The sequence below is a fragment of the Pseudomonas sp. 44 R 15 genome (assembly GCF_900004965.1).
In the GTDB taxonomy this organism is placed as follows: Bacteria; Pseudomonadota; Gammaproteobacteria; order Pseudomonadales; family Pseudomonadaceae; genus Aquipseudomonas; species Aquipseudomonas orientalis_A.
The window spans coordinates 1-57,671 of sequence record NZ_CVTU01000064.1 but is presented as its reverse complement, the minus strand read 5'-3'; the positions used below and the strand labels follow the sequence as shown (position 1 = coordinate 57,671).

Genomic DNA, 57,671 nt, shown 5'->3' with positions numbered 1-57,671 from the left:
GCCTGCTGCCATTTGCCGGCTGCCACATCGTGCTGATAGTCCTTCAAGCGCGTGGCCAGGTTGAGCAGCAGCATGATCGTGTGCTGGGCCACCGACGGCGTGCCGTAGCCCTGGCAGTTGCTCACGGTGATGCCCTGGGCGCGGGCGGCTTCAAGGTCGATGTTATTGGTGCCGGTGGCCGACACCAGGAGCAGCTTGAGGTCGGGGCAGGCCGCCAGGATCTCGGCGCTGAGCGGGACTTTGTTAGTGATGGCGACTTGAGCACCCTGCAAGCGTTCGCGCACATTCTGCGGCGTGGTCTGCTCGCACAGCTGCAGCTCGCTGAAGCAGTCACGCAATCCGCTGAGGTCGAGGTCGCCGAGGTCCAGGGAGGGGTGATCGAGGAAAACGGCGCGGCGCTTGTTCATCATCAACTGTACCTTTTGCGGCGAAGTTCGAAGGCGTAATCTGCTGAGCCTATCAGATGAAATAATCCGTTACTTAATGGAGTGAGCATGTACGTCGCCGAGTTTTTGACCGTAGCTTTGATTCACTTGTTGGCGGTCGCCAGCCCCGGGCCTGACTTCGCCGTAGTGGTGCGTGAAAGCGTGACCCATGGCCGTCGCGCCGGCACATGGACTGCGCTGGGCGTCGGTTCGGCGATTTTCCTCCACGTTGGTTACTCGTTGCTGGGCATCGGCTTGATCGTGTCCCAGTCCATCGTGCTGTTCAATGCATTGAAATGGGCGGCGGCGGCGTACCTGCTGTATATCGGCTTCAAGGCGCTGCGCGCGCAACCGGCCAAGCCACCGGTGGAAGGCGAGCTGCATCGCGAGGTGGGCGAGCGCACCCCGCGTGGCGCGTTTACCGCAGGTTTTGTGACCAACGGTTTGAATCCCAAGGCCACGCTGTTTTTCCTCTCGCTGTTCACCGTGGTGATCAACCCGCACACACCGCTGGCGGTGCAGGCCGGTTATGGCGTGTACCTCGCGGTGGCGACAGCGCTGTGGTTTTGCCTGGTGGCCATGCTGTTCAGCCAGCAGCGCGTGCGCGCCGGGTTTGCGAAGATGGGGCATTGGTTCGATCGCACCATGGGCGCGGTGTTGATTGCGATTGGGGTGAAGTTGGCGTTCACGAGCATGAAGTAATCGCTGCCCTTGAGCGGGCACGGTAAAAAATGTGGGAGGGGGCTTGCCCCCGATAGCCATAGGTATCGACACACCTGCGTAGCACCCAACCGCAACCACGATGCGAAGCGAGCCGCTCTTGATCTGGCTTTTGATCTTGATCTCAGGCGCCCCGTTAAACCACGCTGGCCGAACGCAGGCTTGAATCCGTGGGTAACCCGGCAGGACGCCGGGTTAGCCGCACTGGGCCATGGATGGCCCATTGCGGCGGCCCACGGATTCAAGCCTGCGTTCGGGCACACCGAGCATTGGCGAGGTGCCGAGTGGTGGGGCATGAGCCCTTTGGTTACTTTGGGGCTTTTCCAAAGTGACCCGCCGTCAGGGCGGAACCCTAAGTGGCCGTTACCGCAGAAACGGATACGTACTCGGTCCAATCCAACATCCTGGTCGGCTCTGAGGCCGCCATCGGGGGCAAGCCCCCTCCCACATTTGGACCGGGATCGACACCAACATCCTGGTCGGCCCAGAGGCCGCTATCGGGAGCTAGCTCCCTCGCCACATGTCGGTGTCATATCAAAGCTGTATAGATACCTATGCCCCGATAGCGGTGGATCAGCTAATAAATACTTGGCTGAAACACCGCCATCGGGGGCAAGCCCCCTCCCACATTGGATCTGCATGCGTCCGAGATCATGGCTAAAAGCTAGCATTTACCGGACCCTGCAAATCATTCCTTTGGCTGATTTAGCTGCAACATAACCTCTCTAAAGTGCAGGTCTTCACGCCAAGACCGCGCAGTCATAAAAGGGAGTCGTATGTTGCAGACCCGTGTTATCCCACCCGCCGAAGGCGCTTACCAATACCCGCTGTTGATCAAACGCCTGTTGATGTCCGGGGCGCGTTACGAGAAAACCCGGGAAATCATCTACCGCGACAAACTGCGCTACACCTACCCGACGCTGATCGAGCGCGTCGCGCGCCTGGCCAATGTGCTGACCGAAGCCGGGGTCAAGGCCGGTGACACGGTGGCGGTGATGGACTGGGACAGCCACCGTTACCTGGAGTGCATGTTCGCCATCCCGATGATCGGAGCGGTGATCCACACCATCAACGTGCGCCTGTCGCCGGAACAGATCCTCTACACCATGAACCACGCCAACGACCGCTTTGTGCTGGTCAACAGCGAGTTCGTGGGGCTTTACCAGGCGATCGCCGGGCAGCTCACCAGCGTCGACAAGACCGTGCTGATCACCGACGGCGACAGCAAGACGGCCGACCTGCCCAACCTGGTGGGCGAGTACGAAACCCTGCTGGCGGCGGCGAGCCCGACGTACCACTTCGAGGATTTCGACGAGAACTCCGTGGCCACCACCTTCTACACCACCGGCACCACCGGCAACCCCAAGGGCGTGTATTTCACCCATCGCCAACTGGTGCTGCACACCATCGGCGTGGCGACCATCATGGGCAGTGTCGACAGTGTGCGTTTGCTCGGCACCAACGACGTGTACATGCCCATCACACCGATGTTCCACGTGCACGCCTGGGGCCTGCCTTACGTGGCGACCATGCTAGGTTTGAAGCAGGTCTACCCCGGCCGCTACGACCCCGAATACCTGGTGGAGCTATGGCGCAAGGAAAAGGTCACTTTTTCCCATTGCGTGCCGACCATCCTGCAAATGGTGCTCAATGCCAAGGCCGCCCAGGACGTGGATTTCGGCGGTTGGAAAATCGTCATCGGCGGCAGCGCCCTCAACCGTTCGCTGTACGAAGCCGCCAAGGCCCGTGGCATTCAGTTGACGGCTGCGTACGGCATGTCCGAGACCGGGCCGCTGGTGTCCTGTGCTCATCTCAATGACGAGCTGATGGCCGGCAGCGAAGACGAACGCACCACTTATCGGATCAAGGCCGGTGTGCCCGGGCCGCTGGTGGAGGCGGCGATCATGGACACCGATGGCAACTTCCTGCCTGCCGACGGCGAATCCCAGGGCGAGCTGGTACTGCGCGCACCCTGGCTCACCGAGGGCTATTACAACGAGCCGCAAAAGGGCGCCGAGCTGTGGGCCGGTGGCTGGATGCACACCGGTGATGTCGCCACCCTGGATGCGTTCGGCGTGATCGATATCCGTGACCGCATCAAGGATGTGATCAAGACCGGTGGCGAGTGGGTCTCGTCCCTGGCCCTGGAAGACCTGGTCAGCCGCCACCCGGCGGTACGCGAAGTAGCGGTGGTGGGCATTGCCGACCCGCAGTGGGGCGAGCGCCCGTTTGCCCTGTTGGTGTTGCGTGATGGCCATGTGATAGGGGCTCGTGAGCTCAAGGAACACCTCAAGCCGTTCGTTGAATTGGGCCACTTGAGCAAGTGGGCGATTCCGAGCCAGATCGCCGTTGTTACTGAAATTCCCAAGACCAGCGTCGGCAAGCTCGACAAAAAACGTATCCGTATCGACATCATCGAATGGCAGGCCAACAACAGCACGTTCCTGTCGACCCTGTGACGCCGCTTGCCGTCCCCGTTCGGGGGCGGCAATGCTCTATCTCAGGCCTTTACTTGTGATTTGTGGAATTTCAGCCATCCTTGCCGCGTCGGCTTTCGTCGACGTGGCGAAAGGGTCGGGGCAGACGGGTTGGTGATGCAAATCACACTTTAGAGGGATCAAGCACTACCCCCTGCTGGCTATAGTCCCTTCCAGAGTTTTTCGCGGATGTTGCGCTTCGGGTGAAGGTGGCCCGGTTGTCGCTCGGCATTGGAATCGTTGTATCCCGGCCGTTACATGCATCTTCCGAAAGAGCTCACTGCCATAACAATAAAATGCACATGGAGTAGCGTCGATGACCTCAGTAAACCAGTTCTGGCGCCGGGCACGTCTGCCCCTGGCCGTCAGTCTCGCTTCTACGCTCGCCGGGCCCGCATTCGGCGTCAGTTTCAACATTGGTGAAATCGAAGGGAGTTTTGACTCATCCCTGTCGGTAGGCGCCAGTTGGAGCACGTCCAAGGCCAATCGCGACCTGATCGGCGCCAACAACGGCGGCAGGGGCCTGTCCCAGACCTCCGATGACGGCCACCTGAACTTCAAGCGCGGAGAAACCTTTTCGAAGATCTTCAAGGGCATCCACGACCTGGAACTGAAGTACGGCGACACCGGTGTGTTTGTGCGTGGCAAGTACTGGTACGACTTTGAACTCAAGGACGAAAGCCGTCCGTTCAAGGACATCAGCGACAACAACCGCAAGGAAGGCGCCAAGTCTTCCGGCGGGCAGATCCTCGATGCGTTCGTCTACCACAACTATTCGATCGCCGACGCGCCGGGTTCCGTGCGTTTCGGCAAGCAGGTCGTGAGCTGGGGCGAGAGTACCTTCATTGGCGGCGGTATCAACTCGATCAACCCGATCGACGTGTCGGCGTTTCGTCGTCCGGGGGCCGAGATCAAGGAAGGCCTGATTCCGGTCAACATGTTCTACGTGTCGCAGACGCTGACCGATAACTTGTCGGCCGAGGCGTTTTACCAGTTGGAATGGGACCAGACCGTCACCGACAACTGCGGCACCTTCTTCTCGCAGCCGGACGTGATTTCCGACGGCTGCAGCAACAACCTGCGGGTACTGAACAAGCGCTCGACCATCCCTGCCGCAGCGCTGCCGACCCTGGGTGCGCTGGGTGTGGACGTCAACAGCGAAGGCGTACTCGTGCGCCGTGGCCCGGACCGTGATGCCCGCGACAGCGGCCAGTTCGGCGTGGCCATGCACTATAACTTCGAGCCGCTGGATACCGAATTCGGCGCCTACTTCATGAACTACCACAGCCGTGCGCCGATCTTCAGCGCACAGGGCGCGCCATCGGCAGCCTACACCCGTCCGCTGGGCCCGCTGGGGGCATTGCGTCCGCTGATCGTGGCGGGCAGTTCGAACTACTTCGTCGAGTATCCGGAAGATATCCGCCTCTACGGTCTGAGTTTCTCCACCACATTGCCCACCGGCACCGCGTGGAGCGGTGAGTTGAGCTACCGGCCGAATGCGCCGGTGCAGTTGAGCACCACCGACATTCTGTTCGCCGGTGTCACGCCGATCCCGGGCTTTGGCAATGCGTCCGTGCTCAAGGGCACGCCGGGCCAGGACCTGCACGGTTACAACCGCAAGGAAGTGACCCAGTTCCAGACCACCTTCACGCACTTCTTCGACCAGGTGATGGGCGCCAGCCGCCTGACCACTGTCGGTGAAATCGGCGTGACCCATGTGGGTGGCCTGGAAAGCAAATCCCAGGCCCGCTATGGCCGCGACCCGGTCTTTGGCCCTGGCAGCTTGCCAGGTGGGTTCTGCAACGCCCTCAACAATTCAACCGCAACCGGTGCGGGCCTGCCCAACGCAGCCGGCCTGAACACCAACTGCAACAACGACGGCTACACCACCGCAACGTCCTGGGGCTACCGCGCCCGTGCCATCTGGGAATACCCGGACGTGTTCGCCGGCGTCAACCTCAAGCCCAACGTGGCCTGGTCCCATGACGTCAAAGGTTACTCGCCAGGCCCCGGCGGCAACTTCGAAGAGGGGCGCAAGGCGGTCAGCCTGGGCCTGGATGCCGAATACCAGAACACCTACACCGCCAGCCTGGCCTACACCAACTTCTTTGGTGGCAAGTTCAGCACGGTGAATGACCGCGATTTCGTCGCCCTGAGCTTCGGCGCCAACTTCTAAGCACACTCTTTTCAAGTGGTATGTATTCAGGAAGTCCAGAACATGAAAATAACTAAAAGTCTGTTGCACGTGGGTGTGCTTGGGCTGTCGATCCTGGCGAGCAACGTCATGGCGGCGGTGTCGGCGGATGAAGCCGCCAAGCTGGGCACCAGCCTGACCCCGATGGGCGCCGAAATGGCCGGGAACGCGGCCGGTACCATCCCCAAATGGTCACCGATGCCGGTGAACGCAGGGGCGGTGGATGCCAAGGGTTTCCTGGCCAACCCGTACGCCAGCGAACAACCGCAGTTCACCATCACCGCGCAGAACGTCGAGCAATACAAAGACAAACTGGCCCCCGGGCAGTACGCGATGTTCAAGCGTTACCCGGACAGCTTCAAGATGCCGGTGTACCCGACTCATCGCGGCGCCACGGTGCCGGCTGACGTGTTCGCCTCCATCAAGAAAAACGCCACCACGACCAACCTGGTGTCCGGCGGCAACGGCCTGGAAAACTTCGAGACGGCGGTGCCGTTCCCGATTCCGAAAAGCGGCGTCGAGGTGATCTGGAACCACATCACCCGTTATCGCGGCGGTAGCGTCACGCGCCTGGTGACCCAGGCCACCCCGCAAACCAACGGTTCCTACAGCCTGGTGTACTTCCGCGACCAATTCGTGTTCCGCGACAAAATGAAGGACTTCGACCCGAAAAACCCCGGCAACGTACTGTTCTACTTCAAGCAGCAAGTCACCGCGCCGGCGCGTCTGGCCGGTGGTGTGCTGCTGGTGCACGAGACCCTGGACCAGGTCAAGGAACCGCGTTCGGCGTGGGTCTACAACGCCGGGCAACGCCGCGTGCGCCGGGCGCCGCAGGTGTCCTATGACGGGCCGGGCACGGCCGCCGATGGCCTGCGCACCTCCGACAACCTCGACATGTACAACGGCGCGCCGGACCGCTACGACTGGAAACTGGAAGGCAAGAAGGAAATCTACATCGCCGCCAACAGCTACAAGATCGACGATCCGAAGTTGAAATACGCCGACATCATCAAGGCCGGCCACATCAACCAGGACCTGACGCGCTACGAGCTGCGCCGCGTCTGGCATGTGGTCGCGACCTTGAAGGAAGGCCAGCGCCACATCTATGCCAAACGTGACTTCTACATCGACGAGGACACCTGGCAAGCTGCGGTGATCGACCATTACGACGGCCGTGGCCAACTGTGGCGCGTCGCCGAAGCCCATGCCGAGAACTACTACGACAAGCAAGTGCCGTGGTATGCCCTGGAAACCCTCTACGACTTGCAGTCCGGCCGCTACCTGGCCCTGGGCATGAAGAACGAAGAGAAGCAGGCGTATGACTTCGGCTTCACCGCCACCACCAGCGACTTCACCCCGGCAGCCCTGCGCCAGGACGGCGTTCGCTAACCTGCGCTGATCCTCAAATGTGGGAGGGGGCTTGCCCCCGATAGCGGCGCGACAGTCGATGCATGTATTGACTGACCCACCGCCATCGGGAGCAAGCTCCCTCCCACATTTTGTTTGGGGTGTCTGTAGCGATATTTTTTGTCGCAGTTCTTTTTCAGACATTTGTTGCAAAGATCTACAATCCCGCCGCTTTTACCGCTAGTCTGCGGACATCTGCAATGCCGACAACAGCCTTCTACAAGAGCCCGGCGATGACTGATCTGTCCCGAATCCAGGGGCCTGCCGGCGCGGTAATTCCAAGCCTGGGAGGCCGTTTCTACAGGCCGCCGTTGCCCGACGGTTACGTGCTGCGCCCACGCCTGTGCGAACGCCTGGGCGCCGGCCTGGAAGGACGGCTGTTGCTGGTCAGCGCGCCGGCGGGGTTCGGCAAGAGTTCCCTGGCGGTCGAGTTCTGCCAGAGCCTGCCGGCCCACTGGCAAAACCTGTGGCTGGGCCTGAGCCCGCGGGACAACGACCCTGGCCGTTTTCTCGAGCGCCTGCTCGAAGGCTTGCGCGCGTATTTCCCGCAACTGGGTGCCCAGTCCCTGGGCTTGCTGAAAATGCGTCAGCGTCACCAACCCTTCGCCTTTGAAGAATGGCTCGATGGCCTGCTCGATGAGCTGACGGTGCATTTGTCTGTCCACGCGCCGCTGCTGCTGGTGCTCGATGACTACCATTTGGCCCAGGGGCCGGTGCTGGACCGTTGCCTGCAGTTTTTCCTCAATCATTTGCCCGATGGCCTGGTGATGCTGGTTACCAGCCGCCAGCGTCCGGACTGGCACCTGGCGCGCCTGCGCCTGTCGCGGCACCTGCTGGAATTGCATGAGCAGGACCTGCGCCTGACCCATGACGAATCCCTGGCCGTGCTGCACCGGCACAGCAGTTCGCTGCGCGGTGAGGCTCTGGAGAACCTGATCCGTCGCAGTGAGGGCTGGGTCGCCGGCCTGCGCTTCTGGCTGCTGGCGGCCTCCGAAGCCGGCAGCGACGGTGCCTTGCCCCAGGGCCTGAACGGCGGCGAAGGGCTGATTCGCGATTATTTGCTGGAAGAGGTCATCGACTGCCTGCCTGCGCAGGTGCAGGCGTTTCTGTATGACACCGCGCCCCAGGAGCGTTTCTGCGGCGAGCTGTGCGACGCGATCCGCGAGGCCCATGACAGCCCGGAAATCCTGCGCTACCTGCAGGCCCACCAGGTATTTCTGGTGCCGTTGGATGAACAGGGCCACTGGTACCGTTATCACCATTTGTTTTCCGACCTGCTGCGCGCGCGCCGCGAGAAGAGCGCCACCTTGCCCCTGGCCAGTCTGCACCTGCGGGCCTGTCGCTGGTTCAACGCCCAGGGCCTGATTGATGAGGCGGTGGAGCAGGCGCTGCGGGCCGGTCACCTGGATGTGGCGGCGAACCTGGTGCAGAACCTGTCCGAGGAGCAACTGCTGGCGGAACAGAATGTCGGCATGTTGCTGCGCTGGAAAATGGACTTGCCCGACAGCCTGTTGATCAGCACGCCGCGCTTGATCGTGCTCTACAGTTGGGCGCTGGGGTTGGCGTGCCAGTTGGACGCGGCGCAGGAATTATCCAGCTACCTCAGCCGCTTCCTGCCGGCGCCGTCGGCCACCGCGCAGAAATCCATGCTGGCCCAATGGCTGGCACTGAGCGGGATCATCGCCCGCGGGCGAGGGGACCGCGAATTGACCCAGCGCTATTGCAGCGAGGCCCTGGAAAGCCTGCCGCACAAGCGTTATGGCCAGCGCCTGATGTGCCTGTCGACCTTGTCCAACCTGGCGATCGTCGATGCCGATCTCTGGCGTGCCCGTGGCCTGAATCGTGAGTCCCTGGAATTGGCGCAGCGTGTCGGTAACCCGCTGTTTGAAGCCCTGGCCCATTACGACCGCGCCCGGGTGCTGCAGGCGCGCGGCGAGGTCCTGCGTGCCCTGGACGAAGTGCGCCAGGGCCTGCAGCGCCTGCACGGGCTGGCGGCTCAGCGGCTGTATGCCGTGCGCGCGCGATTGTCGCTCTATGAAGGTTTCCTGTTGCTGCTGCGTTACCAGCCCGAAGCCGGCCTTGCGCGGTTGCGCGCCGGCCTGACTGAAGCCCGCGCCTGCCGGGATATCAGCGTGCTGATCGGACATTGTGTGATCGCCAGCTTCGAAGGCCGGCGTGGCGATTTTTCCACGGCCTTTGCCGAACTGGCCGAGGCTGAACGCCTGATGCACATCTGGGACGTGCCGCCGATCTACTACCTGGCGATGATCACCCTGATCAAATGCGAGCTGTGGCTGGCCCAGGGCCGTACCGACCTGGCCGAGGCCTGGCTGGCCCGGCTGGGACAGACCTACACCGGTGAGCAGGCCGCCGCCGCACCGGAGTTTCACCCGCACTTGCCGCAACATGTGGAGCTGCAACAGGCCGCGCTGGATGCCATTCGCCAACAGCCCGACAAGGCGCTGCAACGGCTTGAGGACGTGGCGCAACAGGCGCTCAACAGCGGTCGCCAGATAATCGCCCTGATCGCCCTGGCCCAGCAGGCGCATTTGTTGCTGGCGTGTGGTCAGCAAACCAGGGCCGGGTTGGTGCTGGCCCGCGCCCTCGAAGCCGGCACCGGGGGCGCACTGCAACCGTTCCAGCGGTTGCTGGAGCAATACCCGCAGTGGATGCGCGAGCAGTTGGGCAAGCATCCACACGTTCTGCTGAACCAGGCCTTGCTGGCGTTGCTACCGGCAGTCACCTGTGTTGAAAGCGCGCCTCATCATGAAACCCTGAGCACACGTGAGCTGGCGGTACTGCAACTGATCGCCCAGGGCTGTTCCAACCAGGAGATCAGCAACCAGCTGTTCATTTCCCTGCACACCGTGAAAACCCACGCCAGCCATATCAACAGCAAGCTCGGCGTGGAGCGCCGTACCCAGGCGGTGGCGCGGGCCAAGTCGATGGGACTGTTGGGCTGATGGCGCTGCGCATTGTGCATCGTTTAATTAAACGATCCACCGCTGTCGGGAGCACGTACCTCCCGAACCTGAATGATCCATGGCCTGGCTCCGGTTTGCGCCTCGCTCACGGAATTTTTACCGTTTGTCGTGTTCTAAACCCGGCACAGGTCCGTTGTCCACGTCCTCTGCATCACCGAATGCAAAAGTAGGAGCTTCCTTCATGTTCACTCCGCGTCGTCTGCTTGTTGTTGCTACCGCCGTAGCCCTTTTATCCGGCTGCGCTTCACCTAATCCTTATGATGGCAGCCAGGGACAGGCCGGCAATGGTTCCGAGAGCGGCATGAGCAAGACCGCCAAGTACGGCGGCCTCGGCGCGCTGGCCGGGGCATTGGCCGGTGCGGCCATCGACCATAACAACCGTGGCAAGGGCGCGCTGATTGGCGCAGTGGTCGCGGGCGCCGGCGCTGCAGGCTATGGCTACTACGCCGACCAGCAAGAGAAAAAACTGCGCGAAAGCATGGCCAATACCGGCGTTGAAGTGCAACGCCAGGGTGACCAGATCAAGTTGATCATGCCCGGCAATATCACCTTCGCCACCAACTCCGACGCTATCGCCAGCAGCTTCTACCAGCCGTTGAACAACCTGGCCAACTCCCTCAAGCAGTTCAACCAGAACACCATCCAGATCGTTGGCTACACCGACAGCACCGGCAGTCGCCAGTTGAACATGGACCTGTCCCAGCGCCGTGCGCAGAGCGTGGCCAACTACCTGACTTCCCAAGGCGTCAGTGCCGCCAACCTGAGCGCACGCGGTGCCGGCCCGGATAATCCGATTGCCAGTAACGCCGACGTCAATGGTCGTGCCCAGAACCGTCGTGTAGAAGTGAACCTTGGTCCGATCCCGGGCCAGCAGTACGGCCAGCCGGGCGCCCAGCAACAGGCGCCGCAGCAGAACAACCAGTTCCAGGGCAACCCGTACTCGCAATACCAGTAAACAACCGATACAAAAAAGGGCGCCGTGCAGTCAATGCACGGCGCCCTTTTTCATGGCTGACGGTTACATGGATCGTTCCCACGCAGAGCGTGGGAACGATCACCTGGGCACTGACGGTTACATCAGTCGATGTATTCGAACACCTTCACGATTTTCTGCACACCCGACACGCCCTGTACCAGGTTGGCCGCGCGAGTGGCTTCAGCCTGGGTCAGCAGGCCCATCATGTAGACGATGCCGTTGTCGGTGACGATCTTGATGCGCGAGCCCGGCACGGCGCTGTCGGTAAGCATCTGCGCCTTGATCTTGGTGGTCAGCAACGCATCGTTGCTGATCGCCAGCAGGGTGATCGGGTCCATGACCTGCAGTTCGTTGTGCACCTTCTTGACCCGCTGCACCGTCGAGGCAGCCTGTTCGGCCTGGGCCTTGAGCTCTTCGCGCGGAGTCTGGCCGGCCAGCAGCACGACGCCGTTGAAGCTGGTCACGACGATGCGCGATGCGCCATTACCCAGGTCCGTGGCCGCTTTGGCGACGTTGACCTTGACCTTGGTTTCGATCAGCGAGTCATCGATGGTGCTGCCGAATGTGCGTGTGCCCCGGTCGTCCTGGATGGGGGTGTCCCGTGTTGCGGTGATTGCCGTGCTGCAACCGCTGATGGCAAGGCACAGCGTGATGGCCAAAAGGCTAAGGCGGTTAACGGTCATTCTTCACTCCCGAACAGTTGGCTGTCGATCAGATCGCACAGGCAGTGGATCGCCAGCAGGTGGACTTCTTGAATGCGTGCAGTGACATTGGCCGGGACGCGAATCTCCACGTCCTCAGGCAGCAGCAATGAGGCCATGCCGCCGCCGTCGCGCCCGGTCAAGGCTACGACAATCATTTCGCGATCATGTGCGGCCTGGATCGCTTGAATGATGTTCGCCGAGTTGCCGCTGGTGGAAATCGCCAGCAACACATCGCCCGGCTGGCCGAGGGCGCGGATCTGTTTGGAGAAGATTTCGTTGTAGCTGTAGTCGTTGGCGATCGAGGTGATCGTCGACGTGTCGGTGGTCAGGGCGATCGCCGGCAGGCTCGGGCGCTCGCGCTCGAAGCGGTTGAGCAGCTCGGAGGAAAAATGCTGGGCGTCACCGGCCGAGCCGCCGTTACCGCACGAAAGCATTTTGCCTTCGTTGAGCAAGGCATTGACCATGACCTGACTGGCTTGCTCGATGTGCGGTGCAAGTACGTCCATCGCCTGTTGCTTGGTGTCGATGCTGGCCTGGAAAAGCTGGCGAATTCGGGATTGCATGTCCATCTGTGTGACCTTAATTAGCGCGGCTGTTTGACACGGAAATGTGCAGCCCGCAAAGCAAAGAGCAAAAGTGTGTGGTGAAGGTGCCGGGTGAGTCAGCTGTCGAAGGCATCTTTGAGCCAGTTCAGATCAGCAGGGCCCGACGGTGTGCTTTCTATGGCAACCACATCGAAACGGCAGGGGGAATTGGCCCAGCGATGCTCTTTTAACAGGAAAAACTGCGCGGCGAGTATCAGCTTCTGACGCTTGCGCCCATCGATACTGGCGAGCGCGCCACCCCATTGTGCGTGTTTTCTGTAGCGGACTTCGACGAATACTACTGTATCGCCGTCAAGCATGACCAGATCAAGCTCACCGCGTTTACATAACCAGTTCTGCGCCAGAAGACGCAGACCCTGTTGCTGCAGGTAGCTCAATGCCTGGTGTTCGGCATCCTTGCCGCTTTGTGCGCTGGACCGCTCGGGCATCAGCGCGGGGTGTCCGGCAGGCGTTGGATTTCGCCGCCGACAAACTTCGCCCAAGGCATCTGGCGGTCAACGCGCTGGTTGGCGCCGATGCCCAGGTTACCGGAGAGACCGTCGACCCGGGTGTCCGGCAGCGCCTTGAGCTGGCCCAGGCGTGGCGCCAGGCGATAGGCATCGACGCCCATCGCGTAGAGCCGGCCCAGGCTGCCATTGGCTTGCGGCCATTGTGCGGCAACCTGGTTGCGCAGCGGGTCGGTGGTGTTGAGCAACCAAGGGGTTTCGCAGAACATCACGTTGGTCATGTCCAGGTACTGGTTGCGGTCGCCGCTGGCGCTGAATACGTGGGAAGTCGCGTAGACAGGCACATCACCGGCGTATTGGAAGTTCAGGGTCGGCTTGATCTGCTGGGCCAGTTGCGGGGTCACGGCCAGGAAGATGAACTCGATGTCCTGGCGACGCGACGGCTGGGCGGCAACGTCAGTACCGACGGTGCTTTGCAGGCTCTTGGCGCGGCCTTCGCTCTTGCGCAGCTGGAACAGGTCAGCGATCTGCTGGGCCAAAGCCACCGGCTGATCGACGTACTCGACGCCCATGACGGTGCCGCCGTTGGCTTCCCAATCCTGACGGAACGCTTTGTACACACGCTCGCCCCATTCGCCACGGGGCACCATGGCGGCGGCGCGGTGCAGGCCGTCGGCCCGGGCGCGGCGCGACACTTCACGGGCTTCGTCTTCAGCGGCCAGGCCGAACTGGAACAGTTGCGCCGGGCCTTGATCGGTTTCGCTGTAGTTCAGCGCCAGGGTGGTGATGGGGAGTTGCGGGCGAGCACTGAGCTGTTTGACCAGCGGCTTTTCCAGTGGGCCGACCACCAGTTGCACGCCGGCGGCCTGGGCCTTGGCGTAGAAGTCGTCGATGGAGGTCAGGCGCGAGCTGTCGTAAAACTCAATCACGGGCGGTTTCTGCCCGGCCTGTTCGGCCTGGTAGTGCGCGGCCATGAAGCCTTCACGCAACGCCTTGCCGACGGCCGCCAGGGCGCCTTCCTGCGGCAGCAACAGGGCGATCTTGTTGAGCGGCTGGCTGGCCAGTTCCTTGAGTTTGGTCAGCGGCGTCGGCAATTGCACCGCCGCCGGATGGCCCGGGTTGCGCGCACGCCAGGTGTCGATGGCGGTTTGCTGTTGTTCCAGTGTGCCGGCGCCCTTGACCGCCTGGGCCAGGGTGATCCAGCCGTCCAGCGTCGGGTTGCCGGTCGCTTGCAACTGCTCGGACGGCAGTGCGGCAATCAGCGCCCAGATCGCTTCGTGATTGTTGTTGGCCGCGTCGCCGCTGAGCAGAGGCGCCATGGCGACACGCTCGCGCGCCGCAGCCAGGGTCTGGCCGTCGGCTTCATAGGCGCGGGCATGCACGGTGCCGGTGCGGACCTGCTGATCGGCCGGCAGCTCCTTCAGGCTTTGCAGGCTGGGATGGTCCAACGCCGTCAAGGCAGCCTTGGGCTGGTTGCGGGTCATCGCCAGTTCCGCTGCCAGGGTGCTGGCAAATATCTGCCCGGCTGGCTTCAGCACATTCAGGGGCACCTGGGCCAGGATCTGCGAGGAACGGCCAGCATTGTTCTGCCGGTAGGCCAGGTCAGCCGCACTCAGGCGCAGCAATGCGGCCTTTTCCGGCGTGCTGGCGGCCGTGGCCTGTTCAAGCAATTGCTCGATACTGGCATCCGGGGTGCGTGGAAGGTCGCCAAGACTCGACGAGGGCGAGCTGGCGCAAGCGGCCAGCAAGGCAGCGAGGCAGAGGGCGGAGAGCAGCCGCAGGCAAGCGATCATGTAAGTGTTCCTGATACCGATCAAATTAGCGTGGAAGTGTACCCAAGCACTGGCTCAGGCGCGATGTTCGTGGCGTGAAACCGTGGATTTAGGTCGTGCAATTGTTGCCGGTTGCTAACAATGGCTGAAACGACATCCGCCGTGACGGCATATTTTCAGCGCGTCGACGCGCTACAATGTGGCTTTTGCCAATCATCGAGGTGTGCGTTTTGACTGCTCCAGGTCCTTTGAATTCCACTGCAGGCTCGCTTTTTGTCGTGGCGACGCCGATTGGCAACCTGGACGACATCAGTGCGCGGGCATTGAAGGTGTTGCGCGAGGTCAAATTGATCGCGGCGGAAGACACGCGGCACTCCCAACGGTTGATGCAGCATTTTGGTATCAGCACGCCACTGGCGGCGTGCCATGAACACAACGAGCGCGAGGAGGGCAGCCGTTTTATCACCCGTTTGCTGGCGGGTGATGATGTTGCGCTGATCTCCGATGCGGGCACGCCGCTGATTTCCGACCCCGGGTACCATCTGGTCCGCCAGGCGCGCGCCGCAGGTATCAATGTAGTGCCTGTTCCGGGAGCGTGCGCGCTGATTGCTGCATTATCTGCAGCCGGCTTGCCGTCGGACCGTTTTATCTTCGAAGGCTTCCTGCCCGCCAAGACCGTAGGGCGTCGCGCCCGTCTCCAGGCGTTGAAGGAAGAGCCGCGCACCCTGATTTTCTACGAAGCCCCGCACCGCATCCTGGAATGCCTGCAGGATATGGAGCTGGTGTTCGGCGGCGAGCGCCTGGCGCTGCTGGCGCGTGAGTTGACCAAGACCTTCGAGACCCTCAAGGGCCTGCCCCTGGAAGAGCTGCGCGGGTTTGTCGAAGGCGACAGCAATCAGCAGCGTGGCGAGTGCGTCGTGCTGGTGGCCGGCTGGACGGCTCCCGAGAGTGAGGACGCAGTCGGTAGCGAAGCCATGCGCATCCTCGATTTGCTGTTAAAGGAAATGCCGCTCAAGCGCGCCGCTGCCCTGGCGGCGGAAATTACCGGGGTGCGCAAGAATGTGTTGTATCAAGCCGCGCTCGATAAACAGAAAGCCGAATAGTTCCGGGGCCGGGCCGGTGTTTCGTCCGAACGTGATGGCAATGCTGCACTTTTAATACTTGTCCTGAAGCCGTCGTGCCGTTAACCTGCGCGGCGGAGAGTCGATTGGACAGTCGCTGCCTTCTATGAAAATTAGGGGGGGGAGGAAAGTCCGGGCTCCATAGGGCGAAGTGCCAGGTAATGCCTGGGAGGCGTGAGCCTACGGAAAGTGCCACAGAAAATAACCGCCTAAGCACTTCGGTGCCGGTAAGGGTGAAAAGGTGCGGTAAGAGCGCACCGCACGACTGGCAACAGTTCGTGGCTAGGTAAACCCCACTTGGAGCAAGACCAAATAGGGTCCCAAGGCGTGGCCCGCGCTGGGACCGGGTAGGTTGCTAAAGATGTCCAGTGATGGCCATCGTAGACGAATGACTGTTCAAGACAGAACCCGGCTTACAGATCGACTCTCCACCTTTTTTCCTTCCATCCGTACCTCGGGTGGAAACCGGTAGTAACGCAAGAATCCCTCCCTGCCAAATCATTGGCAGATGCGTCTTCGTAATACCAAAAAAATCTTACTCTTAATAAATTACTTTAACTTTGAGCCTCAGCTCTTTGAGTTGGCTGCGCTTGTTGAGTCAAAAACAACGCTGAAGTCGGGTTTCTCCTCTCTTTACGCTCGTAAATCTCCGTTCTGTAAGGCTTTTCCTTCTATCCGCGCCTTGACGGTGTGGTGGGCGCATTCCTATAGTGTGCGCAAGTGGCGGAAAGTGGCACAAAGTGGGTTTTTTGAACGTAAAACGCTAAAATTTGGAGAAACGCATCTGTGTTTCGCGGAGCTAACGCTATCAGTCTCGATGCAAAAGGCCGTCTCGCTATGCCGAGCCGGTATCGTGACGAGCTCATTTCGCGAAGTTCAGGGCAGTTAATCATCACGATTGACGCTGTTGACCCTTGTTTATGTGTTTACCCCCTCGATGAGTGGGAGTTGATCGAAACCAAGTTGCGCGCGCTGCCTTCATTGCGTGAAGAAAACCGCCGCCTGCAGCGTTTGCTGATCGGTAATGCCGTCGACCTTGAACTCGATGGCAGCGGTCGTTTCCTGGTGCCTCCGCGGTTGCGCGAATACGCCAGGCTCGACAAGCGCGCGATGCTGGTAGGCCAATTGAACAAGTTCCAATTGTGGGACGAAGATGCCTGGGATGCTGTTTCTGCAGCTGACCTGGCTGCTATTCAACAACCGGGCGCCATGCCTGATGAACTGCGTGATTTGATCCTGTGACTATTGATAGCGGCTTTAACCACATCACCGTACTGCTTGACGAAGCCGTTGAGGCTCTCGCCGTACGCGCGGATGGCTGCTATCTGGATGGCACCTTCGGCAGGGGCGGGCACAGTCGGTTGATACTCAGCCAGCTCGGGCCCAACGGTAAACTCCTCGGGTTCGACAAAGACCCTCAAGCGATTGCCACCGGGCAAGCGCTAGCGGCCGAAGACGGCCGCTTTGTCGTTGTGCAGCGCAGCTTTGCCGAGCTTGGCGCCGAAGTCGCCGAGCGCGGCATGGCGGGCAAGGTGGCCGGGGTTCTGCTCGACCTGGGCGTGTCTTCGCCGCAGCTCGATGACCCGGAGCGCGGCTTCAGCTTCATGAACGACGGCCCCCTCGACATGCGCATGGACCCGACGCGTGGCGTCAGCGCCGCGCAGTTCATCGCCACCGCGCCAGTCGAAGAAATCGCCCGGGTGTTCAAGGAATACGGTGAAGAACGCTTCGCCGGCCGCATGGCCCGCGCCGTGGTCGAGCGCCGCGAGATCCAGCCGTTCGAACGCACCGCCGACCTGGCCGAAGTGCTGAAAGTCGCCAATCCGGCCTGGGAGAAGGGCAAGAACCCGGCGACCCGTGCGTTCCAGGGCTTGCGCATTCACGTCAACAACGAATTGGGCGATCTGGAGGCCGGCCTCGAGGCTGCCCTCGAGGCGCTGGAAGTGGGCGGTCGCCTGGTGGTGATCAGTTTCCATTCCCTGGAAGACCGCATCGTCAAACTGTTCATGCGGCGTCTGGTCAAGGGCGAATCGGACAACCTGCCGCGCAACCTGCCGGTGCGTTTCGAAGCCTTTGTGCCGAAAATCAAAATCCATGGCAAAGCGCAGTTCGCCTCTGAAGCCGAACTCAAGGCCAACCCACGTTCCCGTAGCGCCGTCATGCGCGTCGCGGAGAAGTTGCGGTGAGCAAGCTTTTCGCCAAACCCCTGCCGGGCGGCAGCTTCTTTATGTTGCTGCTGTTTGTCGGCGTGCTGGTGTCCGCGATTGCGGTGTCCTACAGCGCGCATTGGAACCGTCAGTTGCTCAATACCCTCTATGGGGAATTGAGCGTGCGCGACAAGGCGCAGGCGGAATGGGGTCGGCTGATCCTGGAGCAAAGTACCTGGACGGCCCATAGCCGTATCGAAGTGCTGGCCACCGAACAGCTGAAAATGCACATTCCGGGCGCTGCCGACGTTCGCATGGTGGCGCCATGATGAAGCTCGAGGGCGCACTCTACCCATGGCGCTTCCGTCTGATGCTCGGCTTGCTGGCGTTGATGGTAGGCGCGATCGTCTGGCGGATCTTCGACCTGCAGGTGGTCGACCGTGACTTCCTGATCGGCCAGGGCGACGCCCGCAGCCTGCGACATATTCCGATTCCCGCGCACCGCGGCCTTATCACCGACCGTAACGGCGAGCCCCTGGCCGTGAGTACGCCGGTGACCACCCTGTGGGCCAACGCCAAGGAATTGCAGGTGGCCAAGGACAAGTGGCCCGAACTCGCCGCTGCCCTGGGGCAGGATCGCAAAGCCCTGACCGAGCGCCTGGAAGCCCAGGCCAATAAAGAATTCATCTACCTGGTTCGCGGGCTCACCCCTGAGCAGGGTCAGCAAGTGCTCGACCTTAAAATTCCCGGTGTCTATGGCATCGAGGAATTTCGTCGTTTCTACCCGGCCGGGGAAACCACTGCGCACATGGTCGGTTTTACCGATATCGATGACCATGGCCGCGAAGGGGTCGAGTTGGCCTACGACGAATGGCTGGCCGGGGTTCCGGGCAAGCGCCAGGTCATCAAGGACCGGCGCGGCAGACTGATCAAGGATGTACAGGTCACCAAGAACGCCAAGGCCGGCAAGCCCTTGGCGTTGTCGATTGACTTGCGCCTGCAGTACCTGGCCAACCGTGAGCTGCGTAACGCGATCATCGAGAACGGCGCAAAAGCCGGCAGCCTGGTGATCATGGACGTGAAGACCGGCGAGATCCTCGCCATGGTCAACCAGCCGACGTACAACCCGAACAACCGTCGCAACCTGCAACCGGCGATGATGCGCAACCGCGCCATGATCGACGTGTTCGAGCCGGGTTCGACCATGAAAGCCATCTCCATGAGCGCCGCCCTGGAAACCGGACGCTGGAAGCCCAGCGACAAGGTCGAGGTGTATCCAGGTACGTTGCAGTTGGGCAAATACACCATTCGTGACGTGTCCCGTACCGAGGGCCCGGTGCTGGACCTGACCGGCATCCTGATCAACTCCAGTAACGTGGGCATGAGCAAGGTCGCCTTTGATATCGGCGGCGAGACCATCTACCACCTGGCGCAAAAAATCGGCCTGGGTCAGCCCACCGGGCTCGACTTCCCCGGTGAGCGCGTAGGCAACCTGCCGAACTACCGCGACTGGAAAAAAGCCGAGACCGCCACGCTGTCCTACGGCTACGGCCTGTCGGTGACCGCGATCCAGCTGGCCCATGCTTTCTCTGTATTGGCCAATAACGGCCGCATGGTTCCGCTGAGCCTGATCCATGTCGACGAAGCGCCGAAAGCCACCCAGGTGATCCCGGAAAAAGTCGCCAAGACCATGCAAGGCATGCTGCAACAAGTGATCGAGGCGCCGCGTGGTGTATTCCGCGCCCAGGTGCCGGCTTATCACGTGGCCGGCAAGTCCGGTACTGCACGTAAAACCTCGGTCGGCACCAAGGGCTATGCGGAAAATTCCTATCGCTCGCTGTTCGCCGGTTTCGGCCCGATGAGCGACCCACGCTACGCCATCGTCGTGGTGATCGATGAGCCGAGCAAGGCCGGTTACTTCGGTGGCCTGGTCTCGGCGCCGGTGTTCAGCAAAGTCATGTCCGGCACCCTGCGCCTGATGAACATCACGCCGGACAATCTGCCGCCGACCCAGCAAGCGAACGCCGCACCGCCGGTAGCCGCTGTAAAAGCCAATGGAGGGCGCGGCTGATGTCTCTTAGCCTGAACAAGATTTTTGCCCACGCCGGCCGCGATCTGTTGATCCGCGAGTTGAGCCTGGACAGCCGCACGGTACGCGCCGGTGACTTGTTCCTGGCGGTGCCTGGTGGCAAATTCGATGGCCGTGCGCACATCGCCGATGCCCTGCAGCGTGGCGCTGCCGCCGTGGCCTATGAAGTGGATGGCGCCACTGTGCTGCCAATCACCGATGTGCCGTTGATTCCGGTGAAGAACCTGGCCGCCCAGCTGTCCGACATCGCCGGGCGCTTCTATGGCGAGCCGAGCCGCCACCTCAACCTGGTGGGCGTAACCGGCACCAACGGCAAGACCAGCGTCACTCAGTTGGTCGCCCAGGCGCTTGACCTGCTGGGCCAGCATTGCGGCATCGTCGGTACCCTGGGCACCGGCTTTTATGGCGCGTTGCAAAGCGGCCTGCACACCACGCCGAACCCGATTGCCGTGCAGGCGACCCTGGCCGACCTGAAAAAGGCCGGTGCCAGGGCGGTTGCCATGGAAGTCTCGTCCCATGGCCTGGACCAGGGCCGCGTGACGGCGTTGGCGTTTGATGTGGCCGTGATGACCAACCTGTCCCGGGATCATCTGGACTACCACGGCACCATGGAGGCGTACGCCGCCGCCAAGGCCAAGCTGTTCGCCTGGAATGATCTGAAATGCCGGGTGGTCAACCTCGACGACGCGTTTGGCCGCCAGCTGGCTGCCCAAGACAGCGAAGCGCGCCTGATCAGCTACAGCCTGGAAGATTCCAGCGCCTACCTGTATTGCCGTGAGGCCCAATTCAATGACGAAGGCGTGCGCGCTACGTTGGTTACGCCTCAGGGCGAACACCATTTGCGCAGCACCTTGCTCGGTCGCTTCAACCTGAGCAACGTGCTCGCCGCTATCGGCGCGCTGCTCGGCCTGGATTACGCCCTCGACGAAATCCTCAAGGTGTTGCCGAAGCTGGAAGGCCCGGCCGGTCGCATGCAGCGCCTGGGTGGCGGCACACAACCGCTGGTGGTGGTCGACTACGCTCACACCCCTGACGCCCTGGAAAAAGTCCTGCTGGCGCTGCGCCCCCATGCCAAGGGCAAGCTGTTGTGCCTGTTCGGCTGCGGCGGCGACCGCGATCGCGGCAAGCGTCCGTTAATGGCCGAGATTGTCGAGCGCCTGGCTGACGGCGTGCTGGTGACCGACGACAACCCGCGCAGCGAAGAACCGGGGCGGATTTTCGACGATATCCGCCAAGGCTTCAAAGACACCGCCAACGTCACCTTCGTGGCCGGTCGCGGCACCGCCATCGCGCAATTGATCGCCAGCGCCAGCGCGGATGACGTGGTCGTGCTGGCCGGCAAGGGGCATGAGGATTACCAGGAAATCAACGGCGAGCGCCATGCCTTTTCCGATCTGGTCGAGGCGGATCGCGCCTTGACTGCCTGGGAGGTCGCCCATGCTTAAGGCGATGACATTCAGCGAACTGGCCCAGGCGTTGTCCGCCCGCGTGCTGTCCAGCGATTGCACGTTCGACGGCGTCAGTATCGACAGTCGCAACATCAAGCCGGGCCAGTTGTTCGTCGCCCTCGCAGGCCCGCGCTTCGATGGCCACGACTACCTTAACGAAGTCGCCGCCAAAGGCGCCGTGGGTGCCCTGGTGCAACGCGAAGTGGCGCACGCCACCTTGCCTCAGCTGCTGGTTGCCGATACCCGCCTGGCCCTGGGCCAACTGGGCGCGCTGAACCGCGCCGCCTTCGACAAGCCGGTTGCCGCCGTCACCGGTTCCAGTGGCAAGACCACCGTCAAAGAGCTGTTGGCCGGTGTACTGCGCACGCGCGGGCCGGTGCTCGCTACCCGTGGCAACCTGAACAATGATTTCGGCGCACCGCTGACCCTGCTCGAACTGGCCCCGGAACACACGGCGGCGGTGATCGAGCTGGGCGCTTCACGCATCGGCGAGATTGCCTACACCGTGGCGCTGACCCAGCCTCACGTCGCCATTATCAATAACGCCGGCACCGCCCACGTCGGTGAGTTCGGTGGCCCGGAAAAAATCGTCGAAGCCAAGGGTGAAATCCTTGAAGGCCTCGACGCTTCGGGCACTGCTGTACTGAATCTGGATGACAAGGCTTTTGAGACCTGGCGTGCACGTGCCGCCGGTCGCAGGGTGCTGACGTTCGCCGTGCTGAACGCCGCGGCCGATTTCCACGCCTCCAACATTACCGTCGATGCACGGGGTTGCCCGTCCTTCACCTTGCACACGCCACAAGGCAATGAGCACGTGCAACTGAACCTGCTGGGCAACCATAACGTCGCCAACGCCCTGGCCGCCGCCGCTGCCGCTTACGCCCTGGGCGTGTCGCTGTTCGGCATCGCCACAGGCCTGGGCGCGGTGCAGCCGGTCAAGGGGCGCACCGTGGCGCAATTGGCCAGTAACGGCATGCGCGTGATCGATGACACCTACAACGCCAACCCGTCTTCCATCAATGCCGCCGTGGACCTGCTCAACGGCTTCGATGGGCGCAAAGTGCTGGTACTGGGCGATATCGGCGAACTGGGCGACTGGGCCGAGCAAGGCCACCGCGAAGTCGGCGCCTATGCCGCCGGTAAAGTCGACGCGCTCTACGCGGTTGGCCCGAACATGGCTCACGCGGTAGACGCCTTCGGCCCCGGCGCGCGCCATTTCGCGACCCAGGCCGAATTGATCCAGGCGTTGACTGCGGCCGAGCACGACAAACACACAACCATTTTGATCAAGGGATCGCGCAGCGCGGTGATGGAAAACGTCGTCGCAGCCTTGTGTGGCTCAAGTACGGAGAAACATTAATGCTGCTGCTGCTGGCTGAGTATCTGCAACAGTTCCACAAAGGCTTCGCGGTCTTTCAGTACCTGACCCTGCGCGGGATCCTGGGTGTGCTGACCGCGCTGTGTTTGTCGCTGTTCCTGGGGCCGTGGATGATCCGCACCCTGCAGAACCTGCAAATTGGTCAATCGGTTCGCAATGACGGCCCGCAGTCGCACCTGTCCAAGTCCGGCACCCCGACCATGGGCGGTGCGTTGATCCTGTCGTCCATCGGCGTCAGCACCCTGCTCTGGGCGGACCTGCATAACCGCTATGTGTGGGTGGTGCTGCTGGTGACCCTGCTGTTCGGCGCCATCGGCTGGGTGGATGACTACCGCAAAGTGATCGAGAAAAACTCCAAGGGCCTGCCAAGCCGCTGGAAGTATTTCTGGCAATCGGTATTCGGCCTGGCGGCGGCGATCTTCCTCTACACCACCGCGCCTAGCGCTGTGGAAACCACCCTGATCATCCCGATGCTCAAGGACGCCAGCATTCCACTGGGCATCGGCTTTGTGGTGCTGACCTATTTCGTGATTGTCGGCTCCAGCAACGCGGTGAACCTGACCGACGGCCTCGACGGCCTGGCGATCATGCCGACGGTGATGGTGGGCGGCGCGCTCGGCATCTTCTGCTACCTGTCGGGTAACGTGAAATTCGCTGAATACTTGCTGATTCCCTATGTGCCGGGCGCGGGCGAGTTGATCGTGTTCTGCGGCGCGCTGATCGGTGCCGGCCTGGGGTTCCTGTGGTTCAACACCTACCCGGCGCAAGTGTTCATGGGCGACGTCGGCGCACTGGCGCTGGGCGCGGCACTGGGCACCATCGCGGTGATCGTGCGCCAGGAAATCGTGCTGTTCATCATGGGCGGTGTGTTCGTGATGGAAACCCTGTCGGTGGTCATCCAGGTGGCCTCCTTCAAACTGACCGGGCGCCGCGTATTTCGCATGGCGCCGATTCACCACCACTTTGAACTCAAGGGCTGGCCCGAGCCACGCGTGATCGTCCGTTTCTGGATCATCACCGTGATTCTGGTACTGGTCGGCCTTGCCACCCTGAAACTGAGGTAGAAACGAGTGTCCCTGATCGCTTCAGACCACTTCCGCATCGTTGTCGGCCTCGGCAAGAGCGGCATGTCCCTGGTTCGCTTCCTGGCGAACCGGGGCACGTCGTTCGCCGTGGCCGATACGCGGGAAAATCCACCGGAGCTGGTCACGCTGCGCCGTGACTACCCGCACGTGGAAGTGCGCTGTGGCGAACTGGATGTCGAGTTTCTGTGCCGCGCCGATGAGCTCTACGTGAGCCCCGGCCTGGCGCTGGCTACACCGGCCCTGCAAGCGGCTGCGGCGCGGGGCGTAAAGCTGTCCGGCGATATCGACCTGTTTGCGCGCAACGCCAAGGCGCCGATCGTGGCCATCAGCGGTTCCAACGCAAAAAGCACCGTGACCACCCTGGTCGGCGAGATGGCGGCTGCGGCCGGCAAGCGCGTGGCGGTGGGCGGCAACCTGGGGATGCCTGCGCTGGACCTGCTCAGCGACGACGTCGAGCTGTACGTGATGGAGCTGTCGAGTTTCCAGCTGGAAACCACTCACGAGCTGGGTGCCGAAGTGGCCACCGTGTTGAACGTCAGCGAAGACCACATGGACCGCTACAGCGGCCTGCCGGCTTATCACCTGGCCAAGCACCGGATCTTCCGGGGTGCCAGGCAGTTTGTTGTCAACCGCCAGGATGCCCTGAGCCGTCCACTGATCGGCGAGGGCATGCCGTGCTGGACCTTCGGCCTGGGCAAACCCGACTTCAAGGCATTCGGCATTCGCGAAGAGAACGGCGAGAAATACCTGGCCTTCGAATTCCAGAACCTGATGCCGGTGCGCGAACTGAAAATCCGTGGCGCCCATAACCAATCCAATGCCCTGGCAGCCCTGGCGCTCGGCCATGCGGTTGGCTTGCCGTTCGACGCCATGCTCGCCGCCCTGCGCACGTTCGCGGGCCTCGAGCATCGCTGCCAGTGGGTGCGCGACCTCGATGGCGTCAGCTATTACAACGATTCCAAAGCCACCAATGTCGGCGCCGCCCTGGCGGCCATCGAAGGCCTGGGTGCCGATATCGACGGCAAGGTGGTGCTGATCGCCGGCGGCGACGGCAAGGGTGCCGACTTCAAGGACCTTAAAGACCCGGTGGCTGCGCATTGCCGCGCCGTGGTGCTGATGGGCCGCGATTCGGACCTGATCGCCGCCGCCCTGGGTGACGCCGTGCCGCAGGTGCGCGCCACTTCCCTGGATGACGCCATTGCCCGGTGCAAGGCCCTGGCCCAGCCGGGTGATGCGGTACTGCTGTCGCCGGCCTGCGCCAGTTTCGACATGTTCAAGAACTATGAAGAGCGCGGCCAGCTGTTCGCCCGCGCCGTGGAGGCTTTGGCATGAGCCTCAACCTGAAGAACATCATCAAGCCGTACCCGTCGCCGATCATTACCGGGCGCGGCATCGACCTGGATTTCCCAATGCTCGCCGGTTGCCTGGCGCTGCTCGGCCTGGGCCTGGTGATGATCACCTCGGCATCTTCCGAAGTGGCCGCCGTGCAGTCGGGCAACACCCTGTACATGATGATCCGCCACCTGGTGTACCTGGTGATCGGCCTCGGCGCGTGCATCGTCACCATGATGATTCCGATCGCCACCTGGCAGCGCCTGGGTTGGCTGATGCTGATCGGCGCGTTCGGTTTGCTGGTCATGGTGATCCTGCCCGGCATCGGCCGCGAAGTGAACGGTTCGATGCGCTGGATCGGCTTCGGTGCATTCAACGTACAGCCGTCGGAAATCGCCAAGGTGTTCGTGGTGATTTACCTGGCCGGCTACCTGGTACGCCGTCAGAAAGAAGTGCGCGAAAGCTGGATGGGCTTCTTCAAGCCGTTCATCGTGCTGCTGCCCATGGCCGGCCTGCTGCTGATGGAACCCGACTTCGGTGCCACCGTGGTGATGATGGGGGCTGCCGCCGCGATGCTGTTCCTCGGCGGTGTCGGTCTGTTCCGCTTCACCTTGATGGTGGTGCTGGCCGTTGCGGCCGTGACGATCCTGGTACAGGCGCAACCCTACCGGATGGCGCGCCTGATTACCTTTACCGACCCGTGGTCCGACCAGTTCGGTTCCGGCTACCAGCTGACCCAGGCGTTGATCGCGTTTGGGCGCGGCGAGTGGCTGGGCGTGGGCCTGGGCAACAGCGTGCAGAAGCAGTTCTACCTGCCGGAAGCGCACACCGACTTCGTGTTCTCGGTACTCGCCGAGGAACTGGGCGTGGTCGGCTCGCTGTGCACCGTCGCGCTGTTCGTATTTGTCTGCGTGCGCGGCATGTACATCGGCTTGTGGGCCGAGAAAGCCAAACAGTATTTCGCCGCCTATGTGGCGTATGGCTTGTCGTTCCTGTGGATCGGCCAGTTCCTGATCAATATCGGCGTGAACGTCGGCTTGCTGCCGACCAAGGGCCTGACCCTGCCGTTCCTCAGTTACGGCGGCAGTTCGTTGGTGATTTGCTGCGCTTGCCTGGGTTTGTTGCTGCGCATCGAGTGGGAAAGTCGTACGCACCTGGGCAGCGAAGAGATGGAGTTCAGCGAAAGCGACTTCGCCGAGGAGCCGACCCATGGGCGCTAACGTGCTGATCATGGCCGGCGGCACCGGGGGCCATGTGTTCCCGGCCCTGGCCTGCGCGCGCGAATTCCAGAGCCGTGGCTACAGCGTGCACTGGCTGGGCACGCCGCGCGGCATCGAGAACGAGCTGGTGCCGAACGCCGGTTTGCCGCTGCACCTGATCAACGTCACCGGCCTGCGTGGCAAGGGCAAATTGTCCCTGCTCAAGGCGCCGTTCGTGTTGCTCAAGGCGGTCATGCAAGCGCGCAAGATCATCCGCGAACTGAAGCCGGTGTGTGTGCTCGGCTTTGGCGGTTATGTGACCGGCCCCGGTGGCGTGGCGGCGAAACTCGCCGGCGTACCGGTGATTGTCCATGAACAGAACGCCGTCGCCGGTACCGCCAACCGTCTGTTGGTGCCGTTGGCCGCGCGGGTGTGTGAAGCCTTCCCGAAAACGTTCGCGGCTTCGGACAAGCTTCGCACCACCGGCAACCCGGTGCGTACCGAGCTGTTCATGGCCATCGCACGTGAAGCGCTGGCCGGACGCAAGGCACACCTGCTGATCCTGGGCGGAAGCCTGGGCGCCGAGCCGCTGAACAAATTGCTGCCTGAAGCCGTTGCGCAACTGCCCGAAGCACTGCGTCCGGAAATCTTCCATCAGGCCGGCAAAAACCACGATGAAGTCACCGCCACGCGCTATCGCGAAGCCGGTGTCGAGGCGAACGTACAGCCCTTCATCAAAGACATGGCCCAAGCCTATGGCTGGGCCGACCTGGTGGTCTGTCGCGCTGGTGCGCTGACCGTCAGTGAACTGGCTGCCGCCGGTCTGCCGTCATTGCTGGTGCCTCTGCCCCATGCAATCGACGATCACCAGACCCGCAACGCCGAATATTTGGCCGGGGAGGGCGCTGCCTTCCTGCTGCCGCAAAGAACGACTGGCGCCGCCGATTTGGCCGCACGCCTGACCGAGGTTTTGATGCAACCGGAACGACTCAACAGCATGGCGAGCACCGCAAGCCGCCTGGCCAAACCTGACGCAACCCGCACCGTGGTCGATATCTGCCTGGAGGTGGCCCATGGTTGAGAATCAGAAAGCCATGCCGCAACCGGAAATGCGCCGCATCCGTCGCATCCACTTCGTCGGTATCGGCGGCGTGGGCATGTGCGGCATTGCCGAAGTATTGCTGAACCTGGGCTATCAGGTGTCCGGCTCCGATTTGAAAGAGTCGCCGGTCACCGAGCGCCTGAAGTCCTTTGGCGCGCAGATTTTTATCGGCCACCGTGCCGAGAACGCCGCCGAGGCCGACGTGCTGGTGGTATCCAGCGCTGTGAATACCTCCAACCCGGAAGTGGCCACCGCCCTCGAGCGTCGTATCCCCGTGGTGCCGCGCGCCGAGATGCTCGCCGAGCTGATGCGCTACCGCCACGGCATCGCCGTCGCCGGTACTCACGGCAAGACCACCACCACCAGCCTGATCGCCTCGGTGTTCGCCGCCGGTGGCCTGGACCCGACCTTCGTCATCGGTGGCCGCCTGAATGCAGCCGGCACCAATGCCCAGCTCGGCACCAGCCGCTACCTGATCGCCGAAGCCGATGAAAGTGACGCGAGCTTCCTGCACCTGCAACCGCTGGTCGCCGTCGTCACCAACATCGACGAAGACCACATGGCGACCTACGACGGTGACTTCAATAAGTTGAAGAAAACCTTCGTCGACTTCCTGCACAACCTGCCGTTCTACGGGTTGGCGGTGGTGTGCCTGGACGATCCGGTGGTGCGCGAAATCCTGCCGCAGGTCAAGCGCCCGACCGTGACCTACGGCTTCAGCGAAGATGCCGACGTGCGTGCGATCAATGTACGCCAGCAAGGCATGCAGACCTTCTTCACCGTGCTGCGCCCCGACCGCGAGCCGCTGGATGTCTCGGTGAATATGCCGGGCAACCACAACGTACTGAACTCCCTGGCGACCATCTGCATTGCCACCGACGAGGGCGTCAGCGATGAAGCCATTGTCGAAGGCCTGTCGCGCTTTGCCGGTGTCGGGCGGCGCTTCCAGGTCTACGGCCAACTGCCGGTCGAAGGCGGTGACGTGATGCTGGTGGACGATTACGGTCACCACCCGACCGAAGTCGCCGCCGTGATCAAGGCCGTGCGCGGTGGCTGGCCGGAGCGCCGACTGGTGATGGTCTACCAGCCGCACCGCTACAGCCGCACCCGCGACCTGTACGACGACTTCGTCAATGTATTGGCCGATGCCAACGTGCTGCTGCTGATGGAAGTCTACCCGGCCGGTGAAGAACCGATCCCGGGCGCCGACAGCCGCAAGCTGTGCAACAGCATCCGTCAGCGCGGGCAGTTGGACCCGATCTACATCGAGCGTGGTGTGGACCTGGCGCCGATCGTCAAGCCGCTGCTGCGCGCCGGCGATATCCTGCTGTGCCAGGGTGCCGGTGATATCGGTGGTCTTGCGCCTAAATTGTTGGCCAGCCCGCTGTTTGCCGCCCAGAAGGGGACGTCGAAATGATCACTGATTACGCCTCCCTGTTCTCCACGGTCGCGCCTGCCGACTTCGGCCGCGTCGCCGTGCTGTTCGGCGGCAAGAGCGCCGAGCGCGAAGTGTCGCTCAAGTCCGGCAATGCCGTGCTGCAAGCCCTGCAAAGCGCCGGCGTGAACGCGTTCGGCATCGACGTGGGCGATGACTTCCTCGCCCGCCTGCAGGCCGAAAAGATCGACCGCGCCTTCATCATTCTGCATGGCCGTGGCGGTGAAGACGGCAGCATGCAGGGCCTGCTCGAGTGCGCCGGCATTCCCTATACCGGCAGCGGCATTTTGGCGTCGGCGCTGGCGATGGACAAGTTGCGCACCAAGCAGGTGTGGCACAGCCTGGGGATTCCAACCCCGCGTCATGCCGTGCTGTGCAGCGAAGACGATTGTATTTCTGCGGCCAAGGAACTGGGCCTGCCTTTGATCGTCAAACCAGCCCATGAAGGCTCCAGTATCGGCATGGCCAAAGTGAACTCGGCCGCCGAATTGATCGACGCATGGAAAGCGGCAAGCACCTACGATTCGCAAGTGATGGTGGAACAGTGGATCCAGGGTCCCGAGTACACCATCGCCACCCTGCGTGGCCAGGTATTGCCGCCCATCGCATTGGGCACGCCCCACACTTTTTACGATTACGACGCCAAGTACGTGGCTTCCGATACCCAGTACCGGATTCCCTGCGGTCTTGACGCAACCAAGGAACAACACTTGATGGACCTCACGGCGAAAGCCTGTGAGGCGCTGGGTATCGCCGGCTGGGCGCGGGCAGACGTGATGCAGGATGACCAGGGCAATTTCTGGTTCCTGGAAGTCAACACCGCGCCGGGCATGACCGACCACAGCCTGGTCCCCATGGCCGCCCGTGCCGCCGGCCTGGATTTCCAGCAGTTGGTGCTGGCGATCCTGGCCGCCAGCATCGAGCCAAGAGGCTAAGACATGAAAGGCGCATCGCTTCGTCATCAGCCCCCACAAGCACCGAGCCGCAAGCCGGTGCCACGGGGTGCCAGCCGCATGGTGGCCAAAGAGCCGATGTCGGCGCGCCTGCCCAAAGCCAACTTTGGTTTCATCAAGGCGCTGTTCTGGCCGGTGTTGCTGGTGGTGCTGGGTTTTGGCACCTACGAGGGCGCGCAGCGTCTGTTGCCGTATGCCGACCGGCCGATCACCAAGATCAGCGTGCAGGGCGACTTGAGCTACATCAGCCAGCAAGCAGTGCAGCAGCGCATCAGCCCGTTCCTGGCGGCGAGCTTCTTCACCATCGACCTGGCCGGCATGCGCGCCGAGCTGGAACAGATGCCGTGGATCGCCCACGCCGAAGTCCGTCGCGTATGGCCGGACCAGGTCACGATCCGCCTGGAAGAACAACTGCCCGTGGCCCGCTGGGGCGACGGGGCACTGTTGAACAACCAGGGGCAGGCGTTTGCGCCGCGTGAAGTGGCGAACTATGAGCACCTGCCGCAGCTGTTCGGGCCGCAGCGGGCGCAACAGCAAGTGATGCAGCAGTACCAGGCCTTGAGCCAGATGCTGCGGCCACTGGGCTTCTCCATTGCACGCCTGGAATTGCGTGAGCGGGGCAGCTGGTTTCTGACGACCGGGGCAGGCAGTTCCGGCCCGGGCATCGAGTTGTTGCTGGGACGCGACCGCTTGGTGGAAAAGATGCGCCGCTTTATTGCCATCTATGAAAAAACCTTGAAAGAACAGATCACGAACATTGCGAGCGTCGACCTGCGTTACGCCAACGGCCTGGCCGTCGGTTGGCGTGTACCGGCGGCGCCCACGGCAGCACAACCCGCTGTCGCGAAGAATTAAGAAGAGGCAGGACCCATGGCAAACGTGCAAAGCGGCAAAATGATCGTCGGTCTCGATATCGGCACCTCCAAGGTGGTGGCGCTGGTCGGCGAGGTCGGTGAAGACGGCACGATCGAAATCGTCGGTATTGGCACGCATCCGTCCCGGGGCCTGAAGAAGGGCGTGGTGGTGAACATCGAGTCCACCGTGCAATCGATCCAGCGCGCCATCGAAGAAGCGCAGCTGATGGCCGGTTGCCGGATTCACTCGGCGTTCGTCGGCGTGGCCGGCAACCATATCCGCAGCCTGAACTCCCACGGCATCGTGGCGATCCGCGACCGTGAGGTCAGCGCGGCCGACCTCGAGCGCGTCCTCGACGCCGCCCAGGCCGTGGCGATCCCGGCTGACCAGCGTGTGCTGCACACCTTGCCGCAGGACTACGTGATCGATAACCAGGAAGGCGTGCGCGAGCCGCTGGGCATGTCCGGCGTGCGCCTGGAAGCCAAGGTCCACGTGGTGACCTGCGCCGTCAACGCTGCACAGAACATTGAAAAATGCGTGCGCCGTTGTGGCCTGGAAATCGACGACATCATTCTCGAGCAGTTGGCGTCCGCGTATTCGGTACTGACCGACGACGAAAAAGAACTGGGCGTGTGCCTGGTGGACATCGGCGGCGGCACCACCGACATCGCGATCTTCACCGAGGGTGCGATCCGTCACACCGCCGTGATCCCGATCGCCGGCGACCAGGTCACCAACGACATCGCCATGGCCTTGCGTACACCGACCCAGTACGCCGAGGAAATCAAGATCCGCTACGCCTGCGCCCTGGCCAAGCTGGCCGGTGCCGGTGAAACCATCAAGGTGCCGAGCGTCGGCGACCGTCCGCCGCGCGAACTGTCGCGCCAGGCCCTGGCCGAAGTGGTCGAGCCGCGCTATGACGAGCTGTTCACCCTGATCCAGGCCGAGCTGCGCCGCAGCGGCTACGAAGATTTGATCCCGGCCGGCATCGTGCTGACCGGTGGCACCTCGAAGATGGAAGGCGCGGTCGAACTGGCCGAGGAAATCTTCCACATGCCGGTGCGCCTGGGCGTGCCCCATGGCGTCAAGGGCCTGGGCGACGTAGTGCGCAACCCGATTTATTCCACCGGTGTGGGCTTGCTGTTGTACGGACTGCAAAAGCAGACCGACGGCATTTCCCTGTCGGGCCCGAGTATCCGTGACAGCTACCGCAGCGATGACGAAGCCAAAGCGCCGTTGTTCGAGCGGCTGCAGGCGTGGGTCAAAGGCAATTTCTAAAGACTTACCGTGACACCGCAACACCCGTAACAAGCAGTAGGCGAAAAAACTAGAGAAAATGAAAGGAGAGGGAACATGTTTGAACTCGTAGACAACATCCCCGCTAGCCCGGTTATCAAAGTAATCGGTGTCGGCGGTGGCGGCGGCAACGCTGTCAACCATATGGTCAAGAGCAACATTGAAGGCGTTGAATTCATCTGCGCCAACACTGATGCCCAGGCGCTGAAAAGCATCGGCGCGCGGACCATCCTGCAATTGGGCACAGCCGTGACCAAGGGCCTCGGCGCTGGCGCCAATCCGGAAGTCGGCCGTCAAGCCGCTCTGGAAGACCGCGAGCGTATTGCCGAAGTGCTGCAAGGCACCAACATGGTGTTCATCACCACCGGCATGGGCGGCGGTACCGGTACCGGTGCAGCGCCGATCATTGCCGAAGTGGCCAAGGAAATGGGGATCCTGACCGTTGCTGTCGTGACCCGTCCGTTCCCGTTCGAAGGCCGCAAGCGCATGCAGATCGCCGACGAAGGTATCCGTCTGCTGTCTGAAAGCGTCGACTCGTTGATCACCATTCCCAACGAGAAACTGCTGACCATCCTGGGCAAGGACGCAAGCCTGCTGTCCGCGTTCGCCAAGGCTGACGATGTACTGGCCGGTGCCGTTCGCGGTATCTCCGACATCATCAAGCGTCCAGGCATGATCAACGTCGACTTTGCCGACGTACGTACCGTCATGAGCGAAATGGGCATGGCGATGATGGGCACCGGCTGCGCCAGCGGTCCGAACCGTGCACGCGAAGCCACCGAAGCGGCTATCCGCAACCCGCTGCTCGAAGACGTGAACCTGCAAGGTGCACGCGGCATCCTGGTGAATATCACCGCCGGCCCTGACCTGTCCCTGGGTGAGTACTCCGACGTGGGTAGCATCATCGAAGCCTTCGCTTCCGAGCACGCCATGGTCAAGGTCGGTACCGTTATCGATCCGGACATGCGCGACGAGCTGCACGTGACCGTGGTTGCGACCGGCCTGGGTGCGAAAATCGAGAAGCCTGTGAAGGTCATCGACAACACCCTGCACAACAGCCAGGCCAGCCACGCCAGCCAGTCGGCTGCCGCTCCAGCGCCTTCGCGCCAGGAACTGCCGTCGGTGAACTACCGTGACCTGGATCGTCCGACCGTGATGCGCAACCAGGCTCAGGCCGGTGCTGCGGCGTCCCGTAGCCCGAATCCGCAAGACGATCTGGACTACCTGGATATCCCGGCATTCCTGCGTCGTCAGGCCGATTAATGGAATGTATCAGGGCTATGAAGGTGATTGGTGTTCAGCAAAGGTCTGGTCTGCTATTATCGCCAGCCTTTGTTGATACCAGTTCGCAATTTGCGCTGAAGCGGTCCAAGCCATGATTAAACAACGCACCCTGAAGAATATTATTCGTGCCACAGGTGTAGGTCTGCACTCCGGGGAGAAGGTATACCTGACCCTCAAGCCTGCACCTGTCGACACCGGCATCGTGTTTGTGCGTGCCGACCTGGACCCTGTGGTGCAGATTCCTGCTCGCGCGGAAAACGTTGGCGAAACCACGATGTCGACCACACTGGTCAACGGTGACGTCAAAGTGGATACGGTGGAGCACTTGCTCTCGGCCATGGCTGGCCTGGGCATCGATAACGCCTACGTCGAGCTCTCCGCGTCCGAAGTCCCGATCATGGATGGCAGCGCTGGACCCTTCGTATTCCTGATTCAATCTGCCGGCCTGGAAGAACAGGACGCAGCCAAGAAGTTCATTCGCATTCTGCGGGAAGTGACAGTAGAAGACGGCGACAAGCGCGCCACCTTCGTCCCGTTCGAAGGCTTTAAAGTGAGCTTTGAGATCGATTTCGATCACCCGGTATTCCGTGACCGCACCCAGAGTGCAAGCGTGGATTTTTCCAGCACTTCGTTCGTAAAAGAAGTCAGCCGCGCCCGTACCTTTGGTTTCATGAGTGACATCGAGTACCTGCGCAAGCACAACCTCGCACTCGGCGGCAGCGTTGAAAACGCCATTGTGGTCGACGCGGATGGTGTACTGAACGAAGACGGCCTTCGCTACGAAGACGAATTCGTCAAGCACAAGATCCTCGATGCAATCGGTGACCTCTACCTGCTGGGCAATAGCCTGATAGGCGAGTTCAAAGGCTTCAAGTCGGGCCACGCCCTTAACAACCAGCTGCTGCGCAAGTTGATTGAGCAGACAGACGCTTGGGAAGTCGTGACCTTCGAAGATGCCAGCACCGCACCGATCTCTTACATGCGTCCCGTTGCGGCGGTGTAAGTAACAACTCTCTTTCTTTAGTTTTTAAAGGCTGCCTTCGGGTGGCCTTTTTTTATGCGCTGATAGATCGTTCCCACGCTCCGCGTGGTAACGCATCCCGTGACGCTCCGCGTCACCATTGCGCAGGTGCCGGACTCTGCGCTGAAAGCAGGACGCGGAGCGTCCCGGGCGGCATTCCCACGCGGAGCGTGGGAACGATCGCTCGTAGATCGGTCCTACACAGGCAGGGTTGCCGCGTCCAACGTCCGATTGCGCCCGCTGTGCTTGGCCTCGTACAACGCCTGGTCGGCCTTGAACAGCAGATCCTCAAGGGTGTTACGGCTGTGTTTGTGCCAGGTGCTCATGCCGATGCTCACCGTGATCGGCTGATCATCCCCGGCCATCCGTGGCAAGTACTGGACGCTCTGGCGGATACGCTCGGCAATCACCCACGCGCCCTTGGCATCGGTATGGGGCAGCACCACCGCGAATTCTTCACCGCCATAACGCGCCGCCAGGTCGGCCGGGCGGCGGATATTACTGTCTATCACCTGCGCCACGGCGCGCAGCGCATCATCTCCGCCCTGGTGGCCATGGCGGTCGTTGAAAGCCTTGAAGTGGTCGACATCGATCATCAGCACCGTCAGCGGCTCGGTTGAGCGTTGTGCGCGGTCCCATTCCAGGCGCAGACGCTGGTCCAGTGTGCGGCGGTTGGCCAGACCGGTAAGGGCATCGGTACCTGCCAGTTCTGACAGCACCTGCTCGACCCGGTGGCGCCGGCGCAGCTCCTTGCTCAGCGCCCAGGTCAGCCATAACAGGCCAATGCACAACACCCCCGTTGCAAGGCCGACCAACCACGCTGCGCGTCGCCAGGGCGCGAATACCTCATCGCTGGCCAGGGCCACCGCGACGATCAACGGCAAATTGCCGACACTCGAGAAACTGTAGAGCCGCCCCCGATGGTCGACACTGGATACGCTGCGAAAATTGCCGTCCCGCTCGCGCAGCATGCGTGCCACATTGGGCCGCGCACTCAGGTCCTTGTTGATCATGTCCGCTTCCAGCAAAGGCTCCTGCGCCAACAGGATGCCTTGATGGTTGAGCAGAGTGATGGTGCTGCCGGCGCCGATATTCAGGCTGCTGAACAGTTGGTGGAAGTACGAAAGACGCATGGAGGCGACGGCCACCCCTTGAAAGCGCCCGTCCGCCGATGAAAGGCGGCGGCTGAATGCAATGCGCCATGGGTCTTCGCATTCACAGCGGGCCATGAACGGGCGACTGATATACAGCCCGATGTCGGAACTGCCACGGTGAATCTGGAAATAGTCGCGGTCGGCGAAGTTGCCGGACTTGGGTGTGAGCAGGGATGAGTCGGCTATCACCTCGCCGCCTGGACCCAGCAGCAGGATGTCGCCCTTGTAGGGCGCTGCGTTGGAGCGGTCGAACAGCACCAGGTGCCGGATGCTGGCGGGCAGGTCCTGCAGGTCGGTGCGCGCGGTCGCGGCGATCAGGCCTTCCAGCGCCATGTCATACAGCTCGACGTTGCGCAACACATCGGCGTCGATCAATTGAGTGATGGTGTTGGCGGTGCGCTTGGCGGTCTGCAAGGTATTGGCGTGTTCACGAATCAACAAGGCGGTGACGATGCCTACGATCAGCAATACCGTGAGGGTGCTGCCCAGGATCAGCAAGCGCTCCGGGCGGCGGGTAGGGCGGGCAGGGCTTGGGCTCATCGGACGTACTTCTGCGTTGAGATGCCCTTAGCGTAGTAGCAACTCCGGAATATGGCGCAGATCCAAATGTGGGAGGGGGCAAGCCTCCTCCCACATTGGATCTTCACCGTCAGCACGATCGTGCTCAGAACACGTTGATCGGATAGTCCACAATCACCCGGTACTCATCCACATCCCGGTCCACCGCCGAATAGCCATTGCCACCCCGATGGGTCGCCCATTGCAGGCGCACCGCCAGGTCCTTGGCCTTGCCATCTTGCACCACGTACTTGAGGTCGATGTCCCGCTCCCAGTGCCTGGCATTCTTGCCGTCGGCGCTGTACCAACTGCCGTAGCCGCGGCTGTTGGGGTCGACGCGGGTCAGGTCGGTCTTGCCGCTGATATAGGACACGGCGGACGTCAGGCCAGGCAGGCCGACACCGGCAAAATCGTAGGCGTATTTGAGCTTCCACGAACGCTCGTTGGGGCCGTTGAAGTCCGAATATTGCTGGGAGTTGTCCAGGTACACGCTGTCGCCCTGGGTGATGTAGTCGAACGGCGTGTTGCCGTTGACCCGCTGGTACGCGGCGGTGACGCTGTGGTTGCCCACGCCCACGGTGACATGCAGGCTGTAGGTGTTGTTGTCGATATCGCCGAGCAGCGCCTGGCCGGTGTCCTGGGTGTGGTAGTAGTGCAGGCCGGGGGTCAGGCTGACCAGGTCGTTCAGTGCGTAGGTGTATTCAAGGTCGTAGTAGTACTGGTGCCATACGTCCTTGAGTTCGGCGGCGTACAGGTTGCTGGTCAGCGCCGGGATTGCGCTGAACGAGACACCGGCCCAGTTCAGGTGCCGGCTGTCGGCGTTGGCCGGCAACGCGCCGTAGCTGGTGCCGATGCGCCGGTGGCCGCTCTGGTTGTAGAGCTTGGTAAAGCTGGCCTGGCCGCCTTCGAACATCCAGCCATCGAGGCTGTGGTTGCTCAGGCTCACACCGCGAAACGTCTGGGGCAGCATGCGCGTCATGCCGCCGGCGATCACCGGGTTGTTGAGGAACAGGTCGCCGGCCTTCAACTCGGTATCGAACGCACGCATTTTCAAGGTGCCGCCAGCGGTGGAAAACGCACCGGGCGCCTTGCCGTTACCGCTGCCGTACGGAAGGATGGTGGAGCCGTCCGTGCCGCCACCGCCGTCGAGCTTGAGGCCGAGCATGGCGTTGAGGTCCAGGCCGAAACCGACCGCGCCCTGGGTGTAGCCGGATTCGAAGGTACCGATAAAGCCCTGGCCCCACTCCTTGCTGTCATCGGTGTGAAGGTCGCGGCGGTCGCGGTTCATGTAGTAGTTGCGGGTGTTGATCGTGAGGTGCGAACCCTCGATGAAACCTTCGACGGGTGTCGTGTCTGCCGCGTGGGCAAGGGGCGTGATCGTTGCTGCGATTGCGAGGAATAACGGGGTCAGCGTCAGCGAGTTCTTCACCGGTGGAGCTCCTTTGGTCAAGCATGAACGGCCAGTGTCGTGGGGGTGTGCCCGGCCTTTTTTTACGGCAAAAAAAAGCCGCTGAAGTCAGCGGCTTTAAGACAGATTCCCAGTGTAGAGCCCTGGAAATAAGTCGAGGGAAATTCGGGTGAGGGTCAGCTGCCTTTGCCGGCGCGCTCATCGATGCGTCAAAGTAACGCAGGTGAGCGCTGTGATACAGAGTGTAACAAGATAATGACTGTTGCCCAAATTGCAACAGTTTGTACGGGTATGGATAGTCTAACTGTGGGAGGGGGCTTGCCCCCGATGGCGGTGGATCAGCCGACTCATCTGTAGCTGGCATACCGCAATCGGGGGCAAGCCCCCTCCCACATTTGATTGATGTGTTCTAGACAGGCAGGGTCATGCCGAAAGTATTGCCGCCACCCTCGCTGCGCACAAACACATCCCCGCCATGCATCAACGCAATCGCCTTGACGATGGCCAGTCCCAGCCCGTGATTCGCGCCGCTGTTGCTGCGCGACGCGTCCACTCGATAAAACCGTTCGAACAGGCGCGGCAGGTGTTCGTCGGCAATCGCCTCACCGGGATTGGTCACGCCGATCATTACCTGTTGGCCCTGCACTTCTATATGTACGTCGATGACCTGCCCCGGCGCGGTGTGTTGCACGGCATTGCTCAGCAGGTTGATCAGCGCGCGTCGCAGGTGGGCCTTTTCGATCTGCACCCGAGCATCGCCGTGCACACGTACGGTTACCTGGGCGTCTTCCAGGATGAAGTCCAGGTAGTCGAGGGTGGTGGCGACTTCATCGGCCAGGGCGCTTTCGATCAGCTTGGTGGCCTTGCTGCCCTGGTCGGCACTGGCGAGGAACAGCATGTCGTTGATGATCGAGCGCAGCCGCTCCAGTTCTTCCAGGTTCGATTGCAGCACCTCGAAATAATGCTCGGCCGAGCGCCCGCGGGTCAGTGCGACCTGGGTCTGGCCGATCAGGTTGGTCAGCGGCGAGCGCAGTTCATGGGCCACGTCGGCGTTGAACGATTCCAGGCGCGAGTAGGCGAGTTCGACGCGGTCGAGGGTGGCGTTGAACGAGTTGACGAACTGGCTCAGTTCCGGCGGCAGCGGTGACAGTTGCAGGCGCCCGGAGAGTTTGGGCGGCGCAAGTTTGCGCGCTTCGGCCGAAAGTTTTTCCAGGGGTTTGAGGCCGATGCGCGACACCCAGAAACCCAGCAGCGAGGCCATGATCACGCCGACCAGCGCCAGGCTGACCAGCGCCACCAGCAGATGGTGCTGGGTGGCGCGGAAATTCTCGGTGTCGATGGCGATCATGAAGCGCAGCGGTGGGCGTTGCTCCTTGGCGGCAAACTGGCTGACCAGCACCTTGAATGGATAATCATGGCCGGGCAGGCGCAGATCGCGTTTACCCGCCGGGCCCTGGGCAAACGCACGGATCTGCGCATCGGGCTCGCCGTATTCGTAACCCGGGTCGCTGCTGACCACCCAGAAGCGAATGCGCTTGTCTTCTTCGCCCAGCAGCTTGAGCTTGGCCTTTATCTTGACCCAATGCTCGGGCGTACCAAAACGGTTCACCGAGGATTCCAGCACGCTGTAGCGCGCATCCAGCTCGGCCCCCGGCAACAGACCCAGGCCGCGGTCCACTTGCTGATAGAGCGCGCCGCCGATCAGCACGAAGATCAGCAGCGCCACCAGGCTGAACATGCCGCTCAGGCGCAGGGCGATGGAGTTAGCCGACACTGCGGTTCTCCAGCACGTAGCCCATGCCACGGATGGTGTGCAGCAGCTTGTGCTCGAAGGGCCCGTCGAGTTTGGCGCGCAGGCGTTTGATTGCCACTTCGACGACGTTGGCGTCGCTGTCGAAATTGATGTCCCAGACCATCTCGGCAATCGCGGTCTTGGACAGGATTTCGCCCTGGCGCCGCGCCAATACGCTGAGCAGCGAGAACTCCTTGGCGGTCAGGTCCAGGCGCACGCCGTTGCGGCTGGCCTTGCGGCTGATCAGGTCGATCCACAGGTCGGCCACCGTTACCTGCACCGGCTCATGGCCGCCGCTGCGTCGGGTCAGTGCTTGCAGGCGCGCCACCAGTTCCAGGAAGGAAAACGGCTTGCCCAGGTAGTCGTCGGCGCCTTCGCGCAGGCCACGGATGCGATCTTCCACGCGTTCGCGGGCAGTGAGCATGATCACCGGGGTCTGTTTGCGCGCACGCAAGGCGCGCAACACGCCAAAGCCGTCGAGCGCCGGCAGCATCACGTCCAGCACGATCACCGCGTAATCGTTCTCCAGCGCCAGGTGCAAACCCTCGACGCCTTCGCGCGCCACGTCGACGGTGTAGCCTTGCTCCGTCAGGCCGCGGTGCAGGTAGTCCGCGGTTTTTTCTTCATCTTCAATAATCAGGACGCGCATCAGCCTTTTGTTCCAGGGCGGGGCCTTGGCCTCAGTGTGTGGTCGCCAGCGCGAGCGCCGGTTTGGGCCTGTGGAAAAAACGTTCAAGGTACAAGTATATGACTGGCGTGGTGAACAGCGTCAGCGCCTGGCTCACCAGCAAGCCACCGACCACCGCGATGCCCAGCGGTTGGCGCAGCTCCGCGCCGGGGCCGGAACCGAGCATCAACGGCACCGCGCCCAGCAAGGCGGCGAGGGTGGTCATGATGATCGGCCGGAACCGCGTGACACAGGCTTCGTAGATCGCATCCTCAGGTGGCAGGCCCCGCACGCGCTGGGCCTCCAGGGCGAAGTCGATCATCAGGATGCCGTTTTTCTTGACGATACCGATCAGCAGCACCAGGCCGATCAGAGCCATGATCGAAAAGTCCTGGCCCAACAGCCACAGCATGATCAACGCGCCCAGGCCTGCCGAGGGCAGGGTGGAAATGATTGTCAGCGGGTGCACGAAACTCTCGTACAGCACGCCCAGGATAATGTAGACCGCCACCAGTGCCGCGAGGATCAGCCACGGCTGGCTGGCCAGCGAACTCTGGAACGCCTGGGCCGCGCCCTGGAAATTACCGATGATCGCAGCGGGCATGCCGATATCGTTCTTGGCCTGGTTGAGCATGATCACCGCTTCGCCCAGCGCCACCCCGGGGGCCAGGTTGAACGACAGGTTGGCGGCGGGGAACATGCCGTCATGGCTGATGGACAGCGGCCCCACGGTCGGCGGGTCGACCTTGGCCAGCGCCGACAGGGGCACCATCTCGTTGGTCAACGGCGAGCGCAGGTAAAAATAGTTCAGGCTCTCGGCCTTGCCGCGCTGTTGGCGATCCAGCTCCAGCACCACCTGGTACTGGTTGATTTCGGTCTGGTACTCGTTGATCTGACGCTGGCCGAAGGCATCGTACAGCGCTTGGTCGACATCGGTGGCGCTCAGGCCGAAACGCGCGGCGGCCTGGCGGTCGATCGTGATGTGGGTGATGCTGCCGCCCAGTTGCAGGTCGTTGGACAAGTCACGAAACGCCGGGTTGGTGCGCAGTTTTTCGGTGAGTCGCTGGGTCCAGGTGTTGAGTGTCGGACCGTCGTTGCTCTTGAGCACGTATTGGTACTGGGCGCGGCTGGGGCCGGAGCTCAAGTTGATGTCCTGGCCGGCGCGCAGGTACAGGACGATGCCCGGCACCTTCGCCAGCTGCGGGCGGATGCGGTCGATGAACTGGCTGGCGGACACGTCGCGGTCGGCGCGGTCTTTCAAGGCAATCCAGAAGCGGCCGTTGGCGATGGTCTGGTTGCTGCCGGTCACCCCCACCGAGTGGGAGAACGCTTGCACCGCCGGGTCGGCCTTGACGATCTCGGCCAGGGCCTTGTGCTTGGCGACCATGTCCGGGTACGACACATCGGCCGCCGCCTCGCTGGTGCCGAGCACAAAACCGGTGTCCTGCACCGGGAAGAATCCCTTGGGGATAAACACGTAGCCGACCACGGCCAGGGCCAGGGTCACCACGAAGATCGCCGCCATGCTGCGTTGATGGGCCAGGGCGCGGCGCAGGTTGCGCGCATAACCGGCCAGCAGGCGCTCGCTGAACGTGGGTTTGGCATGGGCGGGATGGGTCGGCGCACCCATGAACAGTGCCGCGAGGGTGGGCGCCAGGGTCAGCGAGACCACCACCGAAATCAGGATGGTCGAGGTGGCGGTCAGCGCAAACTCCTTGAACAGCCGCCCGACCACACCGCCCATGAACAGCAGTGGAATGAATGCCGCCACCAGCGAGAAGCTGATGGACACCACGGTAAAGCCGATTTCGCCCGAGCCTTTGATCGCGGCCTCGCGCTTGCCCAGCCCGGCCTCCAGGTGCCGATGGATGTTTTCCACCACCACAATCGCATCGTCCACCACAAAGCCCACGGCAATCACGATGGCGACCAGGGTCAGGTTGTTCAGGCTGAAGCCCATCACATACATCAGCGCGAAAGTGGCCACCAGCGAAACACCGAGCACGGCCGACACAATCAACGTCGCCGACAGTTGGCGCAGGAACAGCGCCATCACCGCCACCACCAGCAGGATAGCGATCAGCAGGGTCATTTCCACTTCATGCAGGGAGGCGCGGATGGTCTTGGTGCGGTCGGTCAATACGCTGACCTGCACCGAGGCCGGCAGCATCGCTTCCAGGCGTGGCAGTGCTTGCTGGATGCGGTCGACCGTGTCGACGATATTCGCGCCCGGCTGGCGCGAGATTACCAGGTTGACCCCCGGGGTATCGCCGGACCAGGCCTGCACGTAGGCGTTTTCCGCACCGTTGACGACCCTGGCGATATCACGCAACTGCACCGGCGCGCCATTTTTGTAGGACACAATCAACTGGCCGTATTCGTCGGGGTGAAACAGTTGATCGTTGGTCGACAGGGTCGACACGCTGTCGGCGCCGTAGATCGCGCCCTTGGCCAGGTTCAGGCTGGACTGCTGGATGGCCAGGCGGATGTCCGCGAGCGTCAGGCCGACCGCCGCGAGTTTGTCGGGGGAGGCCTGCACGCGAATCGCCGGGCGTTGCTGGCCGGTGATGTTGATCTGGCCGACACCGTCGATCTGGCTGATCTGGCGCGCCAGTAGGGTTTCCACGTAGTCGCTCAGTTCGGTGCCGGGCATGCTGGCGGAGCTGACGCTGAGGATCAGCACCGGGCTGTCGGCCGGGTTGACCTTCTTCCAGGTCGGCAGGCTTGGCATATCGCCGGGCAGCTTGCCGGAGGCGGTGTTGATCGCGGCCTGCACTTCCTGGGCGGCGGTGTCGATGCTTTTGTCCAGGGTGAATTGCAGGGTCAACAGGCTCGAGCCCAAGGCGCTGCTGGAGGTCATCTGGGTCATGCCGGGGATGGCGCTGAATTGCACCTCAAGCGGCGTCGCCACCGAGGAGGCCATGGTGTCCGGGCTGGCACCGGGTAACTGGGCCGTGACCTGGATCGTCGGAAATTCCGCTTCCGGCAGTGGCGCGACGGCCAGGCGCGGGAAGGCAATGATGCCCAGCAGCACCAGGGCAAATGTCAGCAGCAGGGTGGCGACCGGGTGATCAACGCACCAGGCCGAGGGCGAGCGACTGCCGCTCATGGCTGCGCCCTGGCATCGGCGGTCTGGATGATTTGCGGCGGCTCCTTGAGCACTTCCACCTCGGCGCCGGCCTTGAGCCGCGACTGGCCGTCGCTGACCAGCACATCCCCGGCCCGCACGCCCTCGATGATATTCACCTCGCTGTTCTGGTAGCTGACCCGCACCGGCACCACTTCAACGTAGTCACCCTTGAGCCGGTACACGAAATGCGAATCCAGGCCACGCTGCACCACGGTCGGCGGCACCACCAGGGCGTTCCTGTCGAGCGCGGTCTGGATCTTGATGGTCACCAGTTGTCCCGGCCACAGCTTCTGCGCGCCGTTCGCGAACTCGGCCTTGGCGCGCAGGGTGCCGGTGCTGGAACTGATCTGGTTGTCGATCACGCTCAAGTGGCCTTCGCCGAGCAAGTCGCCGGTCTGGCCGTCGGTGTCGGCGCCCAGGTAGGCATTCACGCTGGCTTTCTCGGGCGCGGCGATCAGGCCTTGCAGGCTCGGCAGCATCTGCTGCGGCAGGGAAAACTCGACAGCAATCGGGTCGATCTGGGTGACCGAGAACAACCCCTGGGTATCGCTCATGCGCAGGAAGTTTCCTTCATCCACCGTGCGAATGCCCACGCGGCCACTGACGGGGGAGCGAATCTGCGTGTAGGAAAGTTGAACTTGAGCCGCATCAATCGCTGCCTGGTTACCCTGGACGCTGGCCTTGAGCTGATTGACCAGTGCTTGTTGCTGGTCGTAGGTCTGCTTCGACACACCGTCGTCGATACTCAGGGCCTTGTAGCGCTTGAGGTTGACCAATGCCACTTGCAGCTGCGCCTGGCTTTCCCCCCGTTGCGCCCTGGCCTGGTCGAGGCTGGCGCGGATCGAGCGGTCATCGATGGTTGCCAGCAAGTCCCCGACCTTCACACGCTGGCCTTCCTTGACCAGCAACCGAGTGAGGATGCCGTCGATCTGCGGACGGATCACCACGCTGTGCAACGACAACACCGAGCCGATGCCGCTGACGAAGCGGGGCACGTCCTGTTGCGCTACGCTCACCACGCGTACCGGAATCGCGCTGGGGGCCGCCAGCCGGGTCTTGGCGGGGCGATTCAGCGTCCAGGCCGTCACTGCCAGAACCAGAAGGGCGCCCACCAGCAGGGCCGTGTTTCGTTTTATGTGCATAGGTACGGCGCCAGGCAAAGGATTGAAAGCATGAAACGACCGTTATAGACCTTTGATCGGGTCAGCACAGTGACGGCTGTCTGACAGCGCTGTCAGTTAAGCGGCGACCATTCGTACGCCAACGCATAAAGATCTGGAACGCGCAGGTATACTGCGTGCCAGTGTGGCCCGCTTGTCCGGCCCGCTTTATCTTTTGCGCACCTCGGAGCACCCATGACTTCCCCGATCCAACCCCCCGTTGAAGCGGTCGACGCCGACGGCGTTGAAAAAGCCGAAATCCCGGCGTTCAAGTTTCCCTTCAAACCGGGAGAACTGGCCGGGGCCAAGCAGGCCGGCCAGCCTTGGTACAAAGGTGGCGCCAGGAACGGCCATACCAAGACACCCGGTATGGCGCCGCCGGGTACACGCCGTTCAATGGGTAAACGTTGAGAGTAGCGCCTGTAAGTTCGTATAGGCATTTGCCTACAACTCGCGTTGATATTTCTGCTTGTAGGTCCGCAACCGTTTCTTGAAAGCTTGCCCAGCATCGCCATGCCCTGATCAGCTGTATCGGGACATGGCGATGCCGCTCTCTCTGGAAAAGGACGTTTCCCGTGGCCCTGATACACCTTTGTGTGGCGCTTGCCCTCCTGCTGTCGGTGGCGGCGGTGGTCGCCGTCGAGCCGCCGCGACGCGAAATCCGCTTCGCCGTCGCGGCGCATTTCCCGCCTTTTCAAAGCCGCAACCCGCAAGGGCAATTGGTGGGGCTCAATATCGAATTGGGGAACGCCTTGTGCGTGCAGCTCAATGTGCAGTGCACCTGGGTCGACCAGGTCGTCATGGAAAATTTTCCCGCCCTCGACGCCCGGCAATTTGACGCGATCATGGGGATGGCGCCGACCTCGAGCCGACAGCAATGGGTCAATTTCAGCGATGATCTTTACCCGATCACCACGCGCCTGGTGGCACACAGGGATTCAGGCTTGAGCCCGGACAGGCAGTCACTCAAGGGCAAGCGTGTCGGGGTTCTGTTAAGGAGCAACCGGGAAGCCTTTGCCCTGTCACGCTGGGCGCCTTCGGGCGTGTACATCAAGAGTTTCTGGCTCAATGACCAACTGGTGGGCAGCCTCCTCGCGGGCGAGATCGATGCCACCCTGCAGGGCGCGGTGGAAATCCGCGAAGCCCTGCTCGACAAGCCCGAAGGTATGGATTTCGCTTTCATGGGCTCCCCGGTGTTATCCAAGCTGTTGGGCAGCAGTGTCGCGATTGCCTTACGCAAGACCGATACCGTCCTGCGTACCGAGCTCAACCGCGCCCTGGAGCAACTCAAGCAAAACGGCGAATACCAGCGCATTCTCCAGCCCTACCGCCTCGACACAACCCCTATTGATCCAGCGACGCTCAGGCCGCCCGCAACGGGATAAACGCGTAATTGGCCGGCACCTCGGTGGCAATCTGCGCGCCGGCGTCCAGCAGTTGTTCGGCAATGTCCATGCCGGACACATGAAACACCCACTGATTGGCCGGCGCCGGCTGGGCAGTCGCCGCGTCAATGGCCTGGGCGAACGCCTGCATATCCGGGAGGTACGCGGTGAACCCGTCGCCCTTGAGCGCCGCGGTACGAATGCCCAGCAAGGCGCACACGGACTCCTTGGTCTGCACATCGTCACGGTCGGCCTGGCGCGAACGACGGATCAGTTCAGCCAGTTCAGCGTCCATCAACTCACCACCAACGATCAACGCCGGGCCCTGTTCCCAGGACTCCGGTGGGCAATCCTTGGCGCTCGGGTTCAACGGGATATGCGGATTGATCTCCATCGGATAGATCCGGCACACCAGCGGGCGTCGTTCGTAGATGCTGCAGCGATTGTCTTCGTCAAGATTCCGGCAGCGCCCGGCGTTGTACGCGGCGAAGGTGATTGCCACGAAGGCCTCGGTATTGCCGCTGGGGACCACCACTGAACGGCGCTCGGCATGTTCACGTTGCTGCTGGGGCAAGCCCAGGCCGCTGGCCAGAAAACCCTCGACCAGCACGATCACGTTACCGCCGTCCGCCGCCCAGTGACGGGCCTCTTCGAGGGTCAGGGGGACGTGGTGATCGGAGCAGCATTTGCCGCAACCTACGCAGGAAAAGTGAGTGTTCATGGCGGGATCTGTCACCAGGCAAGGTCAGAAGGCAAGCGTGAGCGGTGACGGGTTTTGACCTCTGTTCACCGCTTGGCCTATCTGGAAGCAAGTTATGCGCCAGTGAACCTCAGTCCTCGGCAACCAGGTCGCGCAGGACCAGGCCCATGCCTGCGCTTTCATACAATTGCCGCGCGCGCAGATTACGCTCCAGCACCTTGAGATCCACGTAAGGTTCGCCACGCTGCTTGAACACGTGGAAGGCATGCAGCAGCAACGCCCTGCCCAGCCCCTGGCCTTGCGCGCAGGGATGGACCGAGAGGTTCTTGATAAAGGCGCTGGTCCAGCAGACGGCCACGCCGAGCATGCCATCGGCATTGCTGGCCACCAGGCACAGCCTGGGGTCGAACTCGGCATCGGTGACGAATTGCCGGCGCCACGGCTCAAGGCTCACCACACGGCCACCGCCCTGATCCTGGGTCATGCGCAATACCGCGTGAATGGCCGGGGCCAATTCATCGCGGTAGTGATCCAGTTGCGTACCGGTCGGCCACTGCGGGGCGGGCAGGCTACCGGTAAGATCGCGACGCAGCAGCTGGAAATACTCCGCCAAGGCTTACAAACCCTTTTGCGCCACGGTTTGCGCAGCGACGACCAGGCACTTGGTCAGCTCAGGGGAGGAAAACTTGGTCAGCACCGCATCGGCACCGGCCAGGCGCGCTTTCTCACTGTTCATCGCGCTGTCCAGGGAGGTGTGCAGCAATATGTAGAGATGCTGGAAGTCCGGGGTTTCGCGCAAAGTGCGGGTGAGGGCATAACCGTCCATCTCGGACATTTCGATGTCCGACACCACCACATTGATCTGCTCGCCGGTGCCTTGCAGCTCCAGCAGCACATCGATGGCTTCCTTGGCGCTGCGCGCGGTGTGACAGGTCAGGCCGAGGTTACGCAAGGTGTGCACCGATTGCTGCAGCGCCACTTGGCTGTCATCGACCACCAGAATGCGCGCGTTGCCGAGGACTTCGGCTTCTTCCATGGTCAGGTCGGTGGGCGCGACTTCGATCGGCGCCGGGGCGATGCCATGGATGACTTTTTCGATATCCAGCACTTGCACCAGGCCACCTTCCACCTGGGTGACCCCGGTAATGAATGCGCGATTGCCGCCGGAGCCATAGGGCGGTGGACGGATATCGGTGGTCAGGCAATGCACGATCTTGCTCACCGCCTGCACATGCAAGCCCTGCTTGGAGCGGCTGACATCGGTGACGATCAGGCAGCCGCCGTTCGGGTCCAGCAACGGCATCTCGCCCAGGGCGCGGCTCAGGTCGATCACGGCCAACGAGTTACCGCGCAATGTGGCAATGCCTTTGACGTGGGGGTGCGACTCCGGCAGTTTGGTCAGCGGCGGGCAGGGGATGATTTCGCTGACTTTCAGCAGGTTGATCGCCATCAGCTTGCCGCTGCGCAAGGTAAAGAGCAGAAGCGAGAGTGAGTCTGCGCGGGCTTTGGTGGTGGACATAAAAACCTTCTGGGGATCAGGGATGACGATCTATACACCGTTATCGGCCCTGACCCCGAAAACTGTAGGAGCGAGCTTGCTCGCGAAGAACGTCAACGATAACGCAGCGAATCTGGTTTAACGCGGCGTTCTCAGGTTTTTCGCGAGCAAGCTCGCTCCTACAGTGGGGGGTGTCAGCCCTTCCACACCTGCGGGTTCACCAGGTCCTGGGGGCGCTGTCCGAGCAAGGCGCTGCGCAGGTTGTCCAGCGCGCGGTTGGCCATGGCTTCGCGGGTTTCGCCGGTGGCCGAACCAATGTGCGGCAGGGTCACCGCATTGCTCAGTTGGAACAGTGGCGACTCGGTCAGCGGTTCCTTTTCATACACATCCAGCCCGGCGCCACGAATGCGCTGGGTTTGCAGGGCTTCGATCAGCGCCGGCTCGTCCACCACCGGGCCACGGGAAATGTTGATCAGGATGGCACCGGGCTTCATCAGCGCCAGCTCCCGGCGACTGATCAGGTGACGGGTCTTGTCGCTCAAGGGCACCACCAGGCAGACGAAATCCGCCTCGGCCAGCAATTGATCGAGGCTGCGAAACTGTGCGCCCAGTTCCTGTTCCAGCGCGCTCTTGCGGCTGTTGCCGCTGTACAGGATCGGCATATTGAAGCCCAGGCGCCCACGCCGGGCCACGGCTGCGCCGATATTGCCCATGCCGACGATGCCCAGGGTCTTGCCGTGCACATCGCAGCCGAACAATGGTGCGCCAACGCTGGCTTTCCACTGGCCGGCCTTGGTCCAGGCATCCAGCTCGGCCACGCGGCGCGCGCTGCTCATCAACAGTGCGAAGGCCAGGTCGGCGGTGCTTTCGGTGAGTACGTCAGGGGTATTGGTGAGCATGATCCCGCGCTCATTGAAGTACGCGACATCGTAGTTGTCGTAGCCCACCGACACGCTGGACACCACCTCCAGCTGGCGCGCGCCTTCAAGCTGTTCGCGGCCCAGCTTGCGGCCCACACCGATCAAGCCATGGGCATGGGGCAGGGCTTCGTTGAATTGCGCGTTGATGTCGCCCAGCTTCGGATTGGGCGCGATCACCTCGAAATCCTGTTGCAGGCGCTCGATCATCTGCGGCGTGACACGGCTGAAGGCGAGGACAGTCTTTTTCATGGCTGGCGGGCTCATCGACGACGAAAGAATGCCTGGCACGCTAACATTTATCCCCTCATCACAAAACCTGTAGGAGCGAGCTTGCTCGCGAAAAACGTCAACGATAACGCGTTCATCCAGATTGAATGCGGTGCCCTCAGGTTTTTCGCGAGCAAGCTCGCTCCTACATAGGTTGTCAGTTCGCCATCCGCACGCCACCCAAACCACCGCTCAACTCATACGCCACCAGCTCCGCCTGGTGCGCCGCGAGGATTTCCGGCAGCGAACCGCGCAGGTATTCCACCCAGGTCTTGATCTTCGCATCCAGGTATTGGCGCGACGGGTAGATGGCGTACAGGTTCAACTCCTGGGAACGGTAGGTCGGCATCACGCGCACCAGCGTGCCGTTGCGCAGCCCTTCGATGGCGGCGTACACCGGCAGCAGGCCGACGCCCATGCCGCTGGTGATGGCGGTTTTCATCGCATCGGCCGAATTCACCAGGAACGGCGAGGTGTTGATCGCGACGCTTTCCTGGCCTTCCGGGCCGTTGAAGGTCCATTTGTCCAGTTGGATCACCGGACTGACCAGGCGCAGGCAGGCATGGTTGAGCAAATCCTGGGGCCGTTGTGCGCAGCCCTTGGCCTTGACGTACTCCGGCGAGGCGCAGGCGATGCTGTAGGTGATGCCCAGGCGTTGCGAGACGAAACCCGAATCCGGCAGTTCGCTGGCCAGGACGATGGACACGTCGTAGCCCTCATCGAGCAAGTCCGGCACGCGGTTGGCCAGGGTCAGGTCGAAGGTCACATCGGGGTGGGTGCGGCGGTAGCGGGCGATGGCGTCGATCACGAAATGCTGGCCGATACCGGTCATGGTGTGCACTTTCAATTGCCCGGCGGGGCGCGCATGGGCGTCGCTGGCTTCTGCTTCGGCTTCCTCGACGTAGGCGAGGATCTGCTCACAGCGCAGCAGATAGCGTTTGCCCGCCTCGGTCAACGCAATGCGGCGGGTGGTGCGGTTGAGCAAGCGGGTTTGCAGGTGGGCCTCAAGGTTTGAGACCGCGCGCGAGACGTTGGCGGTGGTGGTGTCCAGTTGCGCGGCGGCGGCGGTGAAGCTGCCGGCCTCTGCAACACAACTGAACGCGCGCATGTTTTGCAGGGTGTCCATGGGGTGTTCTCAAGGGAGATGGCAAATTGTGACATGAAGTAGCGCACAGGTGTGTATCCGCTCGGCCTGGCGCTTCAGGACAGCGTCCAGGCCTCACTGACTTTTGCCTCATAGTGCGGCAGGTAGGCGGCTAGCATCTGATTGAACGCCGCGAGCGCCCTGCTGCGGTTTTCAAGCGTGGGGGCCGCAGTGGCGGTGCGCGCCTGCCGGGTCAATCGTTCAACCGCCGAGGCGAGCGCCGGACTGATGCGCTTGAGCGCGTCGAGTTCGCTACTCAGCACCGTGCCAGGGTGTTGCTCGCCGATCCTGTCGAGCAGTGCCTGAATGTCATCGGCGTGCTGCTGCAGGTAAGCGTCCCAGGCGGTTGGTTGGCCGAGCGATTGCAGGCAGTTTCGGGCTATTGGCAACAGATGGTCCAGGGATTGGTCGCCCACGTGCTCCTGGCGCAAGGTCTGCCGGGTGCGCAGGGACTGCAGGTCAAGGCCGCTGTGCTGCTCGGCCGGATGCGGCAGCGTCAGGTCACGCGCCTTGCTCAGCGTATGACGGGTGAGCAGCACCACCGGCTCCCCGTGCTTGATTTTAACCAGCACCTGAGTGTGCGACGGCTTGGCGGGGTTGAGCAGTGATTCGCTGATCGAGCGGATCAGGTGGTCCCACTCGAAGGTCTGCTCGCCAATCGCCGACAACGCCTGGCGCAGGCTTTTTTTCAGCGCATCGGCTGGTTTGAGCGGGGCAATGTCGATCGTCAGGTAATCGCCGCTCAGATGCGGGTCATCCCGTTTGCGGTGGCTGATTTCAATCGTCACCCCTTTGCCGCTGCCTGCCTGTGACGACGCCGTGATGCCGGACGAGCCGCTCAGCGTCCGGGAGGGGGCTGTGAGCGTGTACACCTTCAACGAATCGGGTCGAAGCAATACGCGATGTTGATCGATCAGGGCCCGAATGGCGTTGTCCTGCTCGGGATCGATACGCGAGTTGGCCTTGAGCCGCACATAGCGTTCCAGCAGCGCGCAGGCGTGTCGGTGGTCTGCGCTCAGGCAGCGGTTCAATGCGGATGCCGGCAGGCGCGCACTGGCCCGCAGGGTGAACCGCCGGCTGCTGTCGGCCACGTGGGTGTTCATCGCATTGAGCAGCGTCACTGCGTCGTCATCCTGGCGTTTGGAGCCGGCCATGTGTTGCAGCGCCAGGGCCGGCGCCATGTCGTGCAGGCCGAGGATATCCAGCACTTTGCTCAGGCGGGTGCGTTGCAGGGTCAGCGTCAGGGTGGAATTCACGTTCAATACGCTGAAAAAATCCATCGCCACCTTACTGTGTACAGTCAGTGCGATGCCTTTTTCGCGGATGATCGGCGCCGAGGCATGGTGCAGGACGGGTAATTCCACTGCGGCCAGGCCTGCACGCTCCAGTGCCTGGCGAACGTAGGGCTGGCTCAGCGCCGAATAGGCCCGGTGTCGATGCAGGTGGCGATGGTCGCTCACCAGCTCGCGCAATTGCCCGAGCGTACGCCCGATGCTTTCGCTCAGCGACGTGCGTAGCGAGCCGCTGCGGCTGTCGGCGTAATGCTCCAGGCTGGCATACGTGCGGGACATCACATGCCCCAGGCTGAGTTGCTGCTCAGACCGGCCCTCACTCAGTTCCGTCAGCGTGGACTTGAGTTTGCCTTGCAGGGCGATCACACGGGTGCTGTGCACCCGCTGGTCCGGGCCGGTGTGCAGGTGCGAGTCGATGGCCAGGTGCGGGCCTGCACTGAGCTGGCGCGTTGACTCCAATGGGTAGTCGATGCCGATATGACGATGGTTGCTGCGTTCTCCACCCTTGCGCACGTAGGCCAGCGACGTCAGTAACCGTTGCGTCAGGCGTTGATGCCGGCCGTCGCTGATCGCTGCGCGAAACTGCCACTTCAGGGCGCGGCACAGTGTGTAGTCCGCCTCGATATCCGGGTCTCGGCGGGTGCGATGTTGCTTGAGCAGGTGTTCGGCCTTTTTGAAGAAGGCGTAGAAAACCGGTAGCTCATCGACCGACAGTTCCAGCCGCTGTTGGCTGTTGCACAGTCGCTGGTGAAGCGCCTCGATGGCGAGCCGGTGGCGTTGATCGCCGCCAAGCGGTTCCAGCTGTTGCACGATGTGGTCGGCGATCCAGCGCACATCTCTTTGCAGCGGCAGCGTGCCGGGGCTTGCAGGCCCCGGCTGCATATGCAGCTGCCTTTGCAGCACTGCGGCGGTGTCATACAGGGGCGGCTGAGTCGACACTGGGCTGGGGACGCGAAGCATCGGATGTTCCTGAGGCCGGACGGGCTCAGGATTGTGAAGGCTGGTAATGCCGGGCGATGTAGGAGGAGTTCTTGGGTCTCTGGAAAACCGTCTGAACCGTGCAGGCCCCGCCTGGATTATCGTCGGAACGGTAATAAAGATTCACAGGAATGCCCGCTTATCGTTCCCGGTCGTGCCCCCTAGAATTGCGCCACTTTCCCCGCGTCAACCACCTCAGGAATTCGCAAGCCGTGCCGCGTCGCATCAGCAGAGAGCTGAAGACTCTCAGTGTTTGGGCCTTATCGTTAGCAATAAGCGGCTGCATCGGAACCTCTGGCATCGGCCCCCAGGGCCAGGCCTTGGACGCCAATCATCTGGCCACCGACGAAGCGATCCAGAGCGCCGCCAGCGACGCCCATTGGCCCACCGCGCAATGGTGGCGAGCCTACGGCGATGCACAGCTCAACCATTGGGTTGAACTCGCCACGCAAGACAGCCCCAGTATGGCCATGGCCGCCGCACGGGTGCGTGAAGCGCGGGCGCTGGCCGGAGTGGCCGAATCGGCAGAGTCCCTGCAGATCAACAGCGACACCACCCTCAAGCGCCACAACTGGCCGAAGGATCAGTTCTATGGCCCCGGTGAGTTGAGCGGTGCGAACACATGGGACAACAACGCGTCCCTGGGGTTGAGCTACGCCCTTGACCTGTGGGGGCGCGAGCGCGATGCCAGCGAGCGTGCCGTCGACCTCGCCCACATGCGCGTCGCCCAGGCGCGCCAGGCCCAGCTCGAGCTGCAGAACAACGTGGTGCGCGCCTATATCCAGTTGTCCTTGCACTACGCCGAACGCGATATCGTCGCGGCCACCCTGGCCCAGCAGGAGCAGATCCTGGACCTGGCCAACAAGCGCCTGAGCGCCGGGATCGGCACGCACCTGGACGTCAGCCAGGCCCAGACCCCGCTGCCGGAAACCCACCGGCAGTTGGACGCGCTGGATGAGCAAATCGCCCTGAGCCGCAACCAGCTGGCGGCGTTGGCCGGCAAAGGGCCGGGGGAGGGCGCGCAGTTGCGACGCCCGAGCCTGTCGCTTGCCGCTGCGTTGAGGCTGCCCTCGACCTTGCCCGCACAGTTGCTCGGCCAGCGCCCGGATGTCGTCGCCAGTCGCTGGCAGGTGGCGGCCCAGGCGCGGGGTATCGATGTCGCCCACGCGGGCTTCTATCCCAACGTCGACCTGGTCGGCAGCCTCGGTTACATGGCCACCGGTGGCGGCATGCTGGCGTTTCTCGCGGGCAAGAAATTCAACTACAACGTCGGCCCGGCAATCACCCTGCCGATCTTCGACGGTGGGCGTCTGCGTGCCGAGCTGGGTGAAGCCAGCGCCGGTTATGACAGCGCCGTGGCGCACTACAACCAGACCCTGGTCAATGCGCTCAAGGGCATCAGTGACCAGTTGATCCGCCGCGAGTCGATGGATAAGCAGGCGTCGTTTGCCGCGCAATCGGTGGCGTCGGCGCAGAAAACCTACGACATCGCCACCATCGCCTACCAACGCGGCCTGACTGACTACCTCACTGTGCTGAACGCCCAGACCCTGCTGTTTCGCCGGCAGCAGTTGGAGCAACAGGTACAGGCCGCGCGCCTGAGCGCCCACGCCGAACTGGTGACCGCCCTGGGCGGTGGCCTGGGTGCCGGCGACGATGTACCGCGTAATGACAAAACCCTCCCCAGCAAGACTCCGGCGGCGCTGGCCGTGTTCGATCACTGAGTAGATGGCGATGACTCCCTTGCCTGCACCACTGCGCTGGCTGCACTCCCTTGAGTGGCGCCGTGGTTTTTTCGACTGGGCACGCAGCGATGGCGTGACCTGGGTGTATATCTTCAAGGTGCTGCTCGCCGCATTCCTCACCCTGTGGCTGGCGATGCGCCTGGAACTGCCGCAGCCGCGCACCGCAATGATCACGGTGTTTATCGTGATGCAACCGCAGAGCGGCCAGGTGTTTGCCAAGAGCTTTTACCGCTTCCTCGGCACGCTGGCGGGGTCTGCGGTGATGGTGCTGCTGATCGCATTGTTTGCGCAGAACACCGAACTGTTCCTCGGCGCCCTGGCCATCTGGGTGGGCATCTGCACCGCCGGCGCCACGCGTAATCGCAATTTTCGCGCCTACGGGTTTGTGCTCGCCGGCTACACGGCGGCGATGGTCGGTTTGCCGGCCCTGGCCCACCCGGACGGCGCCTTTATGGCGGCGGTGTGGCGGGTGTTGGAAATCTCCCTGGGGATTCTCTGCTCGACGCTGGTCAGCGCCGCGATCCTGCCGCAGACCTCCAGCGCCGCGATGCGCAATGCGCTCTATCAACGTTTCGGGGTGTTCGCGCTGTTTGTCACCGACGGCCTGCGCGGACGCAGCCAGCGTGAAGCCTTTGAAAGCGCCAACGTGCGCTTTATCGCCGAAGCGGTTGGTCTGGAGGGCCTGCGCAGCGTCACCGTGTTCGAAGACCCGCATATGCGCCGGCGCAACGGTCGGCTCAGTCGCCTCAACAGCGAGTTCATGGGCATCACCACACGCTTCAACGCCTTGCATCAGTTGCTGGCGCGACTGCGCGCCGACGCCGCCGACCATGTGGCGGCGGCGATCAAGCCCGGCCTGCAGGACCTGGCCGAAGTGCTCGACGGTTTTTCCGCGCGCGCCCTGACCAGCCCCGACGCTGCGCGCCTGGTCAACGTGCTCAGCGCCTACCGGGACAGCCTGCCCGCCAAGGTGCGCAACCTGCGCGCGACCTTCCAGGAAGGCAATCCCACCGAAGCCGAGCAACTGGACTTTCATACCGCCTACGAGCTGCTGTACCGCTTTGTCGACGACCTGCACAACTATGCGCAAACCCACGCGTCCCTGGCCGATCACCGTCACGCACGGGAAGACTGGAACGAGGTCTATACGCCGAAAACCAACTGGCTGGCCTGCGCCGCCGCCGGTCTACGCGCCTCGTTCATCCTGATCGTGCTCGGCAGCTACTGGGTGGCCACTGCCTGGCCCAGTGGGGCAACCATGACCCTGATCGCAGCCGCCACGGTCGGCCTGTCCGCTGCGACGCCCAACCCCAAGCGCATGGCCTTCCAGATGGCCTGCGGCACCTTGATCGGTGCGCTGGTGGGCTTTGTCGAAATGTTCTTCGTGTTTCCCTTGATCGATGGCTTCCCGCTGCTGTGCGTGATGCTCGCGCCGGTGATCATCTTCGGCGCCTTCCTTGCCTCCCGCCCGCAGTACGCCGGGGTCGGCGTGGGCTTGCTGATCTTCTTCAGCACCGGCTCGGTGCCGGATAACCTGACGGTCTATAACCCCTACCTCTTTATCAACGACTACATCGCCATGGTCATCGGCATGCTGGTGTGCGCGGCAGCCGGGGCGATCATCCTGCCGCCCAACAGCCGCTGGCTGTGGCAGCGCCTGGAGCAGGACCTGCGCGAGCAAGTGGTGTACGCGATCAGCGGCAAGCTCAAGGGCCTGGCGTCGAGCTTTGAAAGCCGCACCCGTGACCTGCTGCACCAGGCCTATGGCCTCGCCGCCGGCCAGCCGCAGGTGCAGCGCGACCTGCTGCGCTGGATGTTCGTGGTGCTGGAGGTCGGTCACGCGATCATCGAGTTGCGCAAGGAACAGGCGATCCTGCCGGTGCATCCGGCATACGCGCAATCCCAGCCGTGGCGCCAGGCCATCCGCGTCATGGGGCGCTCGCTGGTGCGGCTGTTCCTGCAACCCAGCGCCAGCAACCTGGAGCGCGGCTTGATCGCCGTCGACCATGCGCTCAGCCGCGTGCAGGCCACCGACGAACCGTTCGCCCCGCACTTCGACACTTCGGCCCTGCGCCGGGTGAAAAGCTACCTGCACTTTATCCGCACCTCATTGATGGACCCGCAATCGCCGTTGGCGGCGCTGAAAGGATCTGCAAATGCCTCGTGAAATCGCCTTCCACGGCCTTTACATGCCGACCATGACCCTGATGTTCCTGGTCGCGGCCGTCCTGGCCTGGGCCCTGGACCGCTTCCTGGCCGGGTTCGACCTGTACCGGTTTTTCTGGCACCCGGCGTTGCTGCGCCTGAGCCTGTTCGTTTGCCTGTTCGGCGCCCTGGCGCTGAGCGTCTACCGTTGAGAATGCCCCGATGAAAAAATTTTTCAGCCTGCTCGCAACCCTGCTGGTGCTGGCGTTGGCGATCTGGATTGGCCGCACGTTGTGGGTGCACTACATGCAAACCCCGTGGACCCGCGACGGCCGCGTGCGCGCAGACATCATCAACGTCGCGGCCGATGTGACGGGCGAGGTGGTGGACGTGCCGGTACGCGATAACCAGTGGGTGAAGAAAGGCGACCTGCTGATGCAGATCGACCCCGAGCACTACCGCATCGCGGTCAAGCAGGCGCAGTCGCTGGTGGCTTCACGCAAAGCCACCTGGGAAATGCGCAAGCTCAATGCCCACCGCCGCGCCGACCTGGATGCCCTGGTGATCTCCCGGGAAAACCGCGACGACGCCAGCAACATCGCCGATGCGGCCCTGGCCGATTACCAGCATGCGCTGGCGCAACTGGAAGCCGCTGAACTGAACTTGAAACGCACCCACGTCGTGGCGGCTGTCGACGGTTATGTCACCAACCTCAATGTGCATCGCGGCGACTATGCGCGCATCGGCGAAGCGAAAATGGCCGTGGTGGATATGAACTCGTTCTGGGTCTATGGCTTCTTTGAGGAAACCAAGCTGCCCCATGTGAAAGTCGGAGATAAAGCCGATATGCAATTGATGAGCGGCGAGACGCTCAAGGGCCATGTGGAAAGCATCTCGCGCGGCATCTACGACCGCGACAACCCCGAGAGCCGCGAGCTGATTGCCGATGTGAACCCGACGTTCAACTGGGTGCGTTTGGCCCAGCGTGTGCCGGTGCGGATTCATATTGATGAAGTGCCCGAAGGCGTGTTGTTGGCGGCGGGGATTACCTGCACAGTCATCGTAAACCCAACACAAAACTGAAAAATGTGGGAGGGGCGTGAGTATCTACACAACTTTTAGGTACCACGCGGGACCCTGTGGGAGGGGGCTTGCCCACGATGGCGGCCTCTGGGCTGGCCAGGATGTTGGATCAGATCGAGTACATATCCGTTTCTGCGGTAACGGCTGCTTAGGGTTCCGCCCTGACGGCGGCTCACTTTTGAAAAGCGCA

General features: G+C 62.3%; 46 protein-coding genes and 1 other RNA gene (1 of these 47 running past the window's edge). 30 read left to right on the top strand and 17 right to left on the bottom strand.

Going from position 1 to position 57,671, the window contains the following annotated elements; genetic code table 11:
• Positions 1-410 carry the 5' end (the start) of a 2-hydroxyacid dehydrogenase gene (locus BFP93_RS07505; protein WP_065892627.1) on the bottom strand. 556 nt of this gene lie to the left of the window's left edge, so 410 of the gene's 966 nt are visible here — the first part of the coding sequence; its start codon is at positions 408-410; its stop codon lies off the left edge, out of view.
• 84 nt (positions 411-494) lie between these two features.
• Here BFP93_RS07505 and BFP93_RS07500 point away from each other — a divergent pair, with 84 nt between their 5' ends.
• The 6 genes from BFP93_RS07500 (at position 495) to BFP93_RS07475 (ending at position 11,162) form a co-directional block, all read left to right on the top strand.
• Positions 495-1,127, top strand: coding sequence for a LysE family translocator (locus BFP93_RS07500; protein ID WP_065892626.1), 633 nt, complete (start codon positions 495-497; stop codon positions 1,125-1,127).
• Positions 1,128-1,921: 794 nt separating this feature from the next.
• Positions 1,922-3,604, top strand: coding sequence for a fatty acid--CoA ligase (locus tag BFP93_RS07495; protein WP_065892625.1), 1,683 nt, complete (start codon positions 1,922-1,924; stop codon positions 3,602-3,604).
• 334 nt (positions 3,605-3,938) lie between these two features.
• On the top strand, positions 3,939-5,798 hold the full coding sequence (locus tag BFP93_RS07490; protein ID WP_065892624.1) for a DUF1302 domain-containing protein: 1,860 nt from the start codon (positions 3,939-3,941) through the stop codon (positions 5,796-5,798).
• Between the two features lie 42 nt (positions 5,799-5,840).
• The gene (locus tag BFP93_RS07485) at positions 5,841-7,205 is read left to right on the top strand and encodes a DUF1329 domain-containing protein (protein ID WP_065885816.1); all 1,365 of its coding nucleotides are present in this window, start codon (positions 5,841-5,843) and stop codon (positions 7,203-7,205) included.
• Positions 7,206-7,456: 251 nt separating this feature from the next.
• Entirely contained in the window at positions 7,457-10,186 is a 2,730-nt protein-coding gene (locus BFP93_RS07480; RefSeq protein WP_065892623.1) for a LuxR C-terminal-related transcriptional regulator, read from the top strand.
• Between the two features lie 202 nt (positions 10,187-10,388).
• Positions 10,389-11,162 carry an OmpA family protein gene (locus tag BFP93_RS07475; RefSeq protein ID WP_065885818.1) on the top strand — a complete coding sequence of 258 codons (774 nt, stop codon included), beginning with the start codon at positions 10,389-10,391 and terminating at the stop codon, positions 11,160-11,162.
• 122 nt (positions 11,163-11,284) lie between these two features.
• Here the strand turns inward: BFP93_RS07475 and BFP93_RS07470 are convergent, their stop codons facing one another.
• From BFP93_RS07470 to BFP93_RS07455, 4 genes are all read right to left on the bottom strand, one after another.
• Positions 11,285-11,866, bottom strand: coding sequence for a BON domain-containing protein (locus tag BFP93_RS07470; RefSeq protein WP_065885819.1), 582 nt, complete (start codon positions 11,864-11,866; stop codon positions 11,285-11,287).
• A complete protein-coding gene (locus tag BFP93_RS07465; RefSeq protein WP_003216190.1) occupies positions 11,863-12,456 on the bottom strand; it encodes a phosphoheptose isomerase in 594 nt (197 codons plus the stop codon). The genes BFP93_RS07470 and BFP93_RS07465 overlap by 4 nt, the downstream gene beginning before the upstream one ends.
• 92 nt (positions 12,457-12,548) lie before the next feature.
• Positions 12,549-12,920, bottom strand: coding sequence for a YraN family protein (locus BFP93_RS07460; protein ID WP_065892622.1), 372 nt, complete (start codon positions 12,918-12,920; stop codon positions 12,549-12,551).
• On the bottom strand, positions 12,920-14,731 hold the full coding sequence (locus BFP93_RS07455; protein ID WP_065892621.1) for a penicillin-binding protein activator: 1,812 nt from the start codon (positions 14,729-14,731) through the stop codon (positions 12,920-12,922). The genes BFP93_RS07460 and BFP93_RS07455 overlap by 1 nt, the downstream gene beginning before the upstream one ends.
• Before the next feature lie 176 nt (positions 14,732-14,907).
• Here BFP93_RS07455 and rsmI point away from each other — a divergent pair, with 176 nt between their 5' ends.
• The 18 genes from rsmI (at position 14,908) to lpxC (ending at position 34,437) form a co-directional block, all read left to right on the top strand.
• Positions 14,908-15,813, top strand: a complete 906-nt coding sequence (gene rsmI, locus BFP93_RS07450; RefSeq protein WP_163001701.1) for a 16S rRNA (cytidine(1402)-2'-O)-methyltransferase — start codon at positions 14,908-14,910, stop codon at positions 15,811-15,813.
• 96 nt (positions 15,814-15,909) lie between these two features.
• Positions 15,910-16,263, top strand: an RNA gene (gene rnpB, locus BFP93_RS07445) — RNase P RNA component class A.
• A gap of 354 nt (positions 16,264-16,617) precedes the next feature.
• Positions 16,618-17,073, top strand: coding sequence for a division/cell wall cluster transcriptional repressor MraZ (gene mraZ / locus BFP93_RS07440; protein ID WP_004371993.1), 456 nt, complete (start codon positions 16,618-16,620; stop codon positions 17,071-17,073).
• The gene (rsmH, locus tag BFP93_RS07435) at positions 17,070-18,017 is read left to right on the top strand and encodes a 16S rRNA (cytosine(1402)-N(4))-methyltransferase RsmH (RefSeq protein ID WP_065892620.1); all 948 of its coding nucleotides are present in this window, start codon (positions 17,070-17,072) and stop codon (positions 18,015-18,017) included. The genes mraZ and rsmH overlap by 4 nt, the downstream gene beginning before the upstream one ends.
• Complete coding sequence (gene ftsL, locus BFP93_RS07430; RefSeq protein WP_057724615.1) at positions 18,014-18,307, top strand: cell division protein FtsL; 294 nt, start codon at positions 18,014-18,016, stop codon at positions 18,305-18,307. The genes rsmH and ftsL overlap by 4 nt, the downstream gene beginning before the upstream one ends.
• Entirely contained in the window at positions 18,307-20,049 is a 1,743-nt protein-coding gene (locus tag BFP93_RS07425) for a peptidoglycan D,D-transpeptidase FtsI family protein (RefSeq protein ID WP_163001703.1), read from the top strand. Before ftsL ends, BFP93_RS07425 begins: the two co-directional genes overlap by 1 nt.
• Positions 20,049-21,512 carry a UDP-N-acetylmuramoyl-L-alanyl-D-glutamate--2,6-diaminopimelate ligase gene (locus BFP93_RS07420; RefSeq protein WP_065892619.1) on the top strand — a complete coding sequence of 488 codons (1,464 nt, stop codon included), beginning with the start codon at positions 20,049-20,051 and terminating at the stop codon, positions 21,510-21,512. The genes BFP93_RS07425 and BFP93_RS07420 overlap by 1 nt, the downstream gene beginning before the upstream one ends.
• The gene (gene murF, locus BFP93_RS07415; protein ID WP_065892618.1) at positions 21,505-22,875 is read left to right on the top strand and encodes a UDP-N-acetylmuramoyl-tripeptide--D-alanyl-D-alanine ligase; all 1,371 of its coding nucleotides are present in this window, start codon (positions 21,505-21,507) and stop codon (positions 22,873-22,875) included. Before BFP93_RS07420 ends, murF begins: the two co-directional genes overlap by 8 nt.
• Positions 22,875-23,957 (top strand): phospho-N-acetylmuramoyl-pentapeptide-transferase, encoded by a 1,083-nt coding sequence (mraY, locus tag BFP93_RS07410; RefSeq protein ID WP_057724619.1) that lies wholly within the window; start codon positions 22,875-22,877, stop codon positions 23,955-23,957. The genes murF and mraY overlap by 1 nt, the downstream gene beginning before the upstream one ends.
• Before the next feature lie 6 nt (positions 23,958-23,963).
• Entirely contained in the window at positions 23,964-25,310 is a 1,347-nt protein-coding gene (gene murD / locus BFP93_RS07405; protein ID WP_065892617.1) for a UDP-N-acetylmuramoyl-L-alanine--D-glutamate ligase, read from the top strand.
• Positions 25,307-26,530 carry a putative lipid II flippase FtsW gene (ftsW, locus tag BFP93_RS07400; RefSeq protein WP_065885825.1) on the top strand — a complete coding sequence of 408 codons (1,224 nt, stop codon included), beginning with the start codon at positions 25,307-25,309 and terminating at the stop codon, positions 26,528-26,530. The genes murD and ftsW overlap by 4 nt, the downstream gene beginning before the upstream one ends.
• Positions 26,520-27,590 (top strand): undecaprenyldiphospho-muramoylpentapeptide beta-N-acetylglucosaminyltransferase, encoded by a 1,071-nt coding sequence (murG, locus tag BFP93_RS07395; protein WP_065892616.1) that lies wholly within the window; start codon positions 26,520-26,522, stop codon positions 27,588-27,590. Before ftsW ends, murG begins: the two co-directional genes overlap by 11 nt.
• Positions 27,583-29,028 (top strand): UDP-N-acetylmuramate--L-alanine ligase, encoded by a 1,446-nt coding sequence (gene murC / locus BFP93_RS07390; RefSeq protein WP_065892615.1) that lies wholly within the window; start codon positions 27,583-27,585, stop codon positions 29,026-29,028. The genes murG and murC overlap by 8 nt, the downstream gene beginning before the upstream one ends.
• Positions 29,025-29,981, top strand: coding sequence for a D-alanine--D-alanine ligase (locus BFP93_RS07385; RefSeq protein WP_065885828.1), 957 nt, complete (start codon positions 29,025-29,027; stop codon positions 29,979-29,981). Before murC ends, BFP93_RS07385 begins: the two co-directional genes overlap by 4 nt.
• A gap of 3 nt (positions 29,982-29,984) precedes the next feature.
• A complete protein-coding gene (locus BFP93_RS07380; protein ID WP_065885829.1) occupies positions 29,985-30,854 on the top strand; it encodes a cell division protein FtsQ/DivIB in 870 nt (289 codons plus the stop codon).
• 15 nt (positions 30,855-30,869) lie between these two features.
• Positions 30,870-32,132 carry a cell division protein FtsA gene (gene ftsA, locus BFP93_RS07375; RefSeq protein WP_057724626.1) on the top strand — a complete coding sequence of 421 codons (1,263 nt, stop codon included), beginning with the start codon at positions 30,870-30,872 and terminating at the stop codon, positions 32,130-32,132.
• Positions 32,133-32,207: 75 nt separating this feature from the next.
• The gene (gene ftsZ / locus BFP93_RS07370) at positions 32,208-33,413 is read left to right on the top strand and encodes a cell division protein FtsZ (RefSeq protein WP_012722300.1); all 1,206 of its coding nucleotides are present in this window, start codon (positions 32,208-32,210) and stop codon (positions 33,411-33,413) included.
• 112 nt (positions 33,414-33,525) lie between these two features.
• Positions 33,526-34,437: a UDP-3-O-acyl-N-acetylglucosamine deacetylase gene (lpxC, locus tag BFP93_RS07365; RefSeq protein WP_003171886.1), complete on the top strand. Its 912-nt coding sequence runs from the start codon at positions 33,526-33,528 to the stop codon at positions 34,435-34,437.
• 215 nt (positions 34,438-34,652) lie between these two features.
• On the opposite strand, the gene BFP93_RS07360 is transcribed toward lpxC, so the two are convergent.
• The 6 genes from BFP93_RS07360 to BFP93_RS07335 form a co-directional block, all read right to left on the bottom strand.
• Positions 34,653-36,149, bottom strand: a complete 1,497-nt coding sequence (locus BFP93_RS07360) for a sensor domain-containing diguanylate cyclase (protein ID WP_065892614.1) — start codon at positions 36,147-36,149, stop codon at positions 34,653-34,655.
• A 124-nt stretch (positions 36,150-36,273) separates the two neighbouring features.
• Positions 36,274-37,596 carry an OprD family porin gene (locus BFP93_RS07355; protein ID WP_065892613.1) on the bottom strand — a complete coding sequence of 441 codons (1,323 nt, stop codon included), beginning with the start codon at positions 37,594-37,596 and terminating at the stop codon, positions 36,274-36,276.
• A gap of 388 nt (positions 37,597-37,984) precedes the next feature.
• The gene (locus BFP93_RS07350) at positions 37,985-39,349 is read right to left on the bottom strand and encodes a heavy metal sensor histidine kinase (RefSeq protein WP_065892612.1); all 1,365 of its coding nucleotides are present in this window, start codon (positions 39,347-39,349) and stop codon (positions 37,985-37,987) included.
• Positions 39,339-40,016, bottom strand: a complete 678-nt coding sequence (locus BFP93_RS07345) for a heavy metal response regulator transcription factor (RefSeq protein WP_065892611.1) — start codon at positions 40,014-40,016, stop codon at positions 39,339-39,341. Before BFP93_RS07345 ends, BFP93_RS07350 begins: the two co-directional genes overlap by 11 nt.
• A gap of 31 nt (positions 40,017-40,047) precedes the next feature.
• The gene (locus tag BFP93_RS07340) at positions 40,048-43,143 is read right to left on the bottom strand and encodes a multidrug efflux RND transporter permease subunit (RefSeq protein ID WP_065892610.1); all 3,096 of its coding nucleotides are present in this window, start codon (positions 43,141-43,143) and stop codon (positions 40,048-40,050) included.
• Positions 43,140-44,306: an efflux RND transporter periplasmic adaptor subunit gene (locus BFP93_RS07335; protein WP_065892609.1), complete on the bottom strand. Its 1,167-nt coding sequence runs from the start codon at positions 44,304-44,306 to the stop codon at positions 43,140-43,142. The genes BFP93_RS07340 and BFP93_RS07335 overlap by 4 nt, the downstream gene beginning before the upstream one ends.
• Before the next feature lie 213 nt (positions 44,307-44,519).
• Here BFP93_RS07335 and BFP93_RS07330 point away from each other — a divergent pair, with 213 nt between their 5' ends.
• Both BFP93_RS07330 and BFP93_RS07325 read left to right on the top strand, forming a co-directional pair.
• Complete coding sequence (locus tag BFP93_RS07330) at positions 44,520-44,735, top strand: hypothetical protein (RefSeq protein WP_065892608.1); 216 nt, start codon at positions 44,520-44,522, stop codon at positions 44,733-44,735.
• A gap of 164 nt (positions 44,736-44,899) precedes the next feature.
• On the top strand, positions 44,900-45,709 hold the full coding sequence (locus tag BFP93_RS07325) for a transporter substrate-binding domain-containing protein (RefSeq protein ID WP_065892607.1): 810 nt from the start codon (positions 44,900-44,902) through the stop codon (positions 45,707-45,709).
• Here BFP93_RS07325 and BFP93_RS07320 read toward each other — a convergent pair.
• From BFP93_RS07320 to BFP93_RS07295, 6 genes are all read right to left on the bottom strand, one after another.
• Positions 45,687-46,430 carry a YkgJ family cysteine cluster protein gene (locus tag BFP93_RS07320; protein ID WP_065892606.1) on the bottom strand — a complete coding sequence of 248 codons (744 nt, stop codon included), beginning with the start codon at positions 46,428-46,430 and terminating at the stop codon, positions 45,687-45,689. The genes BFP93_RS07325 and BFP93_RS07320 overlap by 23 nt on opposite strands.
• Positions 46,431-46,539: 109 nt before the next feature.
• Positions 46,540-47,022, bottom strand: coding sequence for a GNAT family N-acetyltransferase (locus BFP93_RS07315; RefSeq protein WP_065892605.1), 483 nt, complete (start codon positions 47,020-47,022; stop codon positions 46,540-46,542).
• Positions 47,023-47,025: 3 nt separating this feature from the next.
• Entirely contained in the window at positions 47,026-47,928 is a 903-nt protein-coding gene (locus tag BFP93_RS07310; RefSeq protein ID WP_065885840.1) for a chemotaxis protein CheV, read from the bottom strand.
• A 173-nt stretch (positions 47,929-48,101) separates the two neighbouring features.
• A complete protein-coding gene (locus BFP93_RS07305; RefSeq protein WP_065892604.1) occupies positions 48,102-49,076 on the bottom strand; it encodes a 2-hydroxyacid dehydrogenase in 975 nt (324 codons plus the stop codon).
• A 175-nt stretch (positions 49,077-49,251) separates the two neighbouring features.
• Positions 49,252-50,220, bottom strand: a complete 969-nt coding sequence (locus BFP93_RS07300; RefSeq protein ID WP_057724639.1) for a LysR family transcriptional regulator — start codon at positions 50,218-50,220, stop codon at positions 49,252-49,254.
• 74 nt (positions 50,221-50,294) lie between these two features.
• Complete coding sequence (locus BFP93_RS07295; protein WP_065892603.1) at positions 50,295-52,490, bottom strand: hypothetical protein; 2,196 nt, start codon at positions 52,488-52,490, stop codon at positions 50,295-50,297.
• A 230-nt stretch (positions 52,491-52,720) separates the two neighbouring features.
• Here BFP93_RS07295 and BFP93_RS07290 point away from each other — a divergent pair, with 230 nt between their 5' ends.
• The 4 genes from BFP93_RS07290 to BFP93_RS07275 are packed head-to-tail and all read left to right on the top strand — an operon-like array spanning position 52,721 to position 57,481.
• The gene (locus BFP93_RS07290) at positions 52,721-54,232 is read left to right on the top strand and encodes an efflux transporter outer membrane subunit (RefSeq protein ID WP_065892602.1); all 1,512 of its coding nucleotides are present in this window, start codon (positions 52,721-52,723) and stop codon (positions 54,230-54,232) included.
• Between the two features lie 10 nt (positions 54,233-54,242).
• Entirely contained in the window at positions 54,243-56,420 is a 2,178-nt protein-coding gene (locus BFP93_RS07285) for an FUSC family protein (protein WP_065892601.1), read from the top strand.
• Positions 56,410-56,610: a DUF1656 domain-containing protein gene (locus tag BFP93_RS07280; protein WP_057724643.1), complete on the top strand. Its 201-nt coding sequence runs from the start codon at positions 56,410-56,412 to the stop codon at positions 56,608-56,610. Before BFP93_RS07285 ends, BFP93_RS07280 begins: the two co-directional genes overlap by 11 nt.
• Positions 56,611-56,620: 10 nt before the next feature.
• Positions 56,621-57,481: an efflux RND transporter periplasmic adaptor subunit gene (locus BFP93_RS07275; RefSeq protein ID WP_065892600.1), complete on the top strand. Its 861-nt coding sequence runs from the start codon at positions 56,621-56,623 to the stop codon at positions 57,479-57,481.
• The last annotated feature ends 190 nt before the right edge of the window (positions 57,482-57,671 follow it).

Coding starts and splice junctions, on each gene's coding strand:
- BFP93_RS07465 (WP_003216190.1), bottom strand. CDS start 12,456: ATGGACATGCAATCCCGAATTCGCCAGCTTTTCCAGGCCAGCATCGAC.
- BFP93_RS07295 (WP_065892603.1), bottom strand. CDS start 52,490: ATGCTTCGCGTCCCCAGCCCAGTGTCGACTCAGCCGCCCCTGTATGAC.
- BFP93_RS07340 (WP_065892610.1), bottom strand. CDS start 43,143: ATGAGCGGCAGTCGCTCGCCCTCGGCCTGGTGCGTTGATCACCCGGTC.
- mraY (WP_057724619.1), top strand. CDS start 22,875: ATGCTGCTGCTGCTGGCTGAGTATCTGCAACAGTTCCACAAAGGCTTC.
- BFP93_RS07280 (WP_057724643.1), top strand. CDS start 56,410: ATGCCTCGTGAAATCGCCTTCCACGGCCTTTACATGCCGACCATGACC.
- BFP93_RS07490 (WP_065892624.1), top strand. CDS start 3,939: ATGACCTCAGTAAACCAGTTCTGGCGCCGGGCACGTCTGCCCCTGGCC.
- BFP93_RS07360 (WP_065892614.1), bottom strand. CDS start 36,149: ATGAGCCCAAGCCCTGCCCGCCCTACCCGCCGCCCGGAGCGCTTGCTG.
- BFP93_RS07425 (WP_163001703.1), top strand. CDS start 18,307: ATGAAGCTCGAGGGCGCACTCTACCCATGGCGCTTCCGTCTGATGCTC.
- ftsW (WP_065885825.1), top strand. CDS start 25,307: ATGAGCCTCAACCTGAAGAACATCATCAAGCCGTACCCGTCGCCGATC.
- BFP93_RS07330 (WP_065892608.1), top strand. CDS start 44,520: ATGACTTCCCCGATCCAACCCCCCGTTGAAGCGGTCGACGCCGACGGC.
- BFP93_RS07345 (WP_065892611.1), bottom strand. CDS start 40,016: ATGCGCGTCCTGATTATTGAAGATGAAGAAAAAACCGCGGACTACCTG.
- BFP93_RS07495 (WP_065892625.1), top strand. CDS start 1,922: ATGTTGCAGACCCGTGTTATCCCACCCGCCGAAGGCGCTTACCAATAC.
- BFP93_RS07485 (WP_065885816.1), top strand. CDS start 5,841: ATGAAAATAACTAAAAGTCTGTTGCACGTGGGTGTGCTTGGGCTGTCG.
- BFP93_RS07380 (WP_065885829.1), top strand. CDS start 29,985: ATGAAAGGCGCATCGCTTCGTCATCAGCCCCCACAAGCACCGAGCCGC.
- murF (WP_065892618.1), top strand. CDS start 21,505: ATGCTTAAGGCGATGACATTCAGCGAACTGGCCCAGGCGTTGTCCGCC.
- ftsZ (WP_012722300.1), top strand. CDS start 32,208: ATGTTTGAACTCGTAGACAACATCCCCGCTAGCCCGGTTATCAAAGTA.
- rsmI (WP_163001701.1), top strand. CDS start 14,908: ATGTGGCTTTTGCCAATCATCGAGGTGTGCGTTTTGACTGCTCCAGGT.
- BFP93_RS07300 (WP_057724639.1), bottom strand. CDS start 50,220: ATGGACACCCTGCAAAACATGCGCGCGTTCAGTTGTGTTGCAGAGGCC.
- lpxC (WP_003171886.1), top strand. CDS start 33,526: ATGATTAAACAACGCACCCTGAAGAATATTATTCGTGCCACAGGTGTA.
- murC (WP_065892615.1), top strand. CDS start 27,583: ATGGTTGAGAATCAGAAAGCCATGCCGCAACCGGAAATGCGCCGCATC.
- BFP93_RS07455 (WP_065892621.1), bottom strand. CDS start 14,731: ATGATCGCTTGCCTGCGGCTGCTCTCCGCCCTCTGCCTCGCTGCCTTG.
- BFP93_RS07385 (WP_065885828.1), top strand. CDS start 29,025: ATGATCACTGATTACGCCTCCCTGTTCTCCACGGTCGCGCCTGCCGAC.
- BFP93_RS07470 (WP_065885819.1), bottom strand. CDS start 11,866: ATGACCGTTAACCGCCTTAGCCTTTTGGCCATCACGCTGTGCCTTGCC.
- BFP93_RS07475 (WP_065885818.1), top strand. CDS start 10,389: ATGTTCACTCCGCGTCGTCTGCTTGTTGTTGCTACCGCCGTAGCCCTT.
- BFP93_RS07500 (WP_065892626.1), top strand. CDS start 495: ATGTACGTCGCCGAGTTTTTGACCGTAGCTTTGATTCACTTGTTGGCG.
- BFP93_RS07320 (WP_065892606.1), bottom strand. CDS start 46,430: ATGAACACTCACTTTTCCTGCGTAGGTTGCGGCAAATGCTGCTCCGAT.
- BFP93_RS07460 (WP_065892622.1), bottom strand. CDS start 12,920: ATGCCCGAGCGGTCCAGCGCACAAAGCGGCAAGGATGCCGAACACCAG.
- BFP93_RS07310 (WP_065885840.1), bottom strand. CDS start 47,928: ATGTCCACCACCAAAGCCCGCGCAGACTCACTCTCGCTTCTGCTCTTT.
- murG (WP_065892616.1), top strand. CDS start 26,520: ATGGGCGCTAACGTGCTGATCATGGCCGGCGGCACCGGGGGCCATGTG.
- BFP93_RS07305 (WP_065892604.1), bottom strand. CDS start 49,076: ATGAAAAAGACTGTCCTCGCCTTCAGCCGTGTCACGCCGCAGATGATC.
- BFP93_RS07420 (WP_065892619.1), top strand. CDS start 20,049: ATGTCTCTTAGCCTGAACAAGATTTTTGCCCACGCCGGCCGCGATCTG.
- BFP93_RS07335 (WP_065892609.1), bottom strand. CDS start 44,306: ATGCACATAAAACGAAACACGGCCCTGCTGGTGGGCGCCCTTCTGGTT.
- BFP93_RS07285 (WP_065892601.1), top strand. CDS start 54,243: ATGACTCCCTTGCCTGCACCACTGCGCTGGCTGCACTCCCTTGAGTGG.
- BFP93_RS07480 (WP_065892623.1), top strand. CDS start 7,457: ATGACTGATCTGTCCCGAATCCAGGGGCCTGCCGGCGCGGTAATTCCA.
- BFP93_RS07275 (WP_065892600.1), top strand. CDS start 56,621: ATGAAAAAATTTTTCAGCCTGCTCGCAACCCTGCTGGTGCTGGCGTTG.
- ftsA (WP_057724626.1), top strand. CDS start 30,870: ATGGCAAACGTGCAAAGCGGCAAAATGATCGTCGGTCTCGATATCGGC.